The sequence below is a fragment of the Pseudomonas sp. GM84 genome (assembly GCF_000282535.1).
Lineage (GTDB): Bacteria > Pseudomonadota > Gammaproteobacteria > Pseudomonadales > Pseudomonadaceae > Aquipseudomonas.
Window position 1 is genome coordinate 1 of sequence record NZ_AKJC01000043.1, and the last position, 43,684, is coordinate 43,684.

Annotated in this window: 39 protein-coding genes and 2 pseudogenes; 32 read left to right on the forward strand and 9 right to left on the reverse strand. The window is 56.6% G+C overall.

Going from position 1 to position 43,684, the window contains the following annotated elements; translation table 11 throughout:
* Window positions 1-92: 92 nt before the first annotated feature.
* Both adhP and PMI38_RS03130 read right to left on the reverse strand, forming a co-directional pair.
* Window positions 93-1,103, reverse strand: coding sequence for an alcohol dehydrogenase AdhP (adhP, locus tag PMI38_RS03125; RefSeq protein WP_008090554.1), 1,011 nt, complete (start codon window positions 1,101-1,103; stop codon window positions 93-95).
* 96 nt (window positions 1,104-1,199) lie between these two features.
* Window positions 1,200-2,078, reverse strand: coding sequence for a helix-turn-helix transcriptional regulator (locus PMI38_RS03130; protein WP_008090557.1), 879 nt, complete (start codon window positions 2,076-2,078; stop codon window positions 1,200-1,202).
* A gap of 360 nt (window positions 2,079-2,438) precedes the next feature.
* Here PMI38_RS03130 and PMI38_RS03135 point away from each other — a divergent pair, with 360 nt between their 5' ends.
* The 19 genes from PMI38_RS03135 to PMI38_RS03220 all read left to right on the forward strand — a co-directional run bounded on the left by PMI38_RS03135 (window position 2,439) and on the right by PMI38_RS03220 (window position 22,299).
* Window positions 2,439-2,684: a hypothetical protein gene (locus PMI38_RS03135; RefSeq protein WP_008090559.1), complete on the forward strand. Its 246-nt coding sequence runs from the start codon at window positions 2,439-2,441 to the stop codon at window positions 2,682-2,684.
* Window positions 2,685-2,767: 83 nt separating this feature from the next.
* On the forward strand, window positions 2,768-3,853 hold the full coding sequence (locus PMI38_RS03140) for a hypothetical protein (RefSeq protein ID WP_008090561.1): 1,086 nt from the start codon (window positions 2,768-2,770) through the stop codon (window positions 3,851-3,853).
* 43 nt (window positions 3,854-3,896) lie between these two features.
* Complete coding sequence (locus PMI38_RS03145; protein WP_008090563.1) at window positions 3,897-4,937, forward strand: 5'-nucleotidase; 1,041 nt, start codon at window positions 3,897-3,899, stop codon at window positions 4,935-4,937.
* Window positions 4,938-5,147: 210 nt separating this feature from the next.
* The gene (locus PMI38_RS03150) at window positions 5,148-7,457 is read left to right on the forward strand and encodes a dynamin family protein (protein ID WP_008090565.1); all 2,310 of its coding nucleotides are present in this window, start codon (window positions 5,148-5,150) and stop codon (window positions 7,455-7,457) included.
* A 10-nt stretch (window positions 7,458-7,467) separates the two neighbouring features.
* Entirely contained in the window at window positions 7,468-9,690 is a 2,223-nt protein-coding gene (locus PMI38_RS03155) for a dynamin family protein (RefSeq protein ID WP_008090567.1), read from the forward strand.
* Between the two features lie 68 nt (window positions 9,691-9,758).
* Window positions 9,759-10,265, forward strand: coding sequence for a hypothetical protein (locus PMI38_RS03160; protein WP_008090569.1), 507 nt, complete (start codon window positions 9,759-9,761; stop codon window positions 10,263-10,265).
* Complete coding sequence (locus tag PMI38_RS26130) at window positions 10,262-10,831, forward strand: hypothetical protein (RefSeq protein ID WP_008090570.1); 570 nt, start codon at window positions 10,262-10,264, stop codon at window positions 10,829-10,831. The genes PMI38_RS03160 and PMI38_RS26130 overlap by 4 nt, the downstream gene beginning before the upstream one ends.
* Before the next feature lie 38 nt (window positions 10,832-10,869).
* A complete protein-coding gene (locus PMI38_RS03170; RefSeq protein WP_008090573.1) occupies window positions 10,870-13,512 on the forward strand; it encodes a hypothetical protein in 2,643 nt (880 codons plus the stop codon).
* 7 nt (window positions 13,513-13,519) lie between these two features.
* Window positions 13,520-13,885, forward strand: a complete 366-nt coding sequence (locus tag PMI38_RS03175) for a hypothetical protein (RefSeq protein ID WP_008090575.1) — start codon at window positions 13,520-13,522, stop codon at window positions 13,883-13,885.
* A gap of 56 nt (window positions 13,886-13,941) precedes the next feature.
* On the forward strand, window positions 13,942-14,673 hold the full coding sequence (locus tag PMI38_RS03180; RefSeq protein ID WP_157214837.1) for a hypothetical protein: 732 nt from the start codon (window positions 13,942-13,944) through the stop codon (window positions 14,671-14,673).
* 92 nt (window positions 14,674-14,765) lie between these two features.
* The gene (locus tag PMI38_RS03185; RefSeq protein WP_043272893.1) at window positions 14,766-16,208 is read left to right on the forward strand and encodes a dynamin family protein; all 1,443 of its coding nucleotides are present in this window, start codon (window positions 14,766-14,768) and stop codon (window positions 16,206-16,208) included.
* 594 nt (window positions 16,209-16,802) lie between these two features.
* Window positions 16,803-18,044 carry a SorA family sulfite dehydrogenase catalytic subunit gene (gene sorA / locus PMI38_RS03190; protein ID WP_008090581.1) on the forward strand — a complete coding sequence of 414 codons (1,242 nt, stop codon included), beginning with the start codon at window positions 16,803-16,805 and terminating at the stop codon, window positions 18,042-18,044.
* Between the two features lie 9 nt (window positions 18,045-18,053).
* Window positions 18,054-18,695, forward strand: a complete 642-nt coding sequence (gene sorB, locus PMI38_RS03195; RefSeq protein WP_008090583.1) for a SorB family sulfite dehydrogenase c-type cytochrome subunit — start codon at window positions 18,054-18,056, stop codon at window positions 18,693-18,695.
* A 131-nt stretch (window positions 18,696-18,826) separates the two neighbouring features.
* A complete protein-coding gene (locus PMI38_RS03200; RefSeq protein WP_043272895.1) occupies window positions 18,827-19,270 on the forward strand; it encodes a hypothetical protein in 444 nt (147 codons plus the stop codon).
* A 25-nt stretch (window positions 19,271-19,295) separates the two neighbouring features.
* A complete protein-coding gene (locus PMI38_RS03205; protein ID WP_008090585.1) occupies window positions 19,296-19,505 on the forward strand; it encodes a DUF6434 domain-containing protein in 210 nt (69 codons plus the stop codon).
* A gap of 474 nt (window positions 19,506-19,979) precedes the next feature.
* The gene (locus PMI38_RS03210) at window positions 19,980-20,222 is read left to right on the forward strand and encodes a hypothetical protein (protein WP_008090587.1); all 243 of its coding nucleotides are present in this window, start codon (window positions 19,980-19,982) and stop codon (window positions 20,220-20,222) included.
* 167 nt (window positions 20,223-20,389) lie between these two features.
* Window positions 20,390-20,659 (forward strand): DUF3077 domain-containing protein, encoded by a 270-nt coding sequence (locus PMI38_RS03215; protein WP_008090589.1) that lies wholly within the window; start codon window positions 20,390-20,392, stop codon window positions 20,657-20,659.
* A gap of 133 nt (window positions 20,660-20,792) precedes the next feature.
* Entirely contained in the window at window positions 20,793-21,071 is a 279-nt protein-coding gene (locus PMI38_RS26310) for a DUF3077 domain-containing protein (RefSeq protein WP_081502497.1), read from the forward strand.
* Between the two features lie 64 nt (window positions 21,072-21,135).
* A complete protein-coding gene (locus tag PMI38_RS03220) occupies window positions 21,136-22,299 on the forward strand; it encodes an AAA family ATPase (RefSeq protein ID WP_008090590.1) in 1,164 nt (387 codons plus the stop codon).
* Between the two features lie 27 nt (window positions 22,300-22,326).
* On the opposite strand, the gene PMI38_RS03225 is transcribed toward PMI38_RS03220, so the two are convergent.
* Window positions 22,327-23,097 (reverse strand): hypothetical protein, encoded by a 771-nt coding sequence (locus tag PMI38_RS03225; RefSeq protein WP_008090593.1) that lies wholly within the window; start codon window positions 23,095-23,097, stop codon window positions 22,327-22,329.
* 331 nt (window positions 23,098-23,428) lie between these two features.
* Here PMI38_RS03225 and PMI38_RS03230 point away from each other — a divergent pair, with 331 nt between their 5' ends.
* Complete coding sequence (locus PMI38_RS03230) at window positions 23,429-24,502, forward strand: hypothetical protein (RefSeq protein WP_008090595.1); 1,074 nt, start codon at window positions 23,429-23,431, stop codon at window positions 24,500-24,502.
* 2 nt (window positions 24,503-24,504) lie between these two features.
* On the opposite strand, the gene PMI38_RS26315 is transcribed toward PMI38_RS03230, so the two are convergent.
* Entirely contained in the window at window positions 24,505-24,936 is a 432-nt protein-coding gene (locus PMI38_RS26315) for a very short patch repair endonuclease (RefSeq protein WP_081502498.1), read from the reverse strand.
* Window positions 24,937-24,964: 28 nt separating this feature from the next.
* Here PMI38_RS26315 and PMI38_RS03235 point away from each other — a divergent pair, with 28 nt between their 5' ends.
* From PMI38_RS03235 to PMI38_RS26325, 8 genes and pseudogenes are all read left to right on the forward strand, one after another.
* Complete coding sequence (locus tag PMI38_RS03235) at window positions 24,965-26,617, forward strand: DNA cytosine methyltransferase (protein WP_008090597.1); 1,653 nt, start codon at window positions 24,965-24,967, stop codon at window positions 26,615-26,617.
* A 52-nt stretch (window positions 26,618-26,669) separates the two neighbouring features.
* A complete protein-coding gene (locus tag PMI38_RS03240; RefSeq protein WP_043272898.1) occupies window positions 26,670-28,118 on the forward strand; it encodes an ATP-binding protein in 1,449 nt (482 codons plus the stop codon).
* Window positions 28,119-28,134: 16 nt separating this feature from the next.
* Window positions 28,135-30,963 carry a Z1 domain-containing protein gene (locus PMI38_RS03245; RefSeq protein WP_008090602.1) on the forward strand — a complete coding sequence of 943 codons (2,829 nt, stop codon included), beginning with the start codon at window positions 28,135-28,137 and terminating at the stop codon, window positions 30,961-30,963.
* Complete coding sequence (locus PMI38_RS03250) at window positions 30,956-31,960, forward strand: PD-(D/E)XK motif protein (protein WP_157214838.1); 1,005 nt, start codon at window positions 30,956-30,958, stop codon at window positions 31,958-31,960. The genes PMI38_RS03245 and PMI38_RS03250 overlap by 8 nt, the downstream gene beginning before the upstream one ends.
* Entirely contained in the window at window positions 31,960-33,768 is a 1,809-nt protein-coding gene (locus PMI38_RS03255) for an AIPR family protein (protein WP_008090607.1), read from the forward strand. The genes PMI38_RS03250 and PMI38_RS03255 overlap by 1 nt, the downstream gene beginning before the upstream one ends.
* A 170-nt stretch (window positions 33,769-33,938) precedes the next feature.
* Window positions 33,939-34,773 (forward strand): annotated as a pseudogene (locus tag PMI38_RS26320) (IS5 family transposase).
* 247 nt (window positions 34,774-35,020) lie between these two features.
* Complete coding sequence (locus PMI38_RS03260) at window positions 35,021-35,470, forward strand: hypothetical protein (RefSeq protein ID WP_008090609.1); 450 nt, start codon at window positions 35,021-35,023, stop codon at window positions 35,468-35,470.
* A gap of 404 nt (window positions 35,471-35,874) precedes the next feature.
* Window positions 35,875-36,111, forward strand: coding sequence for a hypothetical protein (locus PMI38_RS26325; protein ID WP_008090610.1), 237 nt, complete (start codon window positions 35,875-35,877; stop codon window positions 36,109-36,111).
* 84 nt (window positions 36,112-36,195) lie between these two features.
* Here the strand turns inward: PMI38_RS26325 and PMI38_RS03265 are convergent, their stop codons facing one another.
* Entirely contained in the window at window positions 36,196-36,408 is a 213-nt protein-coding gene (locus PMI38_RS03265) for a hypothetical protein (protein ID WP_338010086.1), read from the reverse strand.
* 308 nt (window positions 36,409-36,716) lie between these two features.
* Between PMI38_RS03265 and PMI38_RS03270 the strand changes: the two genes are divergently transcribed.
* A complete protein-coding gene (locus PMI38_RS03270; RefSeq protein ID WP_157214839.1) occupies window positions 36,717-37,445 on the forward strand; it encodes a hypothetical protein in 729 nt (242 codons plus the stop codon).
* A gap of 336 nt (window positions 37,446-37,781) precedes the next feature.
* Here the strand turns inward: PMI38_RS03270 and PMI38_RS26330 are convergent, their stop codons facing one another.
* The 4 genes and pseudogenes from PMI38_RS26330 to PMI38_RS03280 form a co-directional block, all read right to left on the reverse strand.
* Window positions 37,782-39,392 (reverse strand): hypothetical protein, encoded by a 1,611-nt coding sequence (locus PMI38_RS26330; protein ID WP_008090614.1) that lies wholly within the window; start codon window positions 39,390-39,392, stop codon window positions 37,782-37,784.
* 56 nt (window positions 39,393-39,448) lie between these two features.
* Window positions 39,449-39,667 carry a hypothetical protein gene (locus PMI38_RS26980; protein WP_157214840.1) on the reverse strand — a complete coding sequence of 73 codons (219 nt, stop codon included), beginning with the start codon at window positions 39,665-39,667 and terminating at the stop codon, window positions 39,449-39,451.
* A gap of 104 nt (window positions 39,668-39,771) precedes the next feature.
* Window positions 39,772-39,991: pseudogene (locus PMI38_RS26985) on the reverse strand (hypothetical protein); the annotation flags it as partial.
* A gap of 128 nt (window positions 39,992-40,119) precedes the next feature.
* Entirely contained in the window at window positions 40,120-40,737 is a 618-nt protein-coding gene (locus PMI38_RS03280; protein ID WP_008090615.1) for a hypothetical protein, read from the reverse strand.
* 122 nt (window positions 40,738-40,859) lie between these two features.
* Here PMI38_RS03280 and PMI38_RS03285 point away from each other — a divergent pair, with 122 nt between their 5' ends.
* From PMI38_RS03285 to PMI38_RS03300, 3 genes are all read left to right on the forward strand, one after another.
* Window positions 40,860-41,045: a hypothetical protein gene (locus PMI38_RS03285; protein WP_043272900.1), complete on the forward strand. Its 186-nt coding sequence runs from the start codon at window positions 40,860-40,862 to the stop codon at window positions 41,043-41,045.
* Between the two features lie 380 nt (window positions 41,046-41,425).
* Window positions 41,426-42,028, forward strand: coding sequence for a transglycosylase SLT domain-containing protein (locus PMI38_RS03290; protein ID WP_008090617.1), 603 nt, complete (start codon window positions 41,426-41,428; stop codon window positions 42,026-42,028).
* A 958-nt stretch (window positions 42,029-42,986) separates the two neighbouring features.
* Window positions 42,987-43,496 (forward strand): acyloxyacyl hydrolase, encoded by a 510-nt coding sequence (locus PMI38_RS03300; RefSeq protein WP_008090623.1) that lies wholly within the window; start codon window positions 42,987-42,989, stop codon window positions 43,494-43,496.
* Window positions 43,497-43,684: the final 188 nt, after the last annotated feature.

The following is a 43,684-nucleotide window of genomic DNA, read 5'->3' on the forward strand; positions in this document are numbered from 1 at the left end:
AGCCGCCCGTGGCCTCTAGCAGGATGCGCCCTCAAGTCGGCTCCCACAGGGCTGCCACAGGGCTGCCACAGAGATCGTGCAGGCTTCACTGCTCAGCCTTCGAAGTTGATCACCATGCGGCCCTTGATCTTCCCTTCCAGCATCTCTTCGAAAATGTCGTTGATGTCTTCGACCGGACGCAGCGTCACCTTCGGCACCACCTTGCCTTGCGCGGCGAACTCGAAGGCTTCGATCAGGTCTTGCCGAGTACCGACCAATGACCCCACCACTTCGATGCCATCGAGCACCAGGCGCGGGATGTCCAGGCTCATGGCTTCAGACGGCAAGCCTACGGCAACCAGCCGCCCACCTGCTCGCAGCGCATCGACCGCCGAGTTGAAGGCGCTTTTCGATACTGCCGTCACCACGGCGGCGTGTGCGCCACCGGTCTTTTCCTGAACGACCTTCGCCACATCCTCGCTGCGAGGATTGAGCACCAGGTCGGCGCCCATCTCACGGGCAAACGCCAGCTGTTCATCATTGACATCAATCGCAATGACCCGGGCATTGAAGACGTTTTTCGCGTATTGCAGGGCGAGGTTGCCGAGGCCGCCAAGGCCATAGATGGCGATCCATTGCCCCGGGCGGATATTGGACGATTTCACGGCCTTGTAAGTGGTCACCCCGGCGCAGGTGATGCTGCTGGCCGCTGCCGAATCGAGGCCGTCCGGCACTTTTACCGCATAATCCGCCACCACGATGCAGGCCTCGGCCATGCCGCCGTCCACGGTATAACCGGAGTTCTTCACTTCGCGGCACAGCGTCTCATTGCCGCTGTTGCAGTATTCGCAGTGCCCGCAGCCCTGGTAGAACCAGGCCACACTGGCCCGGTCGCCCGGCTTGAGCGAAGTCACACCTGGTCCGACCTCGACCACCACGCCAATGCCTTCATGGCCCAGGACCACGCCGGTCTTGTCACCGAAATCGCCGTTTTTCACATGCAAGTCCGTGTGGCATACGCCGCAGCACTGCATTTTCAGTAACGCTTCACCGTGCGCCAGCGGCCGCAGTGTCTTTTCCACCACCTCGACGCGACGCCCTTTGGCAACAACTGCAGCTTTCATGAATGCCTCCTTGTTTACCTGAGTGAGCTTGAGTTGAAGGGTTCAGCATAGAGGCGATTTGGGCGAAGGGATTGCTTCAGGTCAAAAAGCGGCCGCTCAGTCCAGGCTCAACCACGGCTTGAGTTCGGCCAGATTGGCCAGCACCAGTTGCTGGGCCTCGGGCCTGGCGTCATGAACACTGGGACTTACGTGGAAGCGGCGGACGACATACTTGGCCAACGCCAATGAACTCGGCACCACGAGACGCCCCTCGAGCATGCCGTAGTCGACTTCGATAATGGCCCGTTGCGCGGGCGTCAGGCGCTCGTCCGGTTTGAAGATCACATCGATCTGCGAATTCCATTCCGTATCGTGTTCCATGCCATTCTCGGTGACTTCATCGCGCAGCAGCGGTACACCGCGGAAACGACTGAGTACGAAATCGCGGTACTTGCGGTTCTTCTCGCAGTACGCCCGCACATGCCAACGCATCCCGGTGTAGACCAGGGTATGCGGTGCGATGGTACGCCCCTCCAGTTCCGGGCTATTGAAGGACACATAGTCGATATCCAGGCGCCGTTTCTCCCGGCAGGCCTTGAGCAACGGTCGCAGCACTTCGGGCTGCACCGACCGGTCAGGAACCTTGAGCACTTCAGTGTGCCCATAGGCCAAGGCCAGGCCTTCGATATGCGGCGCACGCGCGTTGTTCTGGTTGAGCAGATCCAGGTAGGCACTGGCGCTGTCATCGATGAACAGCGGCTTGAACGCTTCGGTAGGCACGTAGCCTTTTATCTGCTTGTCGTAGACCAGGTTCTCCGACGCGTAGTCGGTGATGTAGGTATTGATGTCCTTGGAAGCCTGCTGCCGGCTGATACCGAAGCTCTGCATCAAGTGGTTGGTCGTCAGTCGCCCCTCCCACCAGACCACCGTTTCGATCAGCTGGTAGCGCAAGGCCAGGTCCCAGCGGGTTTGCTGCATGTGTTGGGCGCGTTTCATCCAGGATCCTGTAAGGAGCAGCCATATCTGCTCAGTCAAATGACGTGTCGTCAAATCCTACGTGTCTGCCAAGGCGCAAAGCAAGTTGCAGCTCACCTGTAAAATAAATAGACACATCCATGCACCACGCGCCAGGCAGAGGGGCAAAGGCCCTCCAGCATGCCCAAGCCACGGTATTCGGCCACTACGCCGCGCCCTGCGATATCAAAACGCCTTCTCCCTCTGGCAAACGGCTCGCCACGAACCCTGCTCAACCTGTACCAATCATTTACCTGTACAAGTCACCACTATAGACATGTCGCCTCACTAGACATATCTTTCTGGTTGCCGGCAATAAGCCACTACTCAGGAAGCCTCACCATGGAAGCACTCGAAATCACTTTGCTGGGCGTCACCGGCACCTGCCTGCTGGTGCAAGGCCTGCAACACGCCCGGATGGGAGATATCTGGAATTTGCTGAAAAGTGATCGTGAGCTGGAGCGCACCGCGCGGATCCACCAACAGGAAAACAGCGAGCTGCGCTCCGAGCTTCGCGCCCAACGGGAGCATGTGAGCCAACTGCAACGTCAGGTCCAGCTGCTGCTGGGGCTGGTCCCGGAAGCCTGAGCACGATCATGGCCAGTAGCCATTGTTTTGACCGCCCAGTAGACTGGCGTAGCTGCCCTACTACTGCCACGGAGTCATTTTGCATGGACCGCAACACGCTCGTTCAACAGGTTCAGCTGAGCATTCTCGAACGCTATGACGTATTGCTCGATTGCAGCAAAATCGATGACAGCACCCTGAGCAAGCTCAGCAAAAGACTGCCAAAGGCAAATGGGCAGCACACCACCTTCGCAAGCTGGTGCGATCACGTACTGGGGGACATTCGCCCTCGCCCTGCTGTGGCACGGTTCGCACCCCCGGTACCGGGGCAGACCCAGATTGCAAAGCTGCGCCTGGGCTTGCGCGAAAGGCTCTCGCGCCGTGAAAAAGACCTCACGACGCAAGTCAGGCAACTGCAGAAACAGGTCGATGCCTTGCATGAGGAACGCTCAGCCGCGCGCATCACCGCCACGCCAACAGTCGACTTTGAACGGGAACGCTGGGTTCAAGACTGGCAGTATTTCTATGCCATGCCGCGCGGCAGACTGCTGCGCCTACTGGATGAAGTGCAAGACATCGAGGGGCCCCACAGGGAGTATCAAGGGGAGCCTAACAGCACCTATCGCCGCGATATCGCGGCAATGGTGCAAGACCTGTTGGCCCAGCTCGTACAAATGGGATTTGGCGTCGACGTGACATTGGTAACGCATGAAAAACTCGGAACCCCATCACAGACGATTCCTTATTTCCAGACTAGCGACTTGCAGGATTACTCAACCACGCGACTGAGTTTCAACGTTGAGAAAATGCCGACGGATATCTTGCACAACCCGCCGTCACCCATCAGTGGCAAGTCGACCTGCCATGTTGCGCTTTACTGCCGCTACCCCGAAGTTGCAACGGACGAGGACATCGAACACCTGGGCGCATTCCTGCACAGGCTGTTCGCGGCGCTCGCCAAGTCGGCCAACTACGTTCCACGGGGTGGGCTGCGGGAAAACCTGATGCTTGGCCTGATGCTTTCCTTCAGCGCCCCGGGTATCGACCCGCGCGGGTCGAGCTATGGCTCCGGACTCTGCGCCGAAGCAACATGGGAAGGATCGCAACGGCAGGGTGAGCGGCCAAGCGTCGAGGTCAGCCCGGGTGAAGTCTTCCGGTTGTTCACTAAAGCGTTGACGCATTCGTCGTGACGCTGTGTTTATCTAAACTGGAACTCAGCAAGAGAAGCCTCTCATGCCCTACCCCATCGAACAGAAACTCGTCGTCGGCGTCGCCTCCAGCGCCCTGTTCGACCTGACCGACTCCGACGCCATCTACCAGTCCGAAGGCGTCGATGCCTATCGACTGCACCAGCAAGAGCACCTCGACGTCCCCTTCCCCAAGGGCGTCGCTTTTCCGTTCATCCGCCGCTTTCTGAGCATCAACAAGGCCTTCCCCGAGCAATTGCCGGTGGAAGTGGTACTGCTCTCGCGCAATTCCCCGGAAACCGGGCTGCGGGTGTTTCGCTCGATCGACCACTACGGCCTGGACATTACCCGTGCGGCGTTCATGTCCGGCCGTTCGCCCTACGAATACATTCCCGCCTTCAATGCATCACTGTTTCTAAGTGCCCATGAAGGCGACGTGCAACGCGCCATCGATGCCAATTACCCGGCCGGCCTGGTACTGCCGACACGTATCTACGATGACGAGATCGATACGGAGTTGCGCGTGGCCTTCGACTTCGATGGCGTGATTGCCGATGACGAAGCGGAAAGCGTGTACAAGCAGCGCCTCGACCTGACCGAATTCCAGGCCCATGAACAGGCACGCAAGACCATTCCACACCAGCCAGGGCCACTGGCGGACCTTTACCGCAAGCTCTCGCTGATCCGCCAGCTCGAAGACCGCAAGCTGGCGCAGGACCCGACTTACAAACGCATTCTGCGCATCGCCATCGTCACGGCGCGCAATGCACCCTCCCATGAGCGGGTGGTAACGACGCTCAAGAATTGGGGCGTTTCGCCGGATGAATCGTTCTTTCTGGGCGGCATGGAAAAAGACCGGGTGCTGTCGATTCTCAAGCCGCACATGTTCTTCGATGACCAGCGCAGCCACTTGATGTCCGCCGCAGGGGATTTGCCGATGGTGCACGTGCCATTTGGGGTGGCGAACAAGGCGCTTGGGAACCCGGATGTGCAAGCTGAATACGCGGAACAAGCGGCGACAGGTGATAAAGCGGGCGATGTTGCGCCAGCACACACAGTAGTCACTCAAGGCGTAAGCAGTTCTTGATCAACTAAAAGAGTTCGGTGTCGCAAGTTGAATAGACAGTTGATATCAAAAAGCCATAAATTCATGATCTGGATCCAATACAGCACCTAGGTCTCGCCGAAATGTGCCGTCGACATACTCAATCCGCCCAATAGTGCCCTACTCGCTGAAACCTCATTTCAACTTCAGGCACACCTATCAGGCCGTCAGCCTTCAAGAGAACGCCCTTCCATGACCAATGTACTGACCCAAGGCCTCGAACAACGTCAGCAAAAAATCAATGTCGCCAAGGATTTCCTCAGCCGCACCCAGAGCCTGTTCGAAGAGTTCGGTAGCGAGAAGCTGCGGACCTCGCATGCCCGTTTTGCCGAGTTGCTCGATGCACTGAATGCCGATGCCATTCGCCTGGTCGTGCTCGGCGAGTTTTCACGTGGCAAGTCGAGCCTTGTGAACGCACTGCTGGGTATCGAGCTGCTGCCGACCGCCCTGCAAGCCACCACCGCCATCAACACCTTCATCCGCATGCTGCCTGCCGATCGCAGCGAGCGCTTCATTCGTATCCACTTCCAGGATGGAAGACCGGTGCAGGAAGTGCCCTGGAGCGATGATCTGGCACTCGAGCGCTGGGGTACCGAACTGGATGAAAGCCACGCCGATGTTCGGCAGACGCTCGACTACATCGAAGCGTTCATGGACCACCCCTTGCTCGAAAAGGGCTTGGTACTGGTGGATACACCCGGCCTGGAAACGGTCATCAAGCATCACGAAGCCATTACCCGCAAAGCCATTGCCGAAGCCCACATTGCCTTGTGGGTGCAAAACACCACGCAGCTCGGTGGTGCCGCAACGGAATGGGCGTTCCTGACCGATACCTTGCGCAACAACTTCCGTAAATTCGTCACGGTCATCGGCTGGTGGGACAAGGTGCTGGCACCCGACGATTCGCGTGAGCGCCGCGTGCCCGTAGACCAGCGCATTCAGGAAAAGCTTGATGTCGTGCGGCAGAATTTCCGCCGGCACCTGAAGGACGACGAAGAGTTCAAGCTGTTGACCGACCGCAACCACCTGATCCCGGTCAGCGCCCATTGGGCCATGGACAGCGATCCGGATAAACGCTCGCAGTCGGGTATCGAAGCACTGTCTGTGCGTATCGCTGAAATGTTCACCAGCGGTGAAGCGCTGGAGCAGATCTACAGCAAGCCGATGCAACAGATGTCGCACATCCAGCTGCAACTGGCGGAGACACTGCAAGACGAGTTGCAACAATTGGAGTCGGACAAGTCCCTTCAAGAGCGGGCCCGCGAAGTGGCCCAGTTCGACCTGGAAACCCAACTGCTGAAGCAAGAATCTGAAGCTGTTGCACGGGACTCGCGTGAAGAGCACGAACGTGCGGCGCGAGCGCTGGTGGAAAAGATCCAGCGCGAACTGATCAGTCCGCTGGCCGAGCTCAAAGCCGATATCGAGAACCAGGTTGATGCAGTGTACGTAGAGCGGCAGATCAAGAAGCGGGTCACGACCGTGACCCTGCCGGAGGATCTGCACGAGCAGTTCCAGGCCATCTCGGCACAGGTCGGCGATGTCTGGAATCAGCAGAAGCAGGAGCTGACCAAGGCGCTTGACGGGTTGAGTGTCAACTACAGCAAACAGATGGAAAAGCATGCGGGCCGACTCCGCTCGGAGATGGGCAAGATGGATGTTCACGTGCCATCGCTCGATACCCAGTTCAACCTCGACTTCAGTGCGATCGAGCAGCACCACCAGCAAGCCATGGCCCTGGAGCAGGAAATTGCCTCTCGTCATGAGCAGATCGACAGCATTGAAGGCGACATGTCGAAATACGCGGCCAACAGTGGCCAACTGGATCTGGCACGTCAGGCCCTGGCGCGTGCCGAACGCATGCACGACAACCTGGGCGGACAGCCAAGCCCTAAGATGTCTTCACGCCGTGAACGGGTGAAAAAAGGCGGCATGTACAGCGACGATACTTATGGTGATGTGCAGTACATGGACCACAGCAACGTGGAGGCCTGGAAGGAGGAGCGGGACAAACTGACGGCGACGCTGGCGGACAAAGAGCAACGTCTTGAGCAGATAGTCGCCGAGGAAGAGCGCAAGACAGGCATGCGCATGTCGCTGGAAAAGGCCCAGAAGAAGTACGAGCGCGAAGTGGCTACATTCGAGAAGAAGAAAGCGCAGTTCGAACAACAATCCCAAGCCGCCGAAGGCCAACTGATCAGGGACACCACTGCGCGACTGATCAAGAACACCGCTGGCCAGCTGGAGCAGCGCATTCGCCATCTGGAAAATCATGTGAAGGAGGCTGTCCATAAAGTCTTCGCTGACCAGATGCAGGCCCTGCAGGACTGCGTGGAGGAGCAATTCCTCGAACCGCTGAACGCCAAGCTGGAGAAGCGTCGGGAAATCCATTCGCTACTCGAACAGGGCAAGCTGGATGTCGCCCAGCGCAAGGCTCGCCTGGAGCAGGCCAGCAAGGAAGTCGACGACCTGATGACCCTCACCCAGAACGCTCTGAAAGCCTGAAGGAACGACCATGTCCGAGCCCACTGCATTTTTCAGCGAACTGCTGTCCAGCCTGCCAAGCGACTGGCAAGCGCCGGTCGAAGCCCTCGCCGCCGACGTCCTGCACGCCAATACCCCCTTGCGCCTGGTACTGCTGGGCGGCTTTTCGGTCGGTAAAAGCAGCCTGTTGAACATGCTGCTGCAGGCGCCACTGCTGCAGACCGCACTCGAAGAGACCACCGCCCTGCCCACATTCATCGAGTATGCTGCCGAGCGGAGCATGTCCTTGATCGGTCCGGACGGCAGCCAGTTGCCACTGGATGACGCGCAATTTGCACACGTCACCACCCATGCGCCCGAAGGCGCCGTCTGTGCCGTGCTGAATCTGCCTCAGCCCTGGCTCAAGGGTGTGTCGATCATCGACCTGCCGGGCTTGGGCAGTACCTCTGCGCACCATCGTGAGTACACCTTGACCCAGGTTCGTCACGCCGATGCGGTGCTCTATCTGCTGAGCCCTCGTGGCCCCTCTGCCGCCGACATGGAAACGCTGCAGATCATTCAGCAGGCCGGCAAACGGGTAAAAGTGCTGGTCACCCACTGGGATGAAGTCGAAGCGGCCATTGCGCGGGGCGAGAAAGCCCCGTCGCTCGAACAGTGGGCCCAGCAGATCGAACGCGCTGCCGGCCTGCGGGTGCGCTTGGCCACCAGCCACCACGACGGCCTTGGGCGCGAGGATATTCTCGACTTCGTCGAGCGCGCTCGGGACGATCTGCAGAGCATCCGCCTGCGCCGTTTCCAGGCAGAGCTGCGACCGGTACTGGAAAACGCACTCGGGCATAACGCCGAACAGCAGCGCGCCTGCGAAGTCGAGTCGGAACAGCAGGCCCAGGCCCTGCACCAGGAGCTGATCGAGCGAAAACAGCGCCTGGCCGATTTCAAGTCCAACCTCTACGGCGAACAGCAAGCCGATCGTTCTCGCCTCAGCCAGCAAGCTGGCGCCAGCGTGCGCCAGCAACGCCAGCAGCTGGTTCAGCAACTCGACGAGCAGGCTGCGAACTTGTCTGACGAAACCGAATGGGCGCATTTCGGTCAGGTCGGTGGCCAACAACTGGATGCTGCCATCCGCACTATCGCCAGCCAGTTCTGCGAGCTTTCACAGCACTATGGCGCCCTTGAGCTGCCAGCGGCAGATATCGTGGAACTCAACCTGCGCCTGCCCGTTCCCGAACCGGTTGCAGCAGAAGACTTCATCGATATCGGTCGCCTGACCCAGTTGCAGCAGGCGTTGACCGAACAACAGGACACCGAGCAGGCCATCTGCCAGAAGCAGGTTTCGCTGCAGGTCCACGACATGGATGAGCACGCACAGACCCTGCACGCGCTGACGCTGCAACAGCAAGCCCTGGCCTCCCAACCACTGCCGATGACCGTACAGCAGACAGGCAATGGCAATGGCGCCTTCATTGGACGACTGGTGGGCGAAGTAGCAGACATCGGACTGATGTTCGTCAACCCGACCATTGTGGGGGCCAAGGTGGCGGCGCTGGTCGGCAAGGGCGCCAAGGTGGCCAAGGCCGTCAGCACCACGGTCAGGGTTGTCAAAGGTGTCCAGCAAGGCAAGACCTCGGTCAGAGGCGTTCCGCAACCGATCATGGAAAAGCTCGGCGGCCTGGAAATGCTCTCGCTCGGCTATTGGGGCGAGCGCATGGGCCAAGCGCTGAGTGGCCAGATGGAAATCGAGGTAGTGGATCCGCAGGCGATGGCCGAGCGCGAAGCGGCCCTCGCCGAACTGGAGCTGCAACGTCAGGCGCTGCGCCGGGCCTTGTCCCGCAACGAAGACATCGCCAATGAGCGGCAACTGACGGGGTGGGCACTGGAGCACAGCCAGAAAGAGCAGGCGCGCCTGCTGGGCGAGCTTGAACAACTCAAGCAGCACGCCGAACAGAAGCATCGCGAAGCCCTGCAACAACAGCAGCAAAATCGCCTCAATCAGTTGCAGCGCAGCAGTGAAAAAGCCCGGACCCAGTGGCTACAGAGCTTCGACCGCCAAGCCTCGGCCATGGACGAACTGTTGCACAACCGGGTGCGAAGCTACTGGGAGGACCGCGTCGAAGCGCTGCTCAACGAACGGCTGCAGGACATTGACCTGCTTGCCGAACAGGCCCAGGCCAGCGCTCAGGACAAGCAGGCGACGCTGGTGATTCTGGCTGAACAGGCACAGGCACTGCAGCGCACCCTGGATACGCTGCACTGAACAGGCCCGCCCGCTTCCTCTGCCAGGGGAAGCGGGCGCTTTGCGAATTCGTCCGAGTAGAACATTGCATGACGTCCGAAAACTCATCAGCCAGGCAGGCGCCAGGCGTCGCACCCTCCGAGCAACTGGAGCACTTTCTCGGCTCATCCACGCAGTCAGCGGTCGTGTTCCGCTACCTCGATATGCTGGCCGAACGTACACAGGCCCTCGAACAGCGCATTGGGCTGCACGAGGTGCAGCAACTGCGGCGGGAAAACAAGCAGCTGCGCGAACAGGTAAAACAAGGCACTTGCGTAAGCATCGACTTGCTGACCGTCTATCTGCCGATCATCTATCACAACTTCTGGAATACCGTGCGTCCCGACGAGTTGGCCATGCTGGCTGGCAGCAGCCAGATTCCGCAAATTCCTTCACCCTACAATGAACCGGATGCGTTGCTGGTGACGTCCATGAAGCAGCGCTTCCTGCAATTGTCCGAGGAAGCCCGCGGCAGCGTCATTGCGTTCTGTCACCGACTGCCCTACCCCCTCACCGTTCGCCGCTCGATGCAGTCGGTGCTGAAGGCCTCGGCATGATCGAAGAACCACAGCACACCGCGCCCGCGCTGGACACCACCGTTCGCACCACCCTGCTGACGCTGCTGGCGAGCGATGAACAGGTGCAGCAGGCAGTCCGCCAACTTTGCACGCCATCCGCCACGACAGCCCTCGCAGCTGCCGAGCCCCAGGCGTTCGGCCCTGAGCGTGAGCTGCTTGACTGGATCACCCAGGACGCGGTCCTGAAGCACGCCTGGTTCAGCGCAGAGGAGCCGGAGGAGCGCCAGTTGGTGCGGCTGATCGCCATCGCCTCGCAATGGGATCGGCTATTGCTGCTCTGGGACTGCCTGGCCACACGCTGCAAGGACGAGCAGCGCGACGCTTCGACCACCGAGCAGAACATCCTGATGCGCTGCCTGGCGCTGCACAACCTCATCTGGCAGGAGCACCAGGCCAGCCTGCACAGCGTCGCGGCTGGCACGCCCTTCGACCCGCTGTGCCACCAGCGTGGAACGCTGCATGGCGACACCGTGAGCGCGCAATGGCTACCCGGCTTGCGCAATGCCGCCGGACAACTGCAGCGCAAGCCACTGGTTCGCACCTAGAAGCACGCTCGAATTCTGCCGATCAAGGACACCTTCCCATGGACACCCCGGAAAAAAACATCCCCGACTTCCTGTACAAGCGTTTCATCTCAACGCTTACCAAAATCATCGCTGAAACCTTGGACAAGCAACCGTACTGGTGGGTGCAGGTCAACGGCGCCAAAGAGAAGTCCATGATCTTTGACAGCCACACCCGGCTGCTATGGGATACCTGCGCGGATATGGGCAAAACATTCGAGGTCGACGAAGGCGCAAAAGCAGCTGCCGCGTCACGGGACGGCAAACTGTCGAACTGGCGCTTGCCCACCAAGCTCGAACTCACCGCGTTCGCCAAAACGACCGCCAACCCATTGCGCAAGGGCATCAAGAATCGTCTGAAGGACAAGTACGACTGGTTGTCTGCCGACGGCAATGTCGACCTCGACACACTCGGGTTGGTCAACTACCGCCCGGGCGCGCTGATGCCCTGCAATGAGGCGCTGGTAGCCAAGAGCAACGTCGAAATCGTGGCCGAGGCGCTACGCCGAGGCTGGCAATTGCGCGACTGCACTGCCCAGGAAAGGCCGCTGGATCTGAACATGCTGCAGGACGAGCCTGACCTGATGGCCGCGTACCTGGATGTCGACTACATCTCCGCCCGCCTGCCCAAGCTGGACACCCTCCAGTTCACCGATCCGAACAAGGGCCTGTGGGAATTCTGGGGCATGGACGAAGCGCTGCTGGCCCGGCAAGGTGTCCGTGCCCGCAACCCTGCGCTGGATGTGCGCGATAGCAACGTCGCCATCGACTTCGGCACCAACAGCACCGTGGTGGCCTACGACGACAACGACCAGCACAAGCTGTTGCGGGTCGGACTGAGTGACTATTGGCAGCAGGAGCGCGCGGAGCACTACGAGAACCCGACGCTGCTGGAGTTCATCCATTTCCCCGACCTGCTCGAAGCCTGGCACAAAGATACCTTCCGCCCCGGCGTCAGCTGGGACCAGGTCCGCTATTCCCATGCCGCTCAGCAGTCGCTGCGCGACAACAACAGCGACCCTCGCGTGGTCGCCAGCATCCTGGCCAAGATCAAGCAATGGGCCTTGCGCGAGAGCACCTCGCCACGCGTTCGCCTGAGCGATCGGCAAGAACCTCAGGGCATGGAGCACGAACTCGCCGCCCTGACCTTGCGCAATCCGGTACGCGGCCAGGCCATGCAGGTAAGCCCGCAAGACCCGTTTGACCCGATCGAGCTGTATGCCTGGTTCCTGGGCCTGCATATCAACTGGCGCGGTCGCGGTCTGTTCCTGCGCTACTACATGACATTCCCGGTCGCCTACCCGCGCGAGGTCAAGGACAAGATCCTCGCCTCGTTCCGCCGCGGCCTGATGCGCAGCCTGCCGGCAACGCTGGTGGGTGAGCGCGCTTTCGCCCAGTTCGCTGTAGAGGAACGGGCCTCGGAACCTGCCGCGTACGCAGCCGGCGTCATGCCGTGCCTTGGCATCAAGCCTGATATCGAGGGCTTTGCCTACGCCGTGTTCGACTTTGGCGGCGGCACCACCGATTTCGATTTTGGCTACTACCGCCTGCCCACCCCCGAGGAAGAAGACGAAGGCAAGGAAGAGGTGTTCGAGCACTTCGGCGCGGCCGGTGACAAGTTCCTCGGGGGTGAAAACCTGCTGGAAAACCTGGCGTACCGGGTTTTCCGTCACAACCTGGATGTTTGCCGCGACAAGAAGATTGCCTTCACCCGGCCACTGGATGCCGAGGAATTCGCCGGCAGCGAGATGTTCCTGCAACAGACCCAGGCGGCGTCCACCAATACCGCCATGCTCATGAGCCGGTTGCGCCCACTCTGGGAAAAAGGCGCATTGGAGAACACTTCGGGCATCGAAACCCTGGACCTGCTGGATCGCAGCGGACAGAAGGTGTCCTGCCAACTGGCCATTCTCCCCGACGCGCTCAACGCCTACCTGGAGCAGCGCGTCGAGCAAGGCGTGTGCAATTTCCTGGCGGCACTGGAAAAAGCGTTTGCCAAGCACAAGCCCGATCAGGTCCAGGTGCTGTTGGCCGGCAATGCCAGTCGATCACAGCGCGTGCTGGACCTGTTCAGAGCCCTTGAAACCCAGCGTCACACCGAGCCCCCCAGCAGCGAATCCCAGGTACGGGTGTACCGCTACGCCAATCAGTTGTTCAGCGAGCAGAGCCTGTCGCTGGTGATCCATGAACCGCTCACCGCCAGTGAACAGGACCCGTTCACGCCCACTGCCAAGACGGGCGTTGCATTAGGCTTGTTGCGCCTGTGTCCGGGCAGCCCCGTCAAGGTGATCAATCGCACCCAGGACCAATCCGGCAACGAAGCGCCCTTTGCCCACTACGTGGGCCGTGTCCGCCAGGGCACGTTCCTGCCGATCGTGGCCCAGGGCAGTGACTATGAGCAGTGGCACGAACTCGGCGCGCCGAGTGAGGGTGTGTTCAACCTCTATCACTCCCAGTCGCCGCAGGCGCACACCGGCATGTTGAAACAGGGTGAACCCGGCTTGTTCAAGAAGCGCCTCGACCTGTTCGGCCATTTTCACGGCCAGCGGGTGTTCGCGCGCATCGTCGGACCTTCCACGATCGAGATCTGCACAGCGGCATCGCATCAGGCCCTTGAGCAGGATGAGCTGGAAAACAACCGAGTACTGGACCTTGATGACTGAGCCCCCCATGACGCAACGCCATACCTCCGCTAAAGCACGATCGAAAGCCGTAAAGTCGCGGAACGGGTCATCGTCGGCGGCCACGGCGGCCGAATTGCAGGCCCGGGCGGCACTGGAAGAGGCACGACACAAGCAGCTCTGCCAGTTGCTTGAACACACCGTGCAACGCCATTGCGATGACTTCCTGCGGCAACTGGCGACAACGGCTGTACAGGTGAAGACGATGGCCGAGATCGCGGCGATGCAAGCGCAGTTGCTTCAACAGATGCCCACGCCGCCAAAAGACGCCAAGGCCAAGAAGCCAAGCGAAAGCCCCGTGGGGAGTGGCAATCAGGTGGTGAGTACTTATCTGAAGTCCCTCTTCACTCAATGACGAACACCATCGAACCTTTCGCCTTGCCCGCGCAAGGCGAACAGAAGAGAACCTGCATGCAAGACATCGTCAGTCGTCTTGAACAACAGCTGTCGCAAGACATCAGCCGCATCCACCAGCCGGACAGCAACTCGGCCGCTCGCCATGCCGCTCAACGCTTGCAGGCCGTGGCCGAGCATGCCCCGGCATTTCTCGCCGTGCTGGCCGAGCCCTGGCTCGATTGCCCGGTGAGCGAGCGCACAGAGCAGCTTCTGCTCGACTGTGCACGTATTCATCTCTACGCCCGCATCCTCGATGATGCGCTCGATGAAGGCCTGACCGTGTGCCGACAGAACTTGCTGCGGGCGCAGCCGATGTTCTGGCAAACCGTGCAACGTATCGGCGCACGTGTCCCGACCCGCGTTGCGCAGGAGGCCGAACAGTTGATTCAAGAGACAGTGTCAGCCGTACTGCATGATGATCTGCGCGGTGATCCGCAGTACTGGGGCCCGAAAAACCATCACCTGTTGCTGGTGCCGTTGCTGCTGTCGGAGAACAGTGCAGCGTACCAGGCTTGCCGCAGCGGGCTGTCGAACCTCATTGCCCTGGTACAAGCCGGCGATGAGTGGAAACAGGGTGTATTGACTGACGTTTCACTGCGCGCCGAGCTGCTCGATTTCGTCACGCAATGCCTGGACCCTGAACAACTCGCCACACTGAGTCGCCTCGGCTGGCAGGGTGCCGCTGAACGCATCGTCTGGAACGCCGATCAGTTGATCAGCGTGCTATCTGAACCTTCCTGCGTATGAATGCCATGACTGCCAATGCAATACCTCAAAACATCGCCTTTAGCCGTTCACTGAGGGTCCAGCAGCACTTGCTGTCCTTCACTGAGCAAATGATGAGCACCAGCGGTGTGGAGGACGGTGTACTGACTGCCCGGTTCGTCGGTGAGTTTTCCGCCGGCAAGACGCGCCTGCTGGGAGAACTGTTCGGCGAGCAGATTCCAGAGGCATTGCTGCCGATCAGTTCACGCGAGCGCCAGACCCGACTGCCATTGGAAATCACCTTTGGCGATTCGCCGGCGCTGACCCTGATCCAGCGTGAGCATGACTACTCGGCGGCAGAAGTTGTCGAAGCCTTTGCTCAGTTTCCGGAACGCAACGAACTGGCTCACCTGGACCCGATGTGTCACCGATTGCGCCTGACGGTCAACGAGCCTCGGCTGGTCTTGCCGGAAGGCGATGGCTACAGCGACGACAAGCGCCCCAAGCGCCTGTTCCTGATCGATACACCCGGTTGGAATTCGGGTGACGACGAGATCGCAGAGCAGCGCGCCGCGTTGCAGATGACCGGCCACCACAACCTTGCCCTCGTCTACGTGACCCATGCCGCCCGGCTGGACGGCGCGACCAACGCCGATCACCTGAAAGACTTCATGTCGGCGCTGGCAGAAGCCGATGACGAGGCCAGGTTCCTGGGCCAGGCCAAATTGGTGATGGTCATCACCCACTGCCCCGACAAGGACGCGGCCCACCTGAAACAACGCGCGCAAAACCTGGCCTGCCGGTTGTGGGAGGAACTTGACCGCGCAGCGAGCGAGCTGGAGCTCGACATTTTCTGCGTAGACTTCCCGGTCATGTCCGGCGGCGACTTGCAGCGTTTTCGCGATCAGTTCTGGCATCGCTTGCTCGCCCCGCTGGGCCGCCCGCCGGAGCCTGTCGACAGCCACCCATGGGCAGCAACGTTCAAACGCTGGCCCGCTGAGTGGGACATCACCCCCTACCTGCTCGAGTCCGCGCAACTGCTTGAGCGTGGTAAACGCCTGCTGGCCCAGGCACGTGTCGGTGGAGAGTTCGTGGCAGGCATGAACATGTACCGGCTGATAGGCCTGAAACCCGCCGAAATCCGCGAAAAGGTGTTAAAGACCTGGCTCAAGCAGTTGGCAACCGATGCCGCAACGCTCGAGCACTGGAGTGTTCCCGCCCTCGCTAAAGGCCATCCGTTGTTTCAATGGTGGAAACACTACTGGCAGGTTGAAATGAAGCACTTGCTGACTCCGGTCAGTAACTTTTTTGCTACCGCTCAGCGCACAATCAAGCGCCTGGAGCACGATACCGAAGATCTGCAGCAACACCTTGACCAACAACTCAGCGAACCGTACGAATCGGCCCTGGCTGCGCTTACCGGCAGTTTCGCCTGTCTGGTAGGTGGCCTGCCGGTGCTGTGCAGGGAACATGGGATCGAACAACGCATTGCAACGCTGTTGTCGCTGTCTTTACTGCAGAGCCGCTACGAAGATTACTACTTCCATCATCGGGCACAGTTTGCAGCCGCCACCTGAAGCAACCGCAGGGATGAGGCCAGGGTTGCCCGGCCTCTACACGCAGACCTCAGGTAACGACCCAATGCGCGACAATGCTCTTGACCAGGTGCCAAGGCTTCCACAATGAGATGTGTTCCATGACACGACTGGAGGTTCCCATTACACCTGCAACGGAAATGTACAAGAACCACTTCTTCAGCAGTCTGAACAGCTTCCTTTTGGTTCGTCGTAGCAATTAACACATCCTGAACCGTGTTCCTGTCCCCAAAAATGAAAAAGCCCGACGCTATGTCGGGCTTCTGCATCACTCCCCAACACGCGCAGGAATGACAGGATCGAAAAATAATCTGTCATGCGGCCATGCGAAGTCAAGCGGCATGCTTATACGCAAGCACCACGCTGGATTCTCGGAGAGTTGGCAAAACCCTTCTGGTCCGCCCTCTGTTGTCATCGAATGGGAAGTCAATGACGCCCAATGAAAAGCATCCTAGCGATACATGTGGATACTGAATCGCTCGGTAACGATAAAGCGTTACGCAAAGCCGGATGCGCGCCCCTGTTCCCTGGCGGGAGGCAATCAAACGCATCCCAAGCAATCAAAGGGAATATTGGATGAAACTCAGTTTTATTGATGGCGCACGCCTCAGTCGCCGGCGTGTGCTGCGCGATGCCTTCGCCCTCGCAATGGCGACCAGTCCATTAGCCAGCCTGGTCAAGGCGGCCGAAGAACCCGCCGAGGACGTCAGTGTTACCGCAGGCCCACGGCCCTTGGTGCAATACCCGCAGAAGCGACCTCTGACGCTGGTAACCACTCGCCCCCCGCATCTCGAAACCCCGTTCCGCATCTTCAACGAGGGCCCCATCACCCCGAATGACGCTTTCTTTGTCCGTTACCACCTGGCCAACTTTCCTACCAGCATTGACCCGGATACCTACCGCCTGACGATCAAGGGCTCGGTCGATAAATCCCTGTCACTTTCCCTTGCCGAGCTCAAGGCGCTCGCCGAACCGATAGAGGTGGTGGCCGTGAACCAATGCTCGGGCAACAGCCGAGCGTTCTCGATGCCTCGCGTATTCGGGGCCCAGTTGGGCAATGGATCCATGGGCAACGCCCGCTGGGTCGGCGTGTCGCTCAAGACCGTCCTGGAAAAAGCAGGCGTGAAAGCCGAGGCGAAGCAAGTGACCTTCGACGGCCTCGACAAACCGGTGCTTTCAAGCACGCCGGACTTCACCAAGGCCCTGGATATCGACCATGCCATGAACGGGGAACCCATGATTGCCTGGTCCATGAACGGGACTGAATTACCCTTCCTCAACGGCTACCCCATACGCCTTGTGGTGCCGGGCTATTTCGGCACCTATTGGGTCAAGCACCTGAGTGAAATCGAAGTGCTCGACCACACCTATGAGGGGTTCTTCATGGCGAAGGGCTACCGCGTGCCAGACAACGACTGCCTCTGCGTCGCCCCCGGCACCACGCCGGCCAAGACACGGCCGATTTCCAAGTTGCCCGTGCGCAGCTTCATCACCAGCGTTAGCCACGGCGATGTATTGCCGCTAGAGCAATCCGTAGTGCTCAAGGGCATTGCCTTCGATGGTGGTGCCGGCATCAGCAAAGTGGAGGTCTCGATCGACGGTGGCAAGCAGTGGCGCGCTGCCGAACTTGGGCAGGATCTTGGCCGCTTCTCCTTCCGTGAGTGGACGCTGCCGATCAGCTTCGCCCACCGTGGCGCGACACAGCTGATGGTGCGGGCGTCCAGTAACGCGGGGGAAACCCAGCCACTGCGAGCCGACTGGAATCCTGGCGGCTATCGCCGCAACGTCGTGGAAACAACCCACGTGACCATTGCCTGAGGGGGTAGCATGCATCGCATCACATTCCTGCCCGCCTTGCTCTTTGCAACGCAGGCTTGTTGGATCGCCACGGCGGCGGCAGAACCGCTCACGATCAAATTGCCGCCGGAAACGGCTGCGCTCAAACCCAGTTCGCTGCCGGGTTATGCCTTGGCGCAACAGAAATGTTCAACCTGCCATTCAGCCGACTACATCAACTTCCAACCGCCCGGTATGAGCCTGGAACAATGGACGGCAGAAGCGGGCAAGATGAAAAACACTTATGGCGCGCCGATCAGCGATGAAGATGTGAGCATCATCGGCGCCTACCTGGCGGCGACCTACGGTTCTGCCCATGACAACGACGCCGGGGTGCAAGCGGCCTCTTATCCATCGAAAACCGAGGCCACTCCCGTTGCAAAAAACGATGCCATGTCTTTGCTGCAGAACAATGCCTGCCTTTCGTGTCACGCCGTTGATCACAAGGTGGTGGGCCCGTCTTATCACGAGGTGGCAGCCAAATATGCCGGCGACGCGCAGGGGCTGGAGAAAGTGACATCCAGTATTCAGCAAGGCGGCAGTGGCAAGTGGGGGAATGTGCCCATGCCGGCTTTTGCGCAGTTGAAAGCGGATGATTTGAAAAAGCTGGCGACGTTTATTCTTGAGCAGTAAACAAATCCGGACAGGCAATGACGAGCGTGCGGCCTATCAAGGCCGCCCTTTGATTTCTTGGTCCTTACCCATATGCTCACCGCTTGATGTGGCTGCCCGGACGCAGCTGCCGTTGGGATACAGGGAATGGCATGACAAGGCTCACCAAACTTCGAGTTTTGCTGACACTGGGCGCGATCATTGGAATCGCACCGCTCACCTACTCTTTCATCGGGGGCACGCTGTTTCTGGCGGTACTGCTTTTCAAAGTTCCGGAGTTTGTGGTGCCCGTCTTTCTGATTTCCACGGTAGGCCTGTGGGGCTGTTGGAAGGCCTATGCGGCGGCCATGGCGCGCGAGCCGAAGCTACCTCTGGACCGGCGAGTTGTCGCAGCAGTCATCATTGCGATCATCTGGGGACTGCTCTGGGCAGGCGGATTGGGCTGGGTCAGCGCAGATAACGAATTGGAATGGGATAGCGCTATTACGCTGCTGCTCTTCCCAATGCCTGGATTGACGGCGGCGGTCATGCTCCTCGTTACTCACCGAAGGGCGCGTTTAGGTTCAGAAGATTGCGTTGCGGCAACAGCTGACTGAGTGGATGGCAAAGAAGGAAATGGAAATGAGCCTCGACTGGCACGCTGGACCGATCACCCGCGCTACCCCGATAGACACCGGCTACCGCAACACACAGAAGGTGCGGCAGTTTCTGGTGCGTGAGTGTGGCGATGCTTTCAAGTTTGATCGCGCCTTCATGGCCTGGATCAAGAGCGGGGCTCCAGCCAACATGGGCGAAGTTGCGGATGAATGGCTGCGTATCCACATGCTTTAGGGAACAGTCGGCGCTAACTGAGGCCGCGTGCTTCAGCGGTTGATTTTTCCCTATCGAATGGACGATTTGTACATGAGTCCCGGCGAGCCTGTCGAAGTGTTTAAGTTAATCGCCGAAGCTCTCGCGTTACATACTGTTACGCCTAACGGCTAAAAAAATCAGAATTAGCTGCTTTCTTGTAGGACATTTCCCAAAGATACTGCCGACGCCTGTTTTTCGTTGCGCACGCAAAAAGTGGACTCTAGTCTCGGCACGTCGCTGTCACTCAGCGACTGGGTTAGCCGCCCAAAAAACGTCGGACACCACAGCCGTGCAATACCGAGCAATCGGCATTCGCGCCTCTATGGCGGCTGTGCGTGGGGCACCTTCGGGTGCGCCGGGTGCCTGACGTCCCGGTCGGCTAACCCGCGTACAGCTGCCACCTATTCGTTTAGCCGCGTTTGGTGGTTGCTCAACTACGACAGGAGCCACACCATGCTGAAGATCGTTCCCGATCCGCCACACAACGCTCACTCCCTCGAAGACACGCTGATGGTGGCCGCTGACTACGCACTCTGCGCGGAAGTCGTTGCCCAACAGGCGATGTTGATGCAGCCCAAATCACCTGTGTCCTTGCTGATCATGGCGTCAATGCACGAGCTTGATGCCCTGCGCAAATTGCTCGAGTCGGCACTGGTTCAAATACAAAAGCCAGCCGATCCGCAGACAATGCATTAGTCCGCATCATGATCCGCCTGGCCTGACCCTTTCGCAGGCTTGCTCCCTCGCACAGCACCGTCCCTGAGGTTGTAGACGACCCTCAGGCGATCAGTGAAACCTGTGGGAGCCCGGCTTGCCGGCGATAGGGCCAGCCCAGGCATCTACAACTTCAGGGAGATCAAACAATGGCCACCGAAGAAACCCATTTCACTGTCGGAAAAATCACCTTCTACCAAGGCAATAACCAGACCCATCCATTGTTCCGCATCGAACCCGGCATCCCCTGCCAGAGCGCCCGCGAACAGGCCTCGGAACTGATGGGCTATGCCCGCGACCTGTCCATCGACGGCCTGATCGAAGACAAACCCCAGCTACTCTGGGCCTCGCACTACCTCTGCGCCCTGGCCAAGGCCCTGCTCGACGATGCCGAACTGGGCATGATGAAAACCCCTTGAAGCCCCAGCCCACAGGCCCACCGGCGCCCCGCTCGGCGCGGTCCCCCCGGTGGGAGCCGCGCTTGCCGGCGATGGGCCGCAAAGCGGCCCCAACAATTTAAACCCCAGCGCCGACACCCAGGACAACTCACTCATGCCCCAAGCCAACATCACAAACAGCCGAACCAGAAGTAATCCCGATCATAGTTACGGCCCACCCCAGCGGCTGTTCACTGTCATCCCCGGGATACCCATCAAGCAAGCCAAAGCCCAAGCCTCAAAACTGATGGACTGCGCCCGCTATCTCAATCACACCGGCGTCATGCTGGGCGACCACCGAATGGTCGCAGCATCCCACCACCTCAATACGATGGTAAGTGCGCTATTGGACCATCTTGAAGTTGAACTCCCCTCACTCTCGAAACCATGCTGATCGGTAGTAAGGCCGATCCAGTTCGGCCACAATCGATCACTCAGTTCAAGCTGGGACGCACCGCATGCTCACCACCCTCGCCATCGGCAACTACCGCTCGATCAACCATCTTGTACTGCCGCTAGGCCAACTCAACCTGGTGACCGGTGCCAACGGCAGCGGCAAATCCAATCTGTACAAAGCCCTGCGCCTGCTCGCCGAAACCGCCCAGGGCGGCGTGATCGAAGCGCTTGCCCGTGAAGGCGGACTGGATTCGACCTGGTGGGCCGGGCCTGAGATGAGTGCGCGCATGAAGCGTGGCGAGGTGCCCATCCAGGGCCAGCATCCGCGCGAAGCCAAACGCCTGCGCCTCGGTTTCGCCACCGAGGACTTCGGCTTTGCCATCTCGCTCGGCCTGCCGATTCCCCTGCCCTATCCCACCGCATTCATGCTCGACCCCGAGATCAAATCCGAAGCCATCTGGGGCACCGGCGCCTACCGGCCATCGTCCTTGCTGGTAGAGCGCAAGAACGCGATGGTTCGTGCGCGGGAGGGAAACGGTTGGACGGTGCTGGATCAACATGCCGATAGCTGTGAGAGCTTTTTCAACATCGTTGGCCGCCCACGCCAGGCGCCGGAGATCGGAGAGCTGCGGGCTTTCATCAACAGTTGGCGGTTCTACGATCACTTCCGCATCGACCGCGATGCGCCCTGCCGTCAACCGCAGCTGGGGACGCGCTCGCCGGTTCTGCATCACGACGGACGCAACCTTGCCTCGGCGTTGCAGACCATCATCGAGATTGGTGAGGTTGAAGACCTCATGGCAGCACTGGAAGATGCGTTTCCTGGTACTCGCCTGGAGATTGATGCTCCACCGGGTGGGCTGTTCAGCGTGCGACTGCACCAGCATGGGCTTTTGCGCCCGCTGGGTGGTGCTGAGTTATCGGATGGCACGCTGCGTTATCTGCTGTTGATGGCTGCGCTGCTGACGCCACGGCCGCCGTCGCTGATGGTGCTCAATGAACCGGAAACCAGCTTGCATGCTGACCTGCTACCTGCACTGGCGCGACTGATCATTCGCGCTTCTCGCCGTAGCCAGGTTTGGGTCGTGTCTCACAGTGCCCCGTTGATTGAGGCGCTGCGGGCGTGTGACGGTTGCAATGTGTTGGAGCTGGAGAAGAACCAGGGGCAGACTCAGCTACGCGGGGTTCAGTTGCTTGATGAGCCCCTGTGGCGATGGATTGATTGATCCTTACAGCATCGAGGGACGAAGGATCTAAATAGGCGATGTTGGTCCAGACCTTGTTTGATCGAGGCGGTCCAACAACCGGACCATCATTTCCAGTTCGTCCCCCATAGCCCCTGATTGAACCAGTTCGTTGATACAAGCTTGAACAACCGGAGACCATCGCTGCTCTGCTTGCTGCTTCAGTGAATCGAGCAACTGCAGTCCACCATAGCCTGCATCCATGGCCACATCCATTTCCGCCTGAAAAGATGATGTGATCTCCTCATCTAGGCCAATGGCCACTTGCTCCTCTTCTTGCTCACCATGAGCACTTTCAATCGTCTTGGGCTGCACAGAAGCCGAGAGGGAGTTTATGAAGTCACTGGCCCTTTGGCTCATTCGTTGCACAGTGCCCAATTGAGTGTTTCGTCGGAGCGTGCATGGCAGAAAGAAGCTCACTTGCTCCCCATAACCGAGCACTGCATCCCCCCACTCACGTAGGGTTGTTTTTTCCTCACCGCGTGGATAGTTCTTTCGCGCTCGAAGCCGAGTAACTACCGACTCACTCAAAGTACTCGGATCAACCAGAACCTTGTATTTGCGCAGCAGGTCATAGGCCACCTTCTGGGCAGGGGGCAACAGACTCGAGTCAACCTCTAGAGACAGCTCTCCACGATCGCTAATATCTGCCGCGCCCACAAGACTCAACAACTGTGAAAGATGATTGTGCTGACTCGTAGCGTCGGGAATGATCCAATCAGAGACCAAAGCTTGAGCCCGACTGATGGACTGAGCGTGTTTCTTTTGATCAGTTGGCATTCATGTTGTTCCTGTGCGAAAAGTAATTTCGAGTCTTTGGTGAAGCATTAAAGACAGGTGCTGACCAACTGCAGCACAGCAATCGTAGGTACAACCACCCCACCGGGGCTTAAGGACTCTGCTTGGTCAGGACAACTCGACGTCGGAGCAGCTAGGGCGGAGCACTACTTAAAGATTTGATGCCACAGCGTTTTCTGACCTGCCACGAAAGCCGTCCAGCGATAGCCTTTGATCGCCCGCGAGAAGGAACCGCTGTACTCGGAAAGCTATCGTTGGCATTATTGGCACAACGCCACCACAGCGCAAACTCTCTTGGTTCAGGCAGTTGGATATGGAATTAACGGTGCGGGTCATGATGGCCGGTCGTGAGATTGACCGAATAACACGGGCCCATAAGATTCTCGATGGGGATTTCTTCGTTTGGTACCGACGAAGAGAATGGCTCGTCGAGGAAGGTTGCATCCATGTCGATGCATTGCCTGAAGTACCTGCTGCCCTGGAAAACCCAGCCCTTCTTGCCGACCTCAGACCGTTCCTCGATCTCATCGACAAACCTCTGACAGTAGGTCTTACTGACTGTACAGCTCTGCTGCGGTCCAGATTTCCAGAAGTGCCTGATGCTACCGTGATCTCCATAGCAACACTCACGCAGCTGGGGCTCAAGCTTGTCGCAAAGGAGGTCCTCATGGACTTCCTTGAGCTGCAAAATCAGTGTCGATCACATGCTGAGCTAGGGCCTTTCGCCTCCGAGCACGTTTTCACAGAGGCAGAAGGCGCTTCGCCCTTCGAATCGGCAGATATCAATTTCACAGAACGGCCGGACACGATAGAGGGAGAGGGAGACTGGTCTCTCGACTGGCAGCCCGAGCAAGGATGGAATGCAACCGAGATAGACGATACCGAGTTGCGCAATCTTGCTACAAAAACACAAAAGCTGATCGGCTCTCATGTAGCTCTGGAAACAGGCCATCGCATCGAAAGCCTGGGCGAGCTACCGGACTCTGACGACTGGCGGATTATCGTGCCCACCAGTGGTGACATGGAAGTTCTCACCGACGCAGCGCCTGAGTCTCGGTTACCCTTGGGAGATAATCCCGCGCCTCGAGCGACCATGCCCGCCGTTGCAGCCACGAGTTCGATGCTACCCTCGCCACATTTGGCCTTCATTGTCGAGAAAACAGCTGCACTGGGCGAGGCAGCCCTTGAGGTACTAAGGTATTTTGCCGACAACCCCGACGACAAAAGCTCACATGCCGAGCAGTTCACCGGCATTCCGCGCGGAATGATCAACGCCCTGCTTACAGGAACGCTGAGTCGCTATGTGGAAAAAACAAATTCAGGTGGCTGGGCATGCCATACGTGGGTGCAGGATGTTCTAGCCGTCATGGACGGCAACCTCGAGTGACGTCAGGGACTGTCAGCCTCCGGCCCAGGCATACTGAGCATCTCCAACAGATGTCCGAGAATTGTGGTCGGATTTTTCAGCTCGCATTCCCATATCGTGAGCACTCTCCATCCATCCGCCCTGAGCGCACACCTGACACGAGCGTCCCTCTCGACATTGTGAGCGAGTTTCGCTTGCCAGAAGTCTGTGCGGGTCTTGGGAGTGGTGGCGTAACGACATCCCTCGTGGCGATGCCAGAAACATCCATGGACAAATATACAGGTCTTGAATCTGGGGAGTACAATGTCCGGGCTTCCCGGAAGATCCCGACGATGAAGCCGAAATCTGTAACCGTTGGCATGGAGAAACCGCCGTACGATCATCTCAGGTCGTGTGTTTCGCCCTTTGATACCCGCCATCATGCGAGAGCGCGTTGCCGTGTCAACGATATCCATCCTTCACCCTTTACAGCAGCGTGAGTTCATGAGTCGTACCAATCCCATCCAGGTAGTGGATCTGTTCGCAGGGCCCGGAGGCCTTGGAGAAGGCTTTTCCTCTCACTTGAGTGATGGCACTGAAACCTTCGAAATCAAGGTTTCAGCCGAAATGGAGACATCTGCAAGATCGACACTTCGACTTCGAGCGTTCTACAGACTCCTCAAGCGCGACCTCCCGGAGGCTCTTGAAGACTATTATCACTTCTGTGAAACCGCAGATGTTGAGAATCCCTACACCAAGCGAAGCCACTCCGCCTGGAGACACGCTGACAATGAAGCCCAGCAGATCGAACTCGGGACAGCCGAGGGCAACAGCAAACTGGATGGCCTTTTAGAGCATCGCCTTGATGAGTCCAAACCATGGGTCCTGATTGGTGGCCCGCCTTGCCAAGCATATTCTGTCGTGGGACGAGCCCGAAACCAGGCAAAGTCCGATTACAAAGCAGAAAATGATCACAGACATTTCCTGTACCGGGAATATCTGAGGATTATTCAACGCAAACGGCCCGCCATTTTTGTGATGGAAAACGTCAAAGGTATTCTGTCGTCAACAGTGGGCGGCAACCAGATGTTTCCACAGATCCTGCGCGACCTCGCAGACCCGGACGCGGCATTCGGCGAAAGTACTACCGGACCTAAATATCGCATTTGCTCGCTTGTCACTGATGACATCTACGAGAGCGGAGCCGATCCGGACAGCGTATCACCTGCAAATTACATCATCCATGCAGAAAGATTCGGTATACCTCAAGCCCGACATCGAGTGATTCTGCTCGGTGTATCCGAGGAGTATCTGGGTGCGGTGGCTGATCACAAGCTCCTTGCAACCGCGCCCCCCACTATCGACCAAGTCATCGGTAACCTACCGCCCCTGCGCAGCACATTGACTCGCCAAGTCGATTCGCCTGAATTGTGGGCTGAAGTAATCAGGCAACATCTCGTAGAGCTGGCAGAGTCATGCAGTGACCAGAACCATGACACTGCAAGTGGAGTCATGCTGGCGCGCCGTCTCGGCATCATGGCTGACAGTTTTAGCAGCAATGATTGGACAAATGGCGGGCTGCGAATGCTGAAGCGTCCAGAGTGGAGCGGCGAGACCGGTACTCACCTCGATTCATGGCTTCATGACCCCAAACTTCGCTTCTGGCTCAATCACGAAGCCCGGGGGCACATGAGCTCCGACTTGCGGCGCTACGTCTATGCTTCAGTCTTTGCCGATGTAAAGAAGGGGTCACCGAAAGGGCATCAGGACTTCAACCTACCCGGCCTCGAGCCTGACCACAAGAACTGGAAAACAGGGAAGTTCAGCGATCGTTTCAGAGTGCAGCGGGCGGGGATTCCATCGACAACAATCACCAGCCACATAGCAAAGGATGGCCACTATTTCATCCACTACGATGCCAAGCAATGTCGTAGTCTGACAGTCCGCGAAGCAGCGCGACTGCAGACTTTCCCGGACAACTACTTTTTCCTCGGTAACAGAACGCAGCAGTTCCATCAGGTAGGTAACGCGGTACCACCACTTCTCGCGCGACAAATTGCCGATATCGTTGCGCGGATTTTAAGAAGCGGTAAGAGCTCGGGCAATCAAGTAAAGCTGCCGATAAAGCAGTTCCGCATGTTCGAAACGGAGAGTTGATGTGGAGCCATCCCCTTTCAAGAGCCGCAGTGCTCCGCCCAAAGCCAGTGCGATGGTCGAAGCTCTGCGTGGACTGGGATACAACGTGCAAACCGCACTGGCGGACATAATCGATAACAGCATTGCTGCTGGCGCCAACGAAGTCCGCTTGAAATTTGAGTGGGCGGATGAAGCAAGCCTGATATCTTGCCTGGACAATGGCAGGGGCATGACGGAGTCAGAGCTGGATCGAGCGATGAGACTCGGGGAGCGCAATCCATTGGAGGAGCGCACCTCAGCGGATCTCGGCCGCTTCGGAATGGGACTGAAGACGGCCTCTTTTTCCCAATGCCGACGACTGACAGTGGCAACCACAATTACAGAGGGAGAGGTGCACTGCCTTCGGTGGGATCTGGATTTTCTTGCCAGTAGTGCAGATGATGGATGGCATCTTCTGGAAGGCCCCCACCCAGGATCCGAAGCGCACATTTCCAGACTATCGAAGCAGCCATCCGGCACGTTGGTACTGTGGGAACTGCTGGACAGAATTGTGACCAAAGGAAGCACCGTCAAAGACTTCCTCAACTTGGCCGACAAGGTGGAGCAGCACTTGGGGATGGTGTTTCACCGCTATCTGGAAGGGAGCAAGCCCCGATTAAGGATTCTGCTCAATGATCGCCCTGTAAAACCATGGGACCCTTTCATGAGCAGTCACCCGGCCAAACCATTCAATCCCCCGCCCTTCCGGCATCATTCCGCAGTTGGAATAGTAGCCGAATGTCACGTGCTTCCTCACAAGGACAGGCTCACACCTTCCGAATTCGATAATCTGTCAGGCCCGGAAGGATGGACTGCACAGCAGGGATTCTACGTTTACCGAAACGAAAGACTGCTTGTGGCAGGAAGCTGGCTCGGATTAGGCTCCGGTCGCTCTTGGACGAAGGACGAAGCGCATAGGCTCGCCCGTATTCGTCTTGATATCCCCAACTCTGCTGATGCGGACTGGAAGATTGATATTCGGAAGTCCACTGCACGACCGCCCGTGTATCTTCGATCTTGGCTTACCAGCCTTGCAGAGGAAACAAGAAGTCGTGCCAGGCGAGCTTTTGCACACCGTGGCAAGCCTATTTTGATGGGCAACAAGCAGTTGATCGAAGCTTGGAGGGTCGAGCAACTTTCCAGCGGCGTTCGCTACCGCATCGACAGCGAGCACCCGGCAGTTCGGGCAGTGTTGGATGAAGCCGGCATGCTGCTGCCGCAGATCAAGGCAATGATGCGTGTAATCGAGGAAACTGTGCCGGTTCAACGTATATGGATAGACACCGCAGAAAGCAAGGACACTCCTGCCACCGGATTCGATCAGACACCTCCTGAAGAGGTGTACGAAGTTCTCAACATCATGTATCGAAGCTTTGTAAAGAAAAAAGGCTACTCTCCCGCCTCGGCCAAAGCCCAGTTGCGTATCACCGAGCCTTTCCATGCTTTTCCCTCCCTAGTGGATTCCCTTCCCGATAATATCTAATGGAGCTAGTCGTCTGATGTCCGAGGAAAACAAGTGGACTGTGATTCAGGTCGTCCAGACCATGCTGGGCGAGTTGGATGAAAAAACCCTGATCACACCGGAGTTGATCTCCGATCATATCGACAAGGTGCTGAGCATCATGCCGAAACGCGCCATCGGCCTGGACCGTGATGCAGTCACCGAAGAGCTTATAAGCCGTTTCAGCATTTGGGTTGGTGATGACGCCTCCCTGGTCAACATGGAAGGGCATGTCCCTTGGCTTACTGCCGAGCGAAAGCACAACTGGCGGTACTGGCAGAGGTATCGCGAATGGCAGGAACGTAAACTGCCATGGAAGGCCATGGAGGGTCTGGACAAGACAACAGACCAGACACTCTCCATGCTTGAGGATCCGAAACGCGAGGGAACCTGGGACAGACGCGGCATGGTGGTTGGTCACGTGCAGTCAGGCAAGACTGCCAATTATACTGGTCTGATCTGCAAAGCTGCCGACGCAGGCTACAAGATCATTATCGTGCTTGCCGGGCTACACAACAATTTGCGCTCGCAAACTCAGATGCGCCTGGATGAAGGCTTCCTCGGATACGAAACAGCGGCCAGCAAAGATGGCAGCCATCGCCTCATCGGGGTGGGACTGATCGACGGCTCTCACGACCAGCGCCCCCAATATGTGACAAATCGCTTGGACAATGGTGACTTCAACCTGAAGTTCGTGAAAAATCTTGGTGTCTCACCTGAGGAGAAGCCTTGGCTATTTGTAGTCAAAAAGAACAAATCCGTTCTAACCAGGCTGCTGAAGTGGATTCACAGCCATGTCGCACGCACCACTGATCCAGAAACAGGCAGACGGTTGGTAACTCATCTGCCTCTGCTGATTATTGATGATGAGGCGGACCATGCCTCGGTGGATACTGGTGAAAACGTCATTGGCGACGATGGCAAGCCTGATCTCGAACATGAGCCGACGGCGATCAACAGACTTATCCGGCAAATTCTGCATTCATTTGCCAGGAAGGCCTATGTTGGTTACACAGCGACTCCTTTTGCCAATATCTATATACACGAGCATGGTGCTACGGAACGCGAGGGGCCTGACCTCTTCCCGTCAGCGTTCATTACTAACCTTTCTGCCCCGTCGAACTATGTCGGACCCTCTCGCGTATTCGGACTTGCTGGGGAGAACGGTCGGGACGGTGCGCTCGACCTAGTACGCACTGTAGAGGATCACTGCTCCGAGGATGGTCGAAGCGGCTGGATGCCCGTCGGACACAAAAGTGTATATACACCTCAAGATGACATGCCTGCTTCACTGGTAGAAGCTATCCAGGCGTTCATTCTGACATGCTGCATTCGCCAGTTACGCGGACAACAAAACGAGCACTCGTCAATGTTGGTCCATGTTACGCGATTCAATCTGGTCCAGCAGCACGTGCATCGGCAGATCGAAGATTACGTATCGCATCAAAAGCAGCGCGTAACGCGTAAGATAGATCATGAAGGATTCGTCTCAGACCTTCGAAAACTTTGGGACAATGACTTCCTTGCAACAAGCCAAAGAATTGCAAAAGAGACCTCTGAGGACATTTATCGCAACGTCCCCGGTTGGGACGAGATCGAATTACTGCTGCCCAGCGTGCTGGACGAAATCAAGATCCGGATGATTAACGGCACAGCCAAAGACGCCTTGGACTACGTCGAAAGCACCGATGGATTGAAGGTCATTGCAGTCGGCGGTGACAAATTAGCTCGCGGACTAACCCTTGAAGGCTTGTGTGTGAGCTATTTCCTGCGCGCCTCCAAGATGTACGACACGCTAATGCAGATGGGGCGTTGGTTTGGATATCGCCCGGGCTACCTGGATCTCTGCCGCCTCTATACTACGCCAGATCTCGTCGAATGGTTCGAGCACATTGCCGACGCAGCGGAGGAGCTTCGTGCAGAATTCGACTACATGATGGAGAGCGGCCTTACGCCTCGCGACTATGGACTGAAGGTCAGATCACATCCCGTTCTGATGGTGACCTCTCCGCTAAAAATGCGGACAGCCAAGACACTCTACCTTTCATTCAGTGGGCAATTACTGGAAACAGTCAGTTTCTTCAAAGATGAAGAAAAATTGACATCCAACTTGAATGCACTTCGCTCACTTTCCAAGGCGCTTGGTGCTCCCGGAGATATTCCGCCGCAGGAGCGTAACGGTCGGCAGGATAGATGGAAAGGCGTGAGCTGGACTGGTGTGGCTGCTCAGCATGTCATCGACTTTCTCCGAGCCTATCAGACCCATCCTGACTCTCGAAAAGTACGTAGCGAGATTCTGGCTGACTTTGTGGAAAAAATGAGCTTGTCGGGTGAGCTGAACGCTTGGACTGTTGCAATCATTGGCGGGGGCGAAAAAGCGGTCGAAGACATTCCAGGTTATCCCATAAACCGGATGAAACGTACCAACAAGGCACCGGCGGCAGAAGACAGATACTCGATAGGGCGAATCTTGTCTCCGCAAGATGAAGCAATCGATCTCGATGAAAGCTCATGGAATGCTGCTTTACGATTGACGCAGGAAGCCTGGAAACCGGATCCAGCGCGGGCCCGTGGGCAAGAACGTCCAGAGGTCCCGAGTGGCCCGTATATCCGACAGGTTCGAGGCCTGGGCAAAGGCGTGACTGCCCATCCAGAGCGCGGTGTGCTCCTGATTTATATTCTGGATCCGGAAGTCAGCAAAGTTGAGAATGTCAAAACCCCAGTAGTTGCATTTGCTATCAGCTTCCCGTCAAGCGCCACGAACCAATCAGTACCATATGTAGTCGCAAATCTTCTTTGGGAGCAGGAATACGGTGGTAGTGAATAGCAACGGGGTCTTGAAAACATGGAAAGCCTTGCATGGTGAGCTCAAGACGCCTGGTTGGCGATCCATCGATCTGTTTCAGGCCGGCACCTGCCTGATCAAATTGGCGCGGCATTCGCCGAGCGGCCATGAAGCAGTATTGATAGGCTTCGCTAACACGAAATTGGCGCCCACCCCCCTACTTCCCAAAGGACAAGGTTTCCGGATGGAACGTGCTACTTTGGGTGAAACATCTGGTGCCCGTCAGTGGCTTGCAATAGTAAAGCAGCCCTCGGGATGCATTGACTTGTTTGCTGCAGTAGTCGCTGACATCACTGCGCTGATGGCTGCAAATGGTGACTGCAGCGAAGACTTGCTTCACCAACGCCTCATGGGACGGGTCAGAGGTTGGCAGGAGTTCATGCGTAAAGGGCAAGAGGGCTTGAGCAAGGAAGCCGAGCAAGGACTGATAGGAGAACTGTGCTTCCTCAATCATCTCATTGAGTCAGGTATGCTCACCTATTCTGTGGTTGATGGATGGAAAGGCCCCGCGGACGGTCTTCATGATTTCGTTGTCGGCATGGGCTCCATAGAAGTCAAGTCCACGATTGGCAAGGAGGGATTTGCAGTACGAATTGCCTCACTCGATCAGCTTGACGACTCTCGAAGCTCTCCCCTTTATCTCGCAGGAGTCCGCCTGGAAATCAGTGATCGAGGGAGAACGCTGACAAGGTATGTCACGGACATTCGGTCCACGCTGGAACCCGATCCGGCAGCTTTGGCTTTATTTGAAAAAGCCCTACATGATGCCGGCTATCTAGACATGCATTCTGAAAATTATTCCAGAAAATTCCTGCCAACCGAACTGAGAATTTTACTTGTGGACTCAGACTTCCCCAGACTGATTCCATTTAACACACCGCCAGCTATTTGCTGGGCGCAATATGAAATTGACCTCTCCTTGATAGCGACCGATACACTGGCGCTACCGGAAGTCCTTGAGAAGCTTGGAGTCATTTGATGGAATTGGCGGAATTCCTGCAGGATACACAAACAGCTATCAGAGATGAGCTGAGCAAGGATTTTATACCTGGTAAAATGCCTGTTTCTGCAGAAGAGCTTTTCACCGAGCAGGTAATGAATCATCTGAGCGACCAAGGGATTACGTTTGACACCAATGTATGTCATTACGAGGCCAAAGTCGGGAGACACAAAGTAAAACTAAGCGGCTACTCTGTATCAGACACCACAGATGACGCAGGCAACCCAGATCGACTAGATCTTTTTGTAAGCCTATACAAGGGATTGGAAGAAATCGAATTGCTCGCTGACCAAGAAGTCGCTCGAGTAGCAACTCAAGGCATCCATTTTCTCAGATTTTGTGCTAACAATCAGTTATCCAAGCAGCTTGACGAGACCAATAACGTTTATGCATTAGTTGCAGAGGTTGAGCGAATTTTCGCAAACCTCGATAGCATCAGAATTTTTATCATCACGGATGCACGAGTCAAGACTCGAGACTATGCACCTCACGAGGTAGAAAACAAACAAGTTCGCATAGAGGTCATGGATATTCAACGCCTCTTCAACCACTTGCAGCAAGGACACTCCAGGGATGAGCTTGTCGTCAATTTTCCTGACTTGTGCGGCGGTCCATTACCTAGCGTCTGGGTGCCCGGATCTGCCAAGGATGAGTATGACTACGCTCTAACAGCTGTGCCTGGTAACGCGCTCCGTGCGCTCTACGAAAAGTATGGTCCTCGCATTCTTGAAGCGAACGTTCGCTCTTTCCTAGGAGTCGGGGCAAGAGGAGTCAACAAAGGAATCCGGGACACTCTCCGTGATACACCTGATCGCTTCATGGCTTATAACAATGGCATCGTGATTGTAGCTACCGCCAGCGAGCTGGGACGCACCAGTGATGGATCGGTTGGCATCTCCTCACTTAAAGGCATGCAGATTGTCAACGGCGGCCAGACCACTGCTTCCATATACTTTGCTAAACGAAAACAGCCCGACCTGAATCTAGACCACGTAAGGGTACCTGCAAAAATCATCGTACTGCGCTCGGAAAACAGCGATTCGGATGAGTTGATTGCAAAAATTTCCCGCTTTGCGAATAGCCAGAACGTGGTCAAACAATCCGACCTTTCTGCAAACAAACCCTTCCATCGCGAGCTGGAAAAAATGTCGATGCGGATCTTCTGTCCGGACGGTATAGGCAGATGGTTTTATGAACGCTCGGCAGGCAGCTACAAAGTCATGCTGGAGAAAGATGCAACTACGCCCGCGCAAAAAAAGAAGCTGCAGTCCGAAATTCCGCCGGCGCGAAAACTGACAAAGCCCGACCTTGCAAAATATCTATTCGCATGGGGACAGAAGCCCAATATCGTCAGCCTCGGATCACAGAAGAATTTTCAAACTTTCATGGACGAGCTTACAGAGCGCGAAGAAGCCGGCGAAGATATTTTGCCAACTGCTGAAAGCTATAAAATAATGATTGCCAAAGCGATTATTTTCAAAGCAGCTCAACGCATCATACGCCCCATGTTCCCTGCATTCCAGGCAAACATTACTGCTTACACTGTTTCACTACTCGGGTCCACCCTCGGAGCAGGTTTCAGGTTTGACTTGGTATGGCAGGGGCAATCCATCTCCCCTGAGCTTGGAGAGCAGATAGCAATCTGGGCCAAAGAGGTCGATAAGGCTTTGCATAAAGGAGCCGCAGGCAGAATGATATCCGAGTGGGCAAAAAAGGTCGAATGCTGGGAACAGGTTAAAACTCATACGTATACTAGTCCGCGAGGCAACATTCCAGAAATCAACTGAGAATCGTCAGGAGACCAACGGCACTGGTCTCCTGCTACTTAACCCGTGAATTCCAGAGAAACGTTCAAGATAATCACTAGGCTCTGTACGAATCCCGAGAAATCTAATCGGCACACCTCGAAAGCTGAATGTTTTAGAGCTTCCAGCCAACTACGGAAAAGAATTCTGTGATGGCAAAGCGTTACGAACTCTCGGATGAAGCCTAGACTGTAGTTGCCGATCTCTTCACCGAAAACCATGGTCGAGGGCGACCCCGCCTGAGAAACCGCTTGGTGCTCGATGGCGTGCGCTAGGTGCTCTGCTCGGGTGCTACGTGGCGAGATATGCCGGAACGCTTTGGCCCGTTGTCAACGGTGAATCAACGACTTCGGGCTGGCGAAACCGGGGCGAATTCGGTCATATGCTTAAACGCTTGAACCTGAGATTGAATGAGCAAGGCTGGATCGATTTACAAACCTGGATGATCGACTCAACCGCAGCACGCGCAACTCGGGCCTCTCCTGGCGCCGAAAAAAAGGGGACCTGACGAGCCTGCCGATCACGGTCCAGGCCGCATTCGTGGTGGCCTGACAACCAAAATCCACATGCTCTGCGAGGCGAACGGGCCACCGTTGCGCTTCCGCCTGTCAGGCGGTCAAGCCAGTAACATCAGCTACGCCCAACCACTGCGGGACGAGGTCAGCATTCCATCGAGTCAACGTGGCCGCCCTCATAAACGCTGCAAATGGTTGCTTGCCAACAATGGCTACGACGCTGCGACCTATATCGAATGCAACAGGTCATCCCGCTGCGCTCAATGAATCGCAAACCCAAGCCCGGCTTACCCGGACTGTTTGATCTGCCCAAGTACCCACAGCGCAACATCATCTAGCGCATGTTTGGCTGGCTGAATGAGAACCGCCGGATCGTGACACGCTTCGACAAGCTCACGAAAAGCTATGCCTCCGTGTCTCACTGGCTTGTTCTATACGGTGTTTTCGACATTTCTTTTCGAACAGAACCTAGAAGGTCGCTTTTGGCTTCCCTTCCCAGAGAATGCACGTGGGCAAGCCGTGGAATTGATGGTCGGCGTGCGGACCTGCAGTACCGGGCCGATGGAAGAAGGTCCGCAACCGATTTGGTTTAAAACTTTTGAATGCACCGGCAAAGGCAGTGCTGGATGACCCCGAGCTAAGCGTGAAGCGCTTGACATTCAAGCTTACCTATTTATGAGCTACCCTTTATGGGTCTTCTCCAATACAGGACGTTGACCATGAATCTCAAATATCAACTGGCCCTTTCAATAATCATTACAACCGCCCTCGGCTGCGCAACATCGTCAAATAATGTGGTAACGCTTACCCTTGATGCTACCCGGCAAAATACAGGACAAATCGCCAATGTCACGCTGAGCAGCCAAGACACACAGACCGGCTTCACGTTCTTCATCGGTGGCGTTCCGAATGGAACCACCCTACCCTTGCGCCTCTACACGTTCATAAACAAAGGTAGCTGCCAGCATCCCGGGCCAATGGCATACGCAATGAATGATCGCGTCGACACCGACCGCATGGCAAGAACGCGTACATGGACGTACTCAAGAACCGCAAATGTCATGATGTCGGAGTTGTTTGCCCATGAATACTCCATTGTTGTCCGAACAACACCAGCCGACGGCAATATCGATATCTTCTGCGGAAATATCAAGAAAGAGGCACTGTGAAATAGGCAGACCCATTCTCTAGCCCACCGCACATACAAACCTAATCAACACCTAAGTTGGTGCGGTCATATTCATAGCCAGTGAATGAGTGGAAATCCCTTCCCCCGAACACCATGACGGCAGAGGCTCCTGCCTGGCGCTGCTGGGTAGTGATGGCGTACCTGGTGTCTCGACGGCCGGCGCGCAGTCATTCGATTTCTCAGCCCAGCCCACCAACAACTAACTCAGTAGGGTCGAGGCGTTGCTGCGTGCTCAATCGCCACCCAGTCGGCTTGCTTCGACCTATTTGGCTCACAGCGGATTCGGACCGCTCTCAATGTCATTCCAAAATACTCTATGAGCCATCTTGATAGCTTCCCTGCGTAGATCTAATACTTAGCCTCATGCCAGGGGAGGCACGGAAAATGCAAAGAAGATTCGTTATCGTTCCCGCCGTACCTATCGAGAAAGACTCATTTCAATCAGGAGCTCGTTTCTACGCCAACACCGTATCTGGGGGCTTCGACATCTACGACAACCAAGAAAAAATGCGCCGCAAGCCAAGCTATCCGACGAGGACACTGGCAGAAGCCGCCTGCGCAGAAATGAACGAGACCTGTCGAAATCCCGACGAACTCTTTACGCCAATGAGAACTTGTTGAAACGCCACCCAATGGCGCGCATCGGGTTTGTGGCGCGCTAACCCGCCTGAGATACAGCCCCACGACGGGCAACGGCATACAGGACTACGCCAGCTTGAGCGGCACGTCGAACTCTGTACGCACGTGACCGCTCATGACCAGATCGAAGGAGCCGAACGCGGCGATAGCCAACAGGTAGATCGAGACGGCATAAAGTGGCTCATCAATCGGCCGTATGCGCCGGATGTAGTCATAAGTTGCAAGCATCTGGATGTTGGGGCCGCTTCGCGGCCCATCGCCGGCAAGCGCGGCTCCCACAGGCACAACGTAAGACTGGAGGCTGGTGATACATCTGTGGGAGCCGGCTTGCCGGCGATGAGGCCGGCACTGGCAACAGAACTTTCGCCAGCTCTCCCCCCTCGCGCGTCAGCACGGGTGCGCTTATCCACGGTACAGCCCCGATGAATTGATCAGCACATTATTGGATGATGCGCACACCAGCAATACAGAGCCCTCATTGTAAGGCTCTCTTCAAGCCTTCCTTAGTCAACCCATGTGAAGACGCCAAAATTCGCTTGCTTCGAAAGTTTATGGCAATCTGCCGCATCCTTTGAAAACGCAAACCCATGAAAAACATAATTTTCAAGAGCAAGCTAATGCCCGAAATTTCAGCCGAGAATGCCAGCCTGATTCATGCCATTGCTATGACAACCGCCATAATCGCCGCATTGATCTCGGCTTGCGCGGTCATCTTGGCGCAACTTACGTCCGACGTTCAAATCAAACACTTGGACCGGTCCATGCCAGATACCAGCCAACTCATTCCCAAAGCCAATGAGTCCAGCGCGCAGTCTCAGTTGAAAATCGACGCGCTCATCCAACAGAACCAGGAGTTGACCGCACGACTGGCAGCAGAGGAACAGGCCCGGCTGAAAATCGAAGCCCGCCTCCAACCCAGGAAGTTGACGGCGCAAGCGCAGGCAGCGTTCAAGGCATTGGCTGTAGCGCTGGCCAAGGACAAGGCCACCCCAACCGTACTGCTGAACATCGTCAAAAATGATGACGAAGCACTAGCGTTCTCAAAGCAGATCGCTGTAGCCATGATGAAAGCAGGCGTACGGGTTCAGATAAAGCACTTGATGCACACGAAAGAGGCCACGGGAGCTCATGTAGTGCTGTACAACAGCCCGGGTAGCCAACAAATCGAGAAAGCCTTCATAGCGGCCAACATTGCTTCGCAGATCACGCGGTCTTCTCAAACACCAACGATCCGCATCGACGATCAGGATACGCCCGCAATCAGTGCGTTCATTACCGTTTATCCTAAGGACTTAGCGCTTACCGTCGCGCCATGAAGGCCAAGCCCCCATGAACAGAATGACGGCGGGTATCTGGAGAAACAGTAAGTAGGCCCCAGGCTTCACGGAAACCAGCCCTCCCCAAATGCCCATCAAAGCTGCGCCGATCCATAGTCGGCGCTTCGGCGTCAGCCACTCACGAACCCTTTTCAATTGATTGGCTGCCACTCCCACTCTCCTTGTTTGGTAAGCGGCGAAGCATATCACCTGCAGCAGTGGCTGCTCATTGAGTGGCATGCAATTCTCAAGGCAATAAAAAACCCGCCAAATGGCGGGCTTAAGAGTCTCAAGATATAGACATCGCGCTAAACGCACGTCCGAAGTGACATCAAATTAGCCAACTCGCCAAACGGTACCGTCGCTAAAAACAGGTACTTTACCCACCCCGCCGCCCAATAACGTCGCATTGAAAACCGTGGTCTGCGCGTCAGAGACGAAAGCGCGCGCACCGAGACCAGCCGCAACAGCACTAGGGAGATTCGCAACAACGAAAACGGTGCTTTTGACTACCCCGCGCAGGACCGTCTCTTGCACCCCTACATTACCAAGCACAACTTGATTGTCCCGGGTACTGTAGGTCTCGTGCCCAATCGCTATCGAGTTTGATGCGTCGGTTTTCTGCAGCGTATTACTTCCTGAACGACTACCGATAAAAATACTACCCAGCACTTTATCGGCAACCGCCACGAGGCTCCTGCCCGCTTCATGCCCAATGGCTACAACATCGCTGCCCAGGAACTCTTCTACAGCACGATAGCCAATGCCGATTACTCTGTTGCCGGCTGGCGTGCCTCCTGTCCCGGTTGCCTGATTGATCCGCGGGAAGCCCGACGATATGGCGCCTGCCGATCCGCCGACAAACACGCAGTGGCTACCGTTTAAACGGTTTCTTCCGGCAGCTCTGCCTACCACTATACATTCGTCACCGTCTCGCTTGTACTCCCCTGAACCGTATCCCGCAAATATGTTGCCCGCTCCTTGGCACACCCAGCCTGCGCTGTCACCGAGACCGGTATTATTACCGGCTGTCACGCCCTGTTCTAGCGCGCGGAAGCCTACTGCCGTCGCGCCGACACCCGTTGCGTTGAAGCGGCCAGCGCGGGTGCCAACATAGGTGCAATCTGACAGGTCGACACCCAGTTGGGCGGCCACAACGCCGATCGCAATGTTCGAAGACTGGGACTTCTGCGACTCCAAGGCGGATTCTCCGATGCCAATATTAGAGCCGCCAGTTGTAACGCTATTGCACGCATTTCGGCCAATCCCCATATTCCGCTCACCGGCGGGAGAAGCTGTTGGGCCGCGAGTGCCGAGCCAAAAGTTAAAAGCGATATCATCCCACCGCGCAAAGTCGATACCCAACGCTTTGATGTGGGTTTGCGATTTAGTCCCAAGCGCAATCTGGTTACTTTCTGTGGCTAATGCACCATGGCCTATGGCGATTACATCATTATTTACAGCACCGCCCAAGGCATTAAAACCCACTAGTGTTTGCCTGGACCCGGTAGTTGTGTCTCCGCCAGCATTGGTTCCGATGGCAGTGCAAGGCCCGCCAATTGATCTACTAAGAGCATAGGCACCAATGGCAACCATCTCATCACCGCTATATGTATAGCCAGCGCTTCGACCAATCGCAGTATTTGAATCGCAATCTCCCGTTGCAAGCGTCATTGCCTCCGACCCAATAATCACGTTATTGTCAGCGCCTTGCACACGGTATGCCGCATTCTCACCAATGATAACGTTGTCGTTACCCGTTGCGTTATCTCGCCCAGCATTGTTCCCTAAATAGACATTTCGAGCACCGGCGACAAGCGCCTCACTTGAACTTAACTCAAGCCCATCTTTTGAAACTTCGAGTGATGGTGTCTTGGCGTCAGTGCCGACCTGGTCAAGTTCGGGCGACGCGCTAGAATGCTTTGATTTTCCGTTGTTGGATTTCATATTCTCTCCAGATATAAAAAACCGCCAAACGGCTGATTTGAGCAGGTACTTTTCACCTACTTCGGCTGGTTAGATGATAGCAGCGGGCCGCGCAGGAAGCTTTCGACGGGGACGTACAGGGTGTTCAGGGCGTAACTGCGTGGCTTCAATAACTGGCTGATGCCGGAGTACGACTTACCGAGGTTGAGCTCTTCAGCTGGCGACAGTGCGTGGTAATGAGTGATTGAGCCCGGGTCGAAGACGGCTGCGCCAGATGTAGGTACTGTGACTTTCACCCGAATTTTGCTGCCCGCAACAATTGTGTAAGGGATGTCGACAGAGGCGATGGTGTTGTCTCTGGTGACCTGGGTCCTTTCGACTGTAAGAATCGACAGGCCTGGTGGAGAGGAGGAAGGTCTTTGCCGCGGGCCTTCGCCGCTACCCGAAGTTGATAGTCGAATACAGCCTGGAACATCGACTCAGCCAAAGGCGCAGGCGCTCGACTTATTCGGCAGGTCGCCCGGCGGCCTGGCTTCGTTGTACTGCCGCATGGCGTCTACGGCCTGCTGAATCAGCGGCTCGCCAGCCTCAACCATTCCAATAAACGAGCGCTTGTCCACCGCCATGCACCGATCTGTGGTCAGCGTATTATAAGACGCGAACGCCGGACACACTCTGATTGAAGATCTGTAAGGACCGCTATCGACTCAAAACGGTCAGGGTGTCTATGACTCTTCGATACCCGTGGTCATTTCCTCTCCGGTTTATCGGCATCGTCAAAAGCCCCCGTTGCAGCCCACCCAGCGGTATACAACATACCGCTATCTTTTTTTGCTACTGGCTTCGTGTGCTCATCAATCGTGACATCATCGCGGCGAATTTTAGGCGGTTTAAAACTGCTTTCGCAGACACTCGCAAAACTAGCAGGCCTTCTATCGTTGGCTTTGCCTGTTTGTTTTTTCAGCAGGGGAGACGCAACGTCCGGGTACAGCGCTAACACGAGTTTCATTTGCTCTGAGGCATCATAAAGACGTGTTACCTCTGTGCTAGCTCTTTTACCCAATGCGTCCTGCGTGACGGCGTCGACACAATCCAAGTGGTAGAGAAATGACGCGATCTCCTTGTGCTGCTGGTATCCCGCCTGCTCCGACAGCAAAATATTTGCATATATCTCATTTATTTTGTGCCATTTTATTTTTGGCCAGTCACGATATGCGGTGTATCGAAGACTACGAATAAAAAACTCTGCACTCCGTGGCAGCGGATTTTTCAGCTCCAGCCTCACAATCTTGTGAGTAACTGCTGTTTTAGGCGCTGATTGTTTATTGCGTTTTGCCTTCTTAGTCTTTGACTTCGCTTCGTTCATTTATAGCCAATCCATGCCGTTGATCTGAAGATAATGGCACGCAGCCTGCATCCTTGCGACTCCCGCATCTGGATTAGCGCTCAGCTACCCTGTCGCAGGGGTGGTGTGGCCGATCTGGATCGATGGCGGTCGGTCGCGAATTCCGGCAATCGGCGAAGCTGACCTTCGCCTCGTCCATGTCCTGGCCTGGCCTGGCCTGGCCTGGCCTGGCGCTGATTTTCCGCCAGGGTCAGGTCGCTCAAAGCCTTGCCCTGTTCGGCTGTCAGATCGGCGAGGCGGGCGCGGAGAAACACCACGAGATTCACTGAAGCGCCTGGGCGACGTACTTTATCCTGTGGCATTCCTGGATAGCCTCTTCAATTGCTCTCGCAAATTCTTCTCTCAACGCTTCCATGTTTTCCCCTAATTTAGTCATGAAGCGTTTCTGGCCAAAATAGCGTATCCCACCCTTATTTGAGCGCTACCCAGCCAAGGGCGGCGCATGCATGGAGTAAGCCATGATCGTCACACCCTGCGAACAACAGCCACATCGCATTGCAGGGCTAGTTGGATCGCCGCAGTGCCGCTACCTACCAGAGGCTGAGAAAATCTGACACCATCACGCCCTTTTCACCGCAAGCTGCTTCGAGTCAGGCTCTGCGTGTAATCGAAGGGCACAATAAGCCCTCATTTTTTGCTGGGGCGATGGATGAAACAAGGGCGACTCTGGGCGTTGATGCTGATGTGCGTGGTCATGATAGGTTGCGCCACTGCGCCACCTAAAGATCAAAACAACCTGTGCAATATCTTCCGCGAATACCCCGACTGGTATGAAGACTCGCTGGAGATGCAACAGCAATACGGCACGCCGCAACATGTGGCGATGGCAATCATGAAGCAGGAAAGCAGCTTCGTTCACGATGCATTGCCTCCTCGGGATTACTTGCTGTGGGTAATTCCCTGGGGCCGTGTCAGCTCTGCCTACGGTTATGCACAAGCCCAAGATCCCGTTTGGGGTGAGTACAAGGACGGCACCGGCAATGGCGGCTCGCGAGATAACTTCGACGACGCGATCATGTTCATCGGCTGGTACACCGCCGGTACCCAAAAGCAGCTGGGCATCTCCAAGTGGGACACCTACAACCAGTATCTTGCCTATCACGAAGGCCGCGGTGGTTTCAGCCGGGGCACCTTCCGCAGCAAACCCTGGCTGATGCAGGTGGCACGCAAGGTTGAGCAGCAGTCGAAGGTCTACGGCGCACAGCTCAAGCAGTGTCGGGGGGAGCTGGAGGATGATAGTGGCTGGTTCTAAAGCGAGGGGTTGCAGGCTGTGCAGGCGCTGGGGTCCATCCCCACAGAAAACCGATCCAGCAACAGCGAACAGACGGCACCACGACCAGGCCGGCGATTGCGCGTAGCTACATTTCTGGAACCGCGCCCAAGGCTTCCCTGCCGACTCATCATCGACAAAGGCGCTGACGGCAAGCCGTTCACCAAGAACTAGCAGGTGCACATGTGCGGGAACAGCGTAAGCCCGCCTCCAATGGCAGCCCTTGCGCGCGCCAACGACCCTTGGCGCGTAGCTGACCGACAAGCTGCAGCGGCCTAGTCTTCGACTAGCCGGAACTGCATTTCTAGTGGGCCGCCAGGTGCACGAGACTCCATGACAGCTACATGCTTAGCCCCGCACTGCTGACAAAAGAAAACCTGGCGGTCCAAGCCCTCGTCGTGCTTCAACTCAGCATCTGTTTCTTCCTCACAGTTCAGGCAGATGAATTTTCTGGTCATCGCCATTCCTCCTATTCCATACACCTTCAGCGTAGCCGGCCTTAAAGCTGGCTCCGAGGTATTCGCATGACCACAGAAAGCCGATCCAGCAAACCTCGTGCTACGCCCCCCCTAGGCAGGCCCGTTCGGGGAAAGGGCTCGCCCGTGGTTGGGTGTCACGGTTTGTGCCTCAAATAGAGGAACAAGGCCACCGCATCAATCGCGAGCACGACTGCAATTGCGAGGAGCATTAAGTAGTGGTCGACCGGAAGCATTATCTGCATCCCCGATTTGAGCAGTCCATAGATGGTAGCAATTCCTATTCCAATCCCACTACACGTACCCATCGACGTGAACGCCTGTGCTGCGCAGGGAAATCGATGCCCGAACCATGCGGTGTCTTCAGTGTTAAAAAATTCTCCTTGAGACGGAACGTTTTGATAGCACATTGATTCAGAAAGCTTGCTAACAAACAAAATCAGGTTTTTAGGACAAGCGTGATCATGAAGAAAATCATCGCAGCGTCGGTGCTTTCCTTGGCAGCATTTTCTGCAGGAGCAACTGAACTATCCGGTGCAGTGGGCGCGACCTCGCAGGGAGGGCTTACTGCCCGAGCGGGTGTAGGATTAGCCTGGGACAAGACCTGGCTGGAGTCGAACACCGGTCGCCTTACAGGCTATTGGGATGCGGGATACACATACTGGGAAGCAGGCGATGCATCAGGTGGCGCTCATTCCCTTTCGTTCGCTCCGGTGTTCGTGTACGAGTTCGGAAGTGGCAACATCAAACCGTTCATTGAGGCCGGCATCGGCCTAGCGGTGTTCTCCGGAACTTCGGCCGGGGATCAGGAACTTGGCTCCGCCTTCAACTTTGAAGATCGCATCGGAGCAGGGCTGAAAATCGGCGACACTCAAAGAGTCGGCATTCGTGCAATGCACTACTCCAATGCCGGGATCAAACAGCCGAATGATGGGATCGAATCTTACTCCCTGTTCTACAGCCATCAAATTTGATGCCGACGGGCCCGCATTCTTGCGGGCCTCTCTTGAAGCAGCCGCACTGCAGCCTGGTCACTCACCACTTCCTTACCTCCCGGCTAAAGCCCCTCTCCCCTCTATTTCGAGGCGGCGAGACGATCAGCTGCAGGAGCGACTTCGACTGCGATGCGGCGGGCGCGACCATGAACTGGTCAACTATTTTT

Coding starts and splice junctions, on each gene's coding strand:
- adhP (WP_008090554.1), bottom strand. CDS start 1,103: ATGAAAGCTGCAGTTGTTGCCAAAGGGCGTCGCGTCGAGGTGGTGGAA.
- PMI38_RS03130 (WP_008090557.1), bottom strand. CDS start 2,078: ATGAAACGCGCCCAACACATGCAGCAAACCCGCTGGGACCTGGCCTTG.
- PMI38_RS03135 (WP_008090559.1), top strand. CDS start 2,439: ATGGAAGCACTCGAAATCACTTTGCTGGGCGTCACCGGCACCTGCCTG.
- PMI38_RS03140 (WP_008090561.1), top strand. CDS start 2,768: ATGGACCGCAACACGCTCGTTCAACAGGTTCAGCTGAGCATTCTCGAA.
- PMI38_RS03145 (WP_008090563.1), top strand. CDS start 3,897: ATGCCCTACCCCATCGAACAGAAACTCGTCGTCGGCGTCGCCTCCAGC.
- PMI38_RS03150 (WP_008090565.1), top strand. CDS start 5,148: ATGACCAATGTACTGACCCAAGGCCTCGAACAACGTCAGCAAAAAATC.
- PMI38_RS03155 (WP_008090567.1), top strand. CDS start 7,468: ATGTCCGAGCCCACTGCATTTTTCAGCGAACTGCTGTCCAGCCTGCCA.
- PMI38_RS03160 (WP_008090569.1), top strand. CDS start 9,759: ATGACGTCCGAAAACTCATCAGCCAGGCAGGCGCCAGGCGTCGCACCC.
- PMI38_RS26130 (WP_008090570.1), top strand. CDS start 10,262: ATGATCGAAGAACCACAGCACACCGCGCCCGCGCTGGACACCACCGTT.
- PMI38_RS03170 (WP_008090573.1), top strand. CDS start 10,870: ATGGACACCCCGGAAAAAAACATCCCCGACTTCCTGTACAAGCGTTTC.
- PMI38_RS03175 (WP_008090575.1), top strand. CDS start 13,520: ATGACGCAACGCCATACCTCCGCTAAAGCACGATCGAAAGCCGTAAAG.
- PMI38_RS03180 (WP_157214837.1), top strand. CDS start 13,942: ATGCAAGACATCGTCAGTCGTCTTGAACAACAGCTGTCGCAAGACATC.
- PMI38_RS03185 (WP_043272893.1), top strand. CDS start 14,766: ATGAGCACCAGCGGTGTGGAGGACGGTGTACTGACTGCCCGGTTCGTC.
- sorA (WP_008090581.1), top strand. CDS start 16,803: ATGAAACTCAGTTTTATTGATGGCGCACGCCTCAGTCGCCGGCGTGTG.
- sorB (WP_008090583.1), top strand. CDS start 18,054: ATGCATCGCATCACATTCCTGCCCGCCTTGCTCTTTGCAACGCAGGCT.
- PMI38_RS03200 (WP_043272895.1), top strand. CDS start 18,827: ATGACAAGGCTCACCAAACTTCGAGTTTTGCTGACACTGGGCGCGATC.
- PMI38_RS03205 (WP_008090585.1), top strand. CDS start 19,296: ATGAGCCTCGACTGGCACGCTGGACCGATCACCCGCGCTACCCCGATA.
- PMI38_RS03210 (WP_008090587.1), top strand. CDS start 19,980: ATGCTGAAGATCGTTCCCGATCCGCCACACAACGCTCACTCCCTCGAA.
- PMI38_RS03215 (WP_008090589.1), top strand. CDS start 20,390: ATGGCCACCGAAGAAACCCATTTCACTGTCGGAAAAATCACCTTCTAC.
- PMI38_RS26310 (WP_081502497.1), top strand. CDS start 20,793: ATGCCCCAAGCCAACATCACAAACAGCCGAACCAGAAGTAATCCCGAT.
- PMI38_RS03220 (WP_008090590.1), top strand. CDS start 21,136: ATGCTCACCACCCTCGCCATCGGCAACTACCGCTCGATCAACCATCTT.
- PMI38_RS03225 (WP_008090593.1), bottom strand. CDS start 23,097: ATGCCAACTGATCAAAAGAAACACGCTCAGTCCATCAGTCGGGCTCAA.
- PMI38_RS03230 (WP_008090595.1), top strand. CDS start 23,429: ATGGAATTAACGGTGCGGGTCATGATGGCCGGTCGTGAGATTGACCGA.
- PMI38_RS26315 (WP_081502498.1), bottom strand. CDS start 24,936: ATGGATATCGTTGACACGGCAACGCGCTCTCGCATGATGGCGGGTATC.
- PMI38_RS03235 (WP_008090597.1), top strand. CDS start 24,965: ATGAGTCGTACCAATCCCATCCAGGTAGTGGATCTGTTCGCAGGGCCC.
- PMI38_RS03240 (WP_043272898.1), top strand. CDS start 26,670: ATGGTCGAAGCTCTGCGTGGACTGGGATACAACGTGCAAACCGCACTG.
- PMI38_RS03245 (WP_008090602.1), top strand. CDS start 28,135: ATGTCCGAGGAAAACAAGTGGACTGTGATTCAGGTCGTCCAGACCATG.
- PMI38_RS03255 (WP_008090607.1), top strand. CDS start 31,960: ATGGAATTGGCGGAATTCCTGCAGGATACACAAACAGCTATCAGAGAT.
- PMI38_RS03260 (WP_008090609.1), top strand. CDS start 35,021: ATGAATCTCAAATATCAACTGGCCCTTTCAATAATCATTACAACCGCC.
- PMI38_RS26325 (WP_008090610.1), top strand. CDS start 35,875: ATGCAAAGAAGATTCGTTATCGTTCCCGCCGTACCTATCGAGAAAGAC.
- PMI38_RS03270 (WP_157214839.1), top strand. CDS start 36,717: ATGAAAAACATAATTTTCAAGAGCAAGCTAATGCCCGAAATTTCAGCC.
- PMI38_RS26330 (WP_008090614.1), bottom strand. CDS start 39,392: ATGAAATCCAACAACGGAAAATCAAAGCATTCTAGCGCGTCGCCCGAA.
- PMI38_RS03280 (WP_008090615.1), bottom strand. CDS start 40,737: ATGAACGAAGCGAAGTCAAAGACTAAGAAGGCAAAACGCAATAAACAA.
- PMI38_RS03285 (WP_043272900.1), top strand. CDS start 40,860: ATGGCGGTCGGTCGCGAATTCCGGCAATCGGCGAAGCTGACCTTCGCC.
- PMI38_RS03290 (WP_008090617.1), top strand. CDS start 41,426: ATGAAACAAGGGCGACTCTGGGCGTTGATGCTGATGTGCGTGGTCATG.
- PMI38_RS03300 (WP_008090623.1), top strand. CDS start 42,987: ATGAAGAAAATCATCGCAGCGTCGGTGCTTTCCTTGGCAGCATTTTCT.